Annotated in this window: 47 protein-coding genes and 2 pseudogenes (1 of these 49 running past the window's edge); 34 read left to right on the top strand and 15 right to left on the bottom strand. The window is 45.3% G+C overall.

The window, feature by feature from the left end; all coding sequences use genetic code 11:
- On the bottom strand, positions 1-699 hold the 5' portion of the coding sequence (locus tag AB6D58_RS15450; RefSeq protein WP_017060647.1) for a DUF3379 domain-containing protein. The gene continues 30 nt to the left of window position 1, outside the view; the window shows 699 of its 729 coding nt (coding positions 1-699); it begins with the start codon at positions 697-699; its stop codon lies off the left edge, out of view.
- Positions 692-1,240 carry a sigma-70 family RNA polymerase sigma factor gene (locus AB6D58_RS15445; RefSeq protein ID WP_017060646.1) on the bottom strand — a complete coding sequence of 183 codons (549 nt, stop codon included), beginning with the start codon at positions 1,238-1,240 and terminating at the stop codon, positions 692-694. The genes AB6D58_RS15450 and AB6D58_RS15445 overlap by 8 nt, the downstream gene beginning before the upstream one ends.
- 551 nt (positions 1,241-1,791) lie before the next feature.
- Between AB6D58_RS15445 and fadI the strand changes: the two genes are divergently transcribed.
- Both fadI and fadJ read left to right on the top strand, forming a co-directional pair.
- Positions 1,792-3,099, top strand: a complete 1,308-nt coding sequence (gene fadI, locus AB6D58_RS15440; RefSeq protein WP_372157715.1) for an acetyl-CoA C-acyltransferase FadI — start codon at positions 1,792-1,794, stop codon at positions 3,097-3,099.
- Positions 3,099-5,315: a fatty acid oxidation complex subunit alpha FadJ gene (gene fadJ, locus AB6D58_RS15435; protein ID WP_065583672.1), complete on the top strand. Its 2,217-nt coding sequence runs from the start codon at positions 3,099-3,101 to the stop codon at positions 5,313-5,315. The genes fadI and fadJ overlap by 1 nt, the downstream gene beginning before the upstream one ends.
- A 303-nt stretch (positions 5,316-5,618) precedes the next feature.
- Here fadJ and AB6D58_RS15430 read toward each other — a convergent pair whose 3' ends face one another.
- The gene (locus tag AB6D58_RS15430) at positions 5,619-8,396 is read right to left on the bottom strand and encodes an insulinase family protein (RefSeq protein ID WP_372157712.1); all 2,778 of its coding nucleotides are present in this window, start codon (positions 8,394-8,396) and stop codon (positions 5,619-5,621) included.
- 305 nt (positions 8,397-8,701) lie between these two features.
- Between AB6D58_RS15430 and sixA the strand changes: the two genes are divergently transcribed.
- A complete protein-coding gene (sixA, locus tag AB6D58_RS15425; protein ID WP_017064097.1) occupies positions 8,702-9,166 on the top strand; it encodes a phosphohistidine phosphatase SixA in 465 nt (154 codons plus the stop codon).
- A gap of 110 nt (positions 9,167-9,276) precedes the next feature.
- Here the strand turns inward: sixA and smrB are convergent, their stop codons facing one another.
- The gene (gene smrB, locus AB6D58_RS15420) at positions 9,277-9,807 is read right to left on the bottom strand and encodes an endonuclease SmrB (protein WP_048661493.1); all 531 of its coding nucleotides are present in this window, start codon (positions 9,805-9,807) and stop codon (positions 9,277-9,279) included.
- Between the two features lie 62 nt (positions 9,808-9,869).
- Here smrB and prmB point away from each other — a divergent pair, with 62 nt between their 5' ends.
- The 11 genes and pseudogenes from prmB to AB6D58_RS15365 all read left to right on the top strand — a co-directional run.
- Positions 9,870-10,802 (top strand): 50S ribosomal protein L3 N(5)-glutamine methyltransferase, encoded by a 933-nt coding sequence (prmB, locus tag AB6D58_RS15415; protein ID WP_372157709.1) that lies wholly within the window; start codon positions 9,870-9,872, stop codon positions 10,800-10,802.
- A 248-nt stretch (positions 10,803-11,050) separates the two neighbouring features.
- On the top strand, positions 11,051-11,692 hold the full coding sequence (locus AB6D58_RS15410; protein WP_372157706.1) for a LysE family translocator: 642 nt from the start codon (positions 11,051-11,053) through the stop codon (positions 11,690-11,692).
- 535 nt (positions 11,693-12,227) lie between these two features.
- Positions 12,228-13,685 carry a protein adenylyltransferase SelO gene (locus AB6D58_RS15405; RefSeq protein ID WP_065583674.1) on the top strand — a complete coding sequence of 486 codons (1,458 nt, stop codon included), beginning with the start codon at positions 12,228-12,230 and terminating at the stop codon, positions 13,683-13,685.
- A gap of 159 nt (positions 13,686-13,844) precedes the next feature.
- Positions 13,845-14,573: a response regulator gene (locus AB6D58_RS15400; protein ID WP_077680077.1), complete on the top strand. Its 729-nt coding sequence runs from the start codon at positions 13,845-13,847 to the stop codon at positions 14,571-14,573.
- A gap of 45 nt (positions 14,574-14,618) precedes the next feature.
- On the top strand, positions 14,619-16,064 hold the full coding sequence (locus tag AB6D58_RS15395; protein ID WP_372157703.1) for an ATP-binding protein: 1,446 nt from the start codon (positions 14,619-14,621) through the stop codon (positions 16,062-16,064).
- A 111-nt stretch (positions 16,065-16,175) separates the two neighbouring features.
- Positions 16,176-17,423 (top strand): ABC transporter substrate-binding protein, encoded by a 1,248-nt coding sequence (locus AB6D58_RS15390; RefSeq protein ID WP_048613126.1) that lies wholly within the window; start codon positions 16,176-16,178, stop codon positions 17,421-17,423.
- Positions 17,424-17,604: 181 nt separating this feature from the next.
- Positions 17,605-18,543 carry a carbohydrate ABC transporter permease gene (locus AB6D58_RS15385; protein ID WP_009848503.1) on the top strand — a complete coding sequence of 313 codons (939 nt, stop codon included), beginning with the start codon at positions 17,605-17,607 and terminating at the stop codon, positions 18,541-18,543.
- Complete coding sequence (locus AB6D58_RS15380) at positions 18,540-19,397, top strand: carbohydrate ABC transporter permease (protein ID WP_048613124.1); 858 nt, start codon at positions 18,540-18,542, stop codon at positions 19,395-19,397. Before AB6D58_RS15385 ends, AB6D58_RS15380 begins: the two co-directional genes overlap by 4 nt.
- 6 nt (positions 19,398-19,403) lie before the next feature.
- Positions 19,404-20,516, top strand: a complete 1,113-nt coding sequence (locus tag AB6D58_RS15375; protein ID WP_017068959.1) for an ABC transporter ATP-binding protein — start codon at positions 19,404-19,406, stop codon at positions 20,514-20,516.
- A gap of 269 nt (positions 20,517-20,785) precedes the next feature.
- A complete protein-coding gene (gene hflX, locus AB6D58_RS15370) occupies positions 20,786-22,153 on the top strand; it encodes a GTPase HflX (RefSeq protein ID WP_017071725.1) in 1,368 nt (455 codons plus the stop codon).
- Positions 22,154-22,198: 45 nt separating this feature from the next.
- A pseudogene (locus AB6D58_RS15365) lies at positions 22,199-22,585 on the top strand (4'-phosphopantetheinyl transferase superfamily protein); the annotation flags it as partial.
- A gap of 2 nt (positions 22,586-22,587) precedes the next feature.
- On the opposite strand, the gene AB6D58_RS15360 reads toward AB6D58_RS15365, so the two are convergent.
- The gene (locus AB6D58_RS15360) at positions 22,588-22,995 is read right to left on the bottom strand and encodes a thioesterase family protein (protein WP_048607892.1); all 408 of its coding nucleotides are present in this window, start codon (positions 22,993-22,995) and stop codon (positions 22,588-22,590) included.
- Positions 22,996-23,332: 337 nt separating this feature from the next.
- Between AB6D58_RS15360 and AB6D58_RS15355 the strand changes: the two genes are divergently transcribed.
- From AB6D58_RS15355 to AB6D58_RS15345, 3 genes are all read left to right on the top strand, one after another.
- Positions 23,333-24,328, top strand: coding sequence for a TRAP transporter substrate-binding protein (locus AB6D58_RS15355; protein ID WP_017071719.1), 996 nt, complete (start codon positions 23,333-23,335; stop codon positions 24,326-24,328).
- Positions 24,329-24,392: 64 nt separating this feature from the next.
- On the top strand, positions 24,393-25,148 hold the full coding sequence (locus tag AB6D58_RS15350) for a TRAP transporter small permease (RefSeq protein WP_048607896.1): 756 nt from the start codon (positions 24,393-24,395) through the stop codon (positions 25,146-25,148).
- 2 nt (positions 25,149-25,150) lie between these two features.
- Entirely contained in the window at positions 25,151-26,512 is a 1,362-nt protein-coding gene (locus tag AB6D58_RS15345) for a TRAP transporter large permease (RefSeq protein ID WP_017060625.1), read from the top strand.
- Between the two features lie 54 nt (positions 26,513-26,566).
- Here AB6D58_RS15345 and AB6D58_RS15340 read toward each other — a convergent pair whose 3' ends face one another.
- The 3 genes from AB6D58_RS15340 to AB6D58_RS15330 all read right to left on the bottom strand — a co-directional run bounded on the left by AB6D58_RS15340 (position 26,567) and on the right by AB6D58_RS15330 (position 30,018).
- Complete coding sequence (locus tag AB6D58_RS15340; protein WP_017060624.1) at positions 26,567-26,740, bottom strand: hypothetical protein; 174 nt, start codon at positions 26,738-26,740, stop codon at positions 26,567-26,569.
- 78 nt (positions 26,741-26,818) lie between these two features.
- Positions 26,819-28,168, bottom strand: a complete 1,350-nt coding sequence (locus AB6D58_RS15335; RefSeq protein ID WP_102393527.1) for a sigma-54 dependent transcriptional regulator — start codon at positions 28,166-28,168, stop codon at positions 26,819-26,821.
- Positions 28,169-28,197: 29 nt separating this feature from the next.
- The gene (locus AB6D58_RS15330) at positions 28,198-30,018 is read right to left on the bottom strand and encodes an ATP-binding protein (protein WP_372157700.1); all 1,821 of its coding nucleotides are present in this window, start codon (positions 30,016-30,018) and stop codon (positions 28,198-28,200) included.
- A 163-nt stretch (positions 30,019-30,181) separates the two neighbouring features.
- On the opposite strand from AB6D58_RS15330, the pseudogene AB6D58_RS15325 reads away from it, so the two are divergent.
- The 8 genes and pseudogenes from AB6D58_RS15325 to AB6D58_RS15290 all read left to right on the top strand — a co-directional run.
- A pseudogene (locus AB6D58_RS15325) lies at positions 30,182-30,364 on the top strand (hypothetical protein); the annotation flags it as partial.
- Positions 30,365-30,658: 294 nt separating this feature from the next.
- Positions 30,659-31,957 (top strand): trigger factor, encoded by a 1,299-nt coding sequence (gene tig / locus AB6D58_RS15320; RefSeq protein ID WP_017065881.1) that lies wholly within the window; start codon positions 30,659-30,661, stop codon positions 31,955-31,957.
- Between the two features lie 105 nt (positions 31,958-32,062).
- Positions 32,063-32,689: an ATP-dependent Clp endopeptidase proteolytic subunit ClpP gene (gene clpP / locus AB6D58_RS15315; protein WP_004736080.1), complete on the top strand. Its 627-nt coding sequence runs from the start codon at positions 32,063-32,065 to the stop codon at positions 32,687-32,689.
- Positions 32,690-32,770: 81 nt separating this feature from the next.
- Positions 32,771-34,051: an ATP-dependent protease ATP-binding subunit ClpX gene (gene clpX, locus AB6D58_RS15310; RefSeq protein WP_009847283.1), complete on the top strand. Its 1,281-nt coding sequence runs from the start codon at positions 32,771-32,773 to the stop codon at positions 34,049-34,051.
- A gap of 132 nt (positions 34,052-34,183) precedes the next feature.
- Positions 34,184-36,535 carry an endopeptidase La gene (lon, locus tag AB6D58_RS15305; RefSeq protein WP_017060619.1) on the top strand — a complete coding sequence of 784 codons (2,352 nt, stop codon included), beginning with the start codon at positions 34,184-34,186 and terminating at the stop codon, positions 36,533-36,535.
- A 168-nt stretch (positions 36,536-36,703) separates the two neighbouring features.
- On the top strand, positions 36,704-36,997 hold the full coding sequence (locus tag AB6D58_RS15300) for an HU family DNA-binding protein (RefSeq protein WP_012604504.1): 294 nt from the start codon (positions 36,704-36,706) through the stop codon (positions 36,995-36,997).
- A gap of 218 nt (positions 36,998-37,215) precedes the next feature.
- Positions 37,216-39,081: a peptidylprolyl isomerase gene (gene ppiD / locus AB6D58_RS15295; protein ID WP_017060618.1), complete on the top strand. Its 1,866-nt coding sequence runs from the start codon at positions 37,216-37,218 to the stop codon at positions 39,079-39,081.
- Between the two features lie 224 nt (positions 39,082-39,305).
- The gene (locus tag AB6D58_RS15290) at positions 39,306-39,605 is read left to right on the top strand and encodes a helix-hairpin-helix domain-containing protein (protein WP_017060617.1); all 300 of its coding nucleotides are present in this window, start codon (positions 39,306-39,308) and stop codon (positions 39,603-39,605) included.
- Here the strand turns inward: AB6D58_RS15290 and rrtA are convergent.
- A complete protein-coding gene (gene rrtA, locus AB6D58_RS15285; protein WP_017060616.1) occupies positions 39,596-40,144 on the bottom strand; it encodes a rhombosortase in 549 nt (182 codons plus the stop codon). The two genes, AB6D58_RS15290 and rrtA, sit on opposite strands and share 10 nt — an antisense overlap.
- A 9-nt stretch (positions 40,145-40,153) precedes the next feature.
- On the opposite strand from rrtA, the gene AB6D58_RS15280 reads away from it, so the two are divergent.
- Complete coding sequence (locus AB6D58_RS15280; protein ID WP_017060615.1) at positions 40,154-40,753, top strand: tRNA-uridine aminocarboxypropyltransferase; 600 nt, start codon at positions 40,154-40,156, stop codon at positions 40,751-40,753.
- 26 nt (positions 40,754-40,779) lie between these two features.
- On the opposite strand, the gene AB6D58_RS15275 is transcribed toward AB6D58_RS15280, so the two are convergent.
- From AB6D58_RS15275 to AB6D58_RS15265, 3 genes are all read right to left on the bottom strand, one after another.
- Entirely contained in the window at positions 40,780-42,123 is a 1,344-nt protein-coding gene (locus AB6D58_RS15275) for an anti-phage deoxyguanosine triphosphatase (protein WP_017060614.1), read from the bottom strand.
- 55 nt (positions 42,124-42,178) lie between these two features.
- Positions 42,179-42,763 (bottom strand): 5'-deoxynucleotidase, encoded by a 585-nt coding sequence (gene yfbR, locus AB6D58_RS15270; RefSeq protein WP_017060613.1) that lies wholly within the window; start codon positions 42,761-42,763, stop codon positions 42,179-42,181.
- Between the two features lie 344 nt (positions 42,764-43,107).
- Positions 43,108-44,340 (bottom strand): pyridoxal phosphate-dependent aminotransferase, encoded by a 1,233-nt coding sequence (locus AB6D58_RS15265; RefSeq protein ID WP_017060166.1) that lies wholly within the window; start codon positions 44,338-44,340, stop codon positions 43,108-43,110.
- A 296-nt stretch (positions 44,341-44,636) separates the two neighbouring features.
- On the opposite strand from AB6D58_RS15265, the gene AB6D58_RS15260 reads away from it, so the two are divergent.
- The 7 genes from AB6D58_RS15260 to AB6D58_RS15230 all read left to right on the top strand — a co-directional run bounded on the left by AB6D58_RS15260 (position 44,637) and on the right by AB6D58_RS15230 (position 52,358).
- A complete protein-coding gene (locus tag AB6D58_RS15260; RefSeq protein ID WP_065583685.1) occupies positions 44,637-45,944 on the top strand; it encodes an isochorismate synthase MenF in 1,308 nt (435 codons plus the stop codon).
- The gene (menD, locus tag AB6D58_RS15255; RefSeq protein WP_372157698.1) at positions 45,941-47,665 is read left to right on the top strand and encodes a 2-succinyl-5-enolpyruvyl-6-hydroxy-3-cyclohexene-1-carboxylic-acid synthase; all 1,725 of its coding nucleotides are present in this window, start codon (positions 45,941-45,943) and stop codon (positions 47,663-47,665) included. Before AB6D58_RS15260 ends, menD begins: the two co-directional genes overlap by 4 nt.
- Positions 47,666-47,674: 9 nt before the next feature.
- Entirely contained in the window at positions 47,675-48,475 is an 801-nt protein-coding gene (gene menH / locus AB6D58_RS15250) for a 2-succinyl-6-hydroxy-2,4-cyclohexadiene-1-carboxylate synthase (protein ID WP_132743519.1), read from the top strand.
- Between the two features lie 102 nt (positions 48,476-48,577).
- Positions 48,578-49,444: a 1,4-dihydroxy-2-naphthoyl-CoA synthase gene (gene menB / locus AB6D58_RS15245; RefSeq protein WP_123301837.1), complete on the top strand. Its 867-nt coding sequence runs from the start codon at positions 48,578-48,580 to the stop codon at positions 49,442-49,444.
- Between the two features lie 75 nt (positions 49,445-49,519).
- Positions 49,520-50,527, top strand: a complete 1,008-nt coding sequence (gene menC, locus AB6D58_RS15240; RefSeq protein WP_372157696.1) for an o-succinylbenzoate synthase — start codon at positions 49,520-49,522, stop codon at positions 50,525-50,527.
- Between the two features lie 64 nt (positions 50,528-50,591).
- Positions 50,592-52,025, top strand: a complete 1,434-nt coding sequence (menE, locus tag AB6D58_RS15235; protein ID WP_372157693.1) for an o-succinylbenzoate--CoA ligase — start codon at positions 50,592-50,594, stop codon at positions 52,023-52,025.
- 165 nt (positions 52,026-52,190) lie between these two features.
- Positions 52,191-52,358, top strand: coding sequence for a hypothetical protein (locus tag AB6D58_RS15230; RefSeq protein ID WP_017060175.1), 168 nt, complete (start codon positions 52,191-52,193; stop codon positions 52,356-52,358).
- Between the two features lie 133 nt (positions 52,359-52,491).
- Here AB6D58_RS15230 and AB6D58_RS15225 read toward each other — a convergent pair whose 3' ends face one another.
- The 3 genes from AB6D58_RS15225 to AB6D58_RS15215 all read right to left on the bottom strand — a co-directional run bounded on the left by AB6D58_RS15225 (position 52,492) and on the right by AB6D58_RS15215 (position 56,041).
- Positions 52,492-53,412 (bottom strand): YeiH family protein, encoded by a 921-nt coding sequence (locus tag AB6D58_RS15225; RefSeq protein ID WP_372157691.1) that lies wholly within the window; start codon positions 53,410-53,412, stop codon positions 52,492-52,494.
- A 146-nt stretch (positions 53,413-53,558) separates the two neighbouring features.
- Positions 53,559-55,433 (bottom strand): MFS transporter, encoded by a 1,875-nt coding sequence (locus AB6D58_RS15220; protein ID WP_372157688.1) that lies wholly within the window; start codon positions 55,431-55,433, stop codon positions 53,559-53,561.
- A 17-nt stretch (positions 55,434-55,450) separates the two neighbouring features.
- On the bottom strand, positions 55,451-56,041 hold the full coding sequence (locus tag AB6D58_RS15215) for a TetR/AcrR family transcriptional regulator (protein ID WP_048613073.1): 591 nt from the start codon (positions 56,039-56,041) through the stop codon (positions 55,451-55,453).
- 196 nt (positions 56,042-56,237) lie between these two features.
- On the opposite strand from AB6D58_RS15215, the gene AB6D58_RS15210 reads away from it, so the two are divergent.
- Positions 56,238-57,146, top strand: a complete 909-nt coding sequence (locus AB6D58_RS15210) for a Tim44 domain-containing protein (protein ID WP_017060179.1) — start codon at positions 56,238-56,240, stop codon at positions 57,144-57,146.
- Positions 57,147-57,671: the final 525 nt, after the last annotated feature.

The raw sequence follows: 57,671 nt of genomic DNA, 5'->3' as shown, positions 1-57,671 counted from the left end.
CTTTTCGGCGATTTTGGAAACATCCTCACCATTTTCACCCACAAGGATTAAGCTGCTGCCATCGACGGGGGTTACCGAGCCGGACATGCCTTTTTCATCAAAGTCGATAGGTTTGTCTGTCGGAATACCAGTTAAAAACAACGTTACTTTGCCTTTTGCGCCTTGGAAGACCATATGCACTGCGTTGGATTTACCAAAGCCACAGTGGTTTAGGTAATAGACGTGGTAAGGGAAAGCGTCATCAAACTGAAAAGCAAATGGGTTCATTTTTGCGTTGATCTGCTGCGATGTAACCTGTTCATCGATGCTACTAACAAAGCTCTTCTCATCAACAACATGCTTCATCGCTGTATCAACTAAACTAGCTTGCGCAGGTGAAACGAATGCATTTCCCCAATTCACTTGGCCAACTAATAAGCCTGCAACGAATGCTACCGAGGCAGCCATTGCCATTGCTCTTCTAGCAAATGTAGGCCTTACCACTTTGCTTTCTTCGCTTGAGGTCTGATTGAACAGAATGCGATCAGCAAGATCGTCTGGCACATCCACATTCATCGCAGAGTGGATCTGTTTATCAAGCGCTAGTACATCGTCTAAGAAGTTACTATTGGCTTCGCTATTCGCGGTCGCATCAACAATATCTTGTGTACGTTGTTTAGGTTCCGACAATACACGACGACGAAATTCCAAATCATCCATTATGTTGCCCCCTCTCTGCCTCTTCTGTATCCAACAGCTCTTTCAACTGATTTCGAGCTCTGAATAAACGTGTCATCACCGTGTTTTTGTTGAGATCGAGAATATCGGCAATCTCATCACCACTAAAACCACCAATCACTTGCAAGAAGAGAGGTTCACGGTAATCAATTTCAAGTTTCATGATCTGGGCTTGCAACCACTGATGCTGATGGTGCGGGTCATCACTGACACTAGCATCGTTACCGTGATCGTCGATATCAACCAGATCAAACTGTTTGCGTTCAAAACGTCGAGCGTTCTCGCGTCTCAAGATGGTAATCAGCCAAGATTTGGCGGCTTTTTCATCTTGAAGGCTATCGAGTGACTTCCATGCACGAAGGCAAGTTTCTTGAACTAAGTCTTCGGCAATGCTTTTGTCTTTGCATAACCAATAGGCGTAGCGAAAGAGGTCACGATGATAGGCGCGCACAAGTGCTTCGTATTTTCTTTGTTTGTCCATATCAGAGTTGACCGGACGCTTGGCTGTTTTCTTTCCAAACATTTTTATTATTGACACACGAGCCTCCATAATTGCTCTGCGTATAGCTGTCCTCTATACGTTGTGCTTCGTTTTTATATTTTTAGAGCTAACGATCGGCAGGAAATCGTAAAATCACATTAAAATTGATCTACTTCAAAATCTAAGGCCTCGAACCCGTTATAGTACACCTTGTCGTCTAGTTAGTCATTCGTGGCTAGCATGTTGAGCAAGACGACACTTCCTTTTGAAGGCTGACTTTACTTTCTCCTAATCAGGAAACTGATTATTTCAATTGGCGCTAAGTTAATTGCTTTATATACATTCCGACCACACAGCTTTGTGTGGTTTTTTTTGCCTCAAGAAAACCATTCCCTACACAGCGATAACAGTCTTTGCTTACAATAGTTTAGTCTCTTACGGCAACCTTTCCCCCAAAAAGGTTCGCCTGAATGCGCAGTTATATTTTCAAACAGTGAGATACTCGTATCACGTTTATTTAAACGCTCGTTTGATTTAATTAACAACTTCTTTACAATGCTTCAGGTCAGACCTCTTAACTTTAAGGAGAAACCATGGGCAAACAGGAAGTCAAAACGCGTTCTGGAGAACGTGTTGCCGTTGTCGCTGGATTACGAACCCCATTCGCTCGTCAGAGCACAGAATTTAGCCAAGTGCCTGCGGTCGACTTAGGCAAAATGGTTGTGAGTGAAATGCTTGCAAGAACGGATGTCGATCCTGCGCTTATCGAACAAGTTGTGTTCGGCCAAGTAGTGCAAATGCCAGAAGCGCCGAACATTGCGCGTGAAATCGTGTTGGGCACAGGCATGAACATCAATACCGATGCCTACAGTGTCACACGAGCATGTGCGACCAGCTTCCAAGCGGCAGTTAACGTGACCGAAAGCATTATGGCTGGCACGATTGATATCGGTATTGCGGGCGGTGCGGACTCTTCTTCTGTATTGCCTATCGGTGTTTCGAAAAAGTTAGCGGCAAATCTATTAGCGCTGAGTAAAACGAAAACTATGGGGCAAAAGCTGAAGATTCTTAAAACACTTTCCGTAAAAAATTTGATGCCAGTACCACCTGCAGTTGCTGAATACTCGACCGGTTTATCCATGGGACAAACGGCTGAGCAAATGGCTAAGACGCATGGTATTACTCGCGAAGCTCAAGATGCACTTGCTCACCGTTCTCACTCTTTGGCTTCTCAGGCATGGAAAGAAGGCAAGATTAAAGACGAAGTGATGACGGCATTCCCGGCACCTTACAAAAAGTATCTAGCGGAAGACAACAACATTCGCCACGACTCAACGGTTGAAGGATACGCCAAGCTACGTCCTGCTTTTGATAGAAAGTACGGCAGTGTAACGGCAGCCAATGCTACGCCACTGACTGATGGCGGTGCAGCAGTGATGTTGATGCGCGAAGGTAAAGCGAAAGAACTAGGCTTAGAAGTGCTTGGTTATATTCGTGGTTATGCGTTCTCAGCGATTGGTGTTGAAACAGATATGTTGATGGGCCCGACTTACGCGACCTCACAAGTATTAAAGAACACCGGTTTAGAGTTGTCAGACCTTACACTGATCGAGATGCATGAAGCATTCGCTGCCCAAGTTTTGGCTAACGTTAAAATGTTCGCGAGCGATGAGTTTGCACAGAAGAATCTTGGCCGCGATAAAGCGATCGGTGAGATTGATATGGAGAAGTTCAACGTGCTGGGTAGCTCGATTGCTTACGGACATCCGTTTGCAGCGACTGGCGCGCGCATGATGACTCAAACATTACGTGAACTGAAACGTCGCGGTGGCGGCTTGGCATTGAACACAGCTTGTGCGGCTGGTGGTTTAGGTGCAGCAATGATCTTGGAGGTAGAATAATGTCTACGACTCTTGATGCAACAACAGAAAAAGAAACAGTCGCTCAACCAGATTCAACCTCTGCGACTGAATCAACCAAAAAGAAAGCGACAGCATTTACTCTCAATATCGATGAGCAAGATATTGCTTGGTTAGCGATTGATGTACCAAACGAGAAAATGAACACGCTGCAAGCGGCTTTTGCTGAAGAAATGAAAGCCATCTTCGAGCAACTCAAAGAAAAGCAAAGCCGAGTTAAGGGCCTAATCGTTCATTCTCTTAAGCCAGATAACTTTATCGCTGGTGCTGATGTAAGAATGCTTGATGCGTGTAAAACGGCTGACGAAGCACAGTCTCTGGCTCGCCAAGGGCAGGAGATGTTCCAAACGCTTTCTGAACTACCGTACCCAGTAGTCGCAGCGATTCACGGCCCATGTTTAGGTGGTGGTTTAGAGCTTGCACTGGCGTGTGATTACCGTGTATGTACCGATTCAGATAAGACTCGCGTTGGTCTGCCAGAAGTACAGTTAGGTCTGTTACCAGGCTCTGGCGGTACACAGCGTCTACCTCGCCTTATTGGTTTGCTGCCATCTCTTGACCTAATCCTTACGGGTAAGCAACTGCGCGCTAAGAAAGCGAAATCGCTCGGTGTTGTCGATGCTTGTGTGCCTGAAACTATCCTGCTTGAAGTCGCTAAAAGCTTTGTTGAAAAGAATACGGGCAGTAAAAAAGGTAAGCGCCTTGCGTCGAAAAGCCAAGCGTCGACCAAAGAAAAGCTGATTTCACGTAACGGCCTTGGTCGTAAAGTGATTTTTGAACAAGCTTCTAAGAAGACCAATCAGAAAACACGCGGCAATTACCCAGCAGCGGATGCGATTTTAGACGTGATTCGTTATGGCCTTGAGAACGGCTTTGATAAAGGTCTTCAGTATGAAGCGAAGCGTTTCTCAGAACTGGTTATGACTTCAGAGTCTAAAGCCCTTCGTTCGATTTTCTTTGCAACCACGGAAATGAAAAAAGAACACGGCGCAGACGCAGAACCAAAAGCGGTTAAGCGTGTTGGTGTGCTAGGCGGCGGTCTTATGGGTGCAGGCATCAGCCATGTCAGCGTTGCTAAGGCGAAAGTGCCAGTTCGTATCAAAGACGTATCAAATGAAGGTGTGCTGAACGCGCTTAACTACAACTTCAAGTTGTTCGATAAGCAGCGTAAGCGTCGCATTCTGAACCGAGCGGGCCTTGAAAGTAAGATGCTTCAGCTTTCTGGTGGTATCGACTTTACGAGCTTTAATCACACCGATGTGGTGATTGAAGCGGTATTTGAAGACCTCGACCTTAAGCAGTCAATGGTTGCGGATATCGAAGCCAATGCCAAGCCTGAGACTATTTTCGCGACGAATACGTCTTCACTGCCGATCCATAAGATTGCAGAGAAGGCGCAGCGACCAGAAAATGTGGTCGGTCTTCACTACTTCAGCCCTGCAGAGAAAATGCCGCTAGTAGAAGTCATCCCACATGAAACAACCTCTGAAGAGACGATCTCGACGGTTGTTGCATTAGCGAAGAAGCAAGGTAAAACCCCGATTGTTGTCAAAGACACCGCTGGTTTTTATGTGAACCGTATTCTTGCTCCATACATGAATGAAGCAGCGCATTTACTGCTAGCGAACGAGCCGATTGAAAAGCTCGACAGTACGTTATTGGATTTCGGTTTCCCAGTTGGCCCTATCACCTTATTAGATGAGGTGGGTGTTGATATCGGAGCGAAGATCATTCCGATTTTAGTGAATGAGCTTGGCGATCGTTTCCAAGGTCCTGATGTGTTCGATATTCTTTTGAATGACAATCGTAAAGGCCGTAAGAGTGGTAAAGGTTTCTACACTTACAAAGGCAAGAAGAAGGAAGTGGATAAGTCAGTTTACAAGCTGCTTAAGCTGCAACCAGATCCTAAGTTGAGCGATAACGATATCGCGATGCGCTGTGTGTTACCTATGCTAAACGAAGCGGTTCGTTGTCTAGACGACGGCATTATCCGCAGCCCTCGTGATGGTGATATCGGTGCGATTTTCGGTATCGGTTTCCCGCCATTCCTAGGTGGTCCGTTCCGTTATATGGATCAAATCGGCATTAAGTCACTGGTTGAGATGATGAACGATTTCGCTAAGAAGTACGGTGATCGTTTCGCGCCATGTGATGGCCTACTGACACGTGCTGGATTGGGTGAGTCTTTCTACAAGTAACTCTCTAACTCATTGATTAATAAGCCCGTATCAAGCAATTGATGCGGGCTTTTCTGTTTTATGAACGAGTGTGAAAGGAATGAGATTCCCGACTCAGTCGTTCCTCCTTCTCGGGAATGATGATTGAGAGATAAAAAGTAAGTTATTGCGTTGATTAGAAAGGTGGTCAAACACACGTCAATCAAAACTACCGTCATCTCCTAAAGCGACGAAGGAGCGTAATAGGAGATCTGCTTTTGGGCTGCATCCAATAAAAAAGGTTGATGCTTTCACATCAACCTTATGATTTTCATTCCAGCTTTATCAGCCTAGCTCAGTATCTTTCGGGCGTAACTGAAACTCATCAATAGAGCCAATTTCAACACCTGCTGACAGCTTCTCTTCCTCATTATGAGCATTACCGTGAGCATGCATAATCAGGCGATTTGCCGTGCGTGGTTTTAGCTGGCTAACCACAAAACGCATCATGTCTGAGCGAGTTAACCCCTTAAGGTCTTCCAATACGCGCTCTCTCTGGTTGAACTCAACATCCTTATTGCCTATCGCAACCCATAAGCGCTGAGCTCGCCCTCGCAAAGTCGTATCTGGTGTCGAAATCTGATTCCAGAGACCGCGCTTACTGCTGTGCCATTGATAGTCGTTAAGCTCCAACAGCACCATGTAAAAGGCATTGAGGAACTCATCTATTGAAGCTAACAAGTCAGCAGGGGCGGCATTCGGTGATTGCACATACAACACAATACCAGGGTGTCGGTTGAGCGGCATATTGCCAGTACCGACCATGTAACCTAGCTGCTGCTTGGTTCGTATCTCATGGAAGAAAGTGGCCGACATCAAATGGTTTGCCAATGAATACAGCGCGATATTTTTAGGTGAAATATCAGGGCATTGGTAATAAACCACAATTGCTGAATCATCTTGGTTACACACCACTTCACGTTGGAAGCTGCCGTTTTCACCGAGCATGATGAGCGGACGCAGTGATTCTTCGTAAGCCTGATCTTGAACACGCAGTGCATCTTTTAGCGTTTCAGCCATCTTGTGTGCATCGGCTTTTTTCCAGTCGCCATACACAAACATCTCAACATGAAGTTCCGCCAAGATTGCTTGAACAAAAGAGGAGAGCTCATCGACCTCTATCGTTTCTAGGGCTTCAATTAACACGGAATAAGGCGGGTTATTTGGTTGAAGTATCCCAGTCATTGCATTAAACAACTGCGAAATAGGGCGATCTTGCGACGCGTTGTTCCAGTTTCTGAGCAATTGATGCTTGATGGTTTCGAAGCGTGTTGGACTAAAGTCGCGTGCTTGGAAACGTTCAAGAATCATATTGAGCAGTTGTGGCTGTTTCTCGCTAAACCCGGACAGAGTGAGCGTTACACCGCCCTGATGGGTGTACATGTTGTAGCCCATTCCGGCGATTTCAGCCTGATACGTATCTTTTTCGAGTGAGTCTAAGAACATCTCTACGCACAAGCGTGTTTTAACGATATTTCTTGGGCTAGCAACTGAGTGCGGGCTATCGATAGCAACATACACCACACCTTTTGGCACCCGGAATTGATGGTCTTGCAGATGCCATAGCTTAAAGCCATCGAGCTCTTCTAACAGTTGTGGGAACTTAGCGTCACCTTCGAGTTCAGTCGGGTCTAGATCGTAGCAAATAAACGGGTTTTTGCTTGGGAGTTCAAACTGCCAACCGGGGTTAATGCACGTAAAGCATTGAACTTGTTCAGCGCTAAAAGGTGTGACCGAGTAGGGCGTAAAGTACCACTTCGCTTCCCTGTCATACTCGAATCCCTGAGCAACAATGGTTGCCCGCATGTTGTCGACGGTTAAGTAAGGCAGCAAAGCACGCTGTAATTCGTCATCGAAATGCGACATTTTGTAATCGCCATACACCACATCTTGCTCTTGGTAGTGCTGCATGTTGATGACGAGGTGGCTGACGACATCAAGCGGTCTTGCTGGCTCTTGAAAGCGGAAAGCAGACTCTAAAACGGCGCGTTTTTCTAGGTAGCGCCACTCTTCTATGCCTTGTTGTTCGACTAACTTGATGTACTGAAATATCGCTTGGATGATGTTATCGGTTTTGGTTAAACCTTCTATGGTCAATGAGCAACTGACTGTGAAATCACGGTAGTTACTGCCACTCGCGCCACCACCTGCAGAGAGAGATGTTATCCAGCCTTTCTCTTTGAGTTGCATCATCAAACTGCCTTCACCTTCGTAACCTAAAAGGTGGGCAAAGAACGACAAAGGCTTAACACCGTAGTGTTCGTCCATGCTTGGCATCGGGAAGGTTAAGATCAGTTTGCGCACTTCTTTAATCGGCTCAACGCGGACTTGTACACCCGTACTTAACTCGCCGACAATCGGAACTTCAACCTTTTTGCCTTGTAGGTTGTGATTGGTGATTGAGCTAAAGCGATCCTCAATCCAGCTTTGCATCTCATCTAACGACTGATTGCCAGACAGTGTCAGTGTCATCAAGTCAGCAGAGTATTGTTGCTGGTGGAAAGCCAAGATCTCTTGTCGAATCGTCTCGCCGTTTCTGTCACCCAACGTATCGATATTACCGACAGAAAACTTCGAGAATGGGTGATTGTGATTCACCAGTTCTTTGGTAACTTGGTACAAGCGTCGTGAGTCGTCGTTGAGTTTCATCTTGTATTCGGAGTCAACGGCTTGGCGTTCTTTGTCTAACGCTTCTTCGTTGAAAAGGGGAGCGGTAAAAAATTGGCTGAAGCGATCGAGTGCGGTTTCAAAGGCATTCAATTCAACATCAAAAAAGAAGCAGGTGTGCTCTGTTCCTGTCCAAGCGTTGTTGCTACCGCCATGCTGGCTGATAAAACTTTGGAACTCTCCGACCTTTGGATACTTTTCAGTTCCCAAAAATAGCATATGCTCTAAGTAGTGAGCTAAACCCTCTCGGTCTGTAGGGTCATCAAAATGCCCCACATTGACGGCTAATGCGGCTGCTGCTTTTTGAGCATTTTGATCCTGAACTAACAGTACACGTAACCCGTTATTTAAGGTTATGTAGCGGTATTGATGTTCATCATTTGGGCTTAAGTGCACAGGAGCATCTCCAGAGAAGGTGGTTTTTAAATTATGTACCCGATGATTCGGCGTGCAAACCTTGTGATCATATTTTGGGATATGAAGTGCTTTTTGGCGATTTCTAAATCACTTTTATCGATTTTTATCAGTAATTTATTTTCTTTTAACAAGATTGTTAAGAAAGTCGAACTCTTTGGCAAGTGACTTGATATAATTATTTATATTGACTGCGGTTTCTCTGGATTGAGAGCCAAACCTAAGTAGCGTTTCGCTGATATATGGGATATATCGACTTTCGACATGTTACGAAGACAGGATTGAACATGAAAATATTCATTATGCGCCACGGTGAAGCAGAACATTTTGCCAACTCGGATGCAGAAAGAGCGTTGACCAAGCGCGGGAAAATGGCTTCTCTTGCCGTGGCACAAGCTGCAAATGAGCAGGGGATTAGTCAATTCGATAAAGTGCTGGTGAGCCCATATTTAAGGGCACAAGAAACGTGGTTAGAGATCTCTCAGGCGTTTTCTGGAAAGAAAGTAGAAACCTGTGATGATATTACGCCTTATGGAATGTCCGACGATGTGTTTGATTTGACCTTAGCAATGGCTGAAGTAGAAAAACTAGAGACCATTTTATTTGTTTCTCATTTACCTCTAGTTGGCTACCTAACTGCAGAGTTTGCAACAGGCATGGCGCCGCCTATGTTTCCCACTTCGGGCCTAGCGTGTATCGACTTCAACCTTGAGACACAAAAAGGTGAGTTGCTTTGGAACATCAATCCATAAGCTCGTGAGCTCTGTTTGATGACAAAGTTGCAGACAATTAGAAAGGGCATCTCAATATGATTGGGATGCCCTTTGTTGTTTTTTGGTGAGAGAGAGTTTGTTAACCAGAATTACTTCTCAGGAATCGAAAGCAGTACCAACAACGCACCGTTACCGCCAAATTCTAATGGCGCTTGGTGAAAAGCCATCACATCAGGGTGTTGTGCTAACCACAACGGCACTTTCTGTTTAAGGATGTGTTTACCGATACCGTGTTGAACACAGGCACACGCCACGCTCTCTTTCACGCAGTGCGCAATCATCGCGCCAAGCTCACGTTTGGCTTCTTGTTGAGTCATACCATGCATATCGAGATACACATCAGGAACGTAGACACCGCGACGTAGGCGCTTTACCTCATATTTCGAGACATCATCACGCGCATAGCGTGTCGGACCCTCTTCGCTAAGATGCGGAATGAACTCATCCGAGAAATAAAACTCGCTATCACTGGCTTGTCTTGCCGTTCGAGTAATTTCTTTTTGCTTGGCATTTCTTTTTGGCTGCTGGACTATGGTATCCTGTTGCAACTTTTTAACGCCCTTTACTGCATCGTTGAACAGGGCGAAATCGTCATCGAAGTCGGTGTCTTTTTTGCTCATCAGGTTATGAATTCTAATTAGAAACGTAATTAGCAGTATTGTAGCGCTTTTCGGAGACAATTTTGGATAAGATTTTTGTAGAAGAAGCGGTATCAGAACTACACACGCTTCAAGATGTGATTCGTTGGACTGTTAGCCGCTTTAACGCAGCGGGCCTATTTTATGGTCACGGCACTGATAACGCGTGGGATGAGGCAGTACAACTTATCTTACCTACTCTTTATCTGCCGATTGATGTTCCTTCGCATGTGATGAGCTCTCGTCTAACGAGCAGCGAACGTCTACGTATTGTTGAGCGCGTAATCAAGCGTATTAATGATCGTACACCAACGGCTTACCTAACCAACAAAGCTTGGTTCTGTGGTCTTGAGTTCTTCGTTGATGAGCGCGTTCTTGTGCCTCGTTCTCCAATTGGTGAGCTGATCGAAGCTCAATTCCAACCTTGGTTAACTGAAGAGCCAACTCGCATCATGGATATGTGTACGGGTAGTGGTTGTATCGCTATTGCTTGTGCTCACGCATTCCCAGACGCTGAAGTAGATGCGATTGATATCTCTACTGACGCATTGCAAGTTGCAGAGCAGAACGTTCAAGATCACGGCATGGAGCAGCAAGTGTTCCCAATCCGTTCAGATCTTTTCCGTGATTTGCCAAAAGAAAAATACAACCTGATCGTATCGAACCCACCTTACGTGGACGAAGAAGATATGAACAGCCTGCCAGATGAGTTCACACACGAACCAGAACTTGGCCTAGCTGCAGGTACAGACGGACTGAAACTGGTTCGCCGTATTTTGGCAAACGCACCAGACTACCTAACTGATGATGGTATTCTGATCTGTGAAGTGGGCAACTCAATGGTTCACATGATGGATCAGTACCCAGAGCTTCCATTCACTTGGATTGAATTCTCAAACGGTGGTCACGGTGTATTCATGATCACTCGCGAACAGTTAGTGGCTTGCGCAGACGAGTTCTCTATCTACAAAGACTAGGTTACTGTTAGTTGTTAGCTTAGGGATTAAGCTGGAAACTTAAGGTTAGAACCTTATAAGACGTTCTATTTGAAACGTTTGAATTTAAACGCCATGCAGCAATGTATGGCGTTTTTTATTGCTGGAATTTAAGGGATAAGTAATCAACACAGAGCGAACGTACTTAATATTTAGTTGCTTAATATGAATAGCTATTACATATTGGTGCCTAATATTTAGTCGTTTTAGTGAGTTAAGGAGAATTCGCGATGAGCTTTGATACATGGATTTATTATTTGTTGGCGGTGTTAATTTTAACAGCCTCGCCAGGGCCAAGCTCTTTGTTGTGCATGACTAAGGGTGTGCAATCAGGCTTTAAGTTATCGATATTTACCGCCTTGGGTAGCGTGACTGCCATTACCGGAATCTTAACGTTATCGTTTACCGGTTTAGGGGTGATTATTGCTTCATCAGAAGTGGTGTTTAATATCATTAAGTGGACGGGTGCAGCTTACCTTATTTATCTCGGTTGGAAGTCGCTACGGTCAAGTCAGCAAGATTATGACAAGCTATCGAATCAACAAGCAGGCTCTCAACATGTTAAAGAAAGCGCTGCGCAGCATTATGTGAGTGGCTTTATTGTTGGCGCGAGTAATCCAAAAGCTATCCTGTTTTTTACCGCACTTTTCCCTCAGTTTATTGACCCATCGATAGCGCTATTTCCTCAATTTGTGGTGTTCGCTTTGACCTTCGTTGTCATGGAATTGTCTTGGTTATTGGTGTATGCCTACTTGGGGGCGAAGTCGTCAAATTGGTTGTTTGCGAAAGGTCGAGCCAAGGTCTTTAATCGTGTCACTGGAGGTGTCTTTATTGGGGCTGGCGCACTGCTTTCGACGACCAGTCGAGCATAACTTTCTGTTTTATCAGAGAGGTGAATGGTTACAGAATATTCTTGATGCTGTCATAAAAGGTTAATATTAATGTGCTTGCTGCTTTTGGCGAAAAGCCGATATATTGTAGTTACACCATCACGTTCTCAAGGAGAGACATATGCAGCATCAAGAAATGATTCAACACAGTAACTTTGGCGTAATCAGTCGTACTTGGATTTTCTCTACCCTTTCTCTAGTGGGTATTCTTGCTCTAATGTAGTCAGCTTCATGGCTCTATAGTTTTAGTTTTTATTATGAAATCACTTGTTAAAAAGTCTTCAAAGTCAGAACTCTTTCTCTTATAAATGTGGCTTTTCTCATCAGGCTAGCCACTTAACTTTTTCTTAGTCATCTTCTTCTAGCAAGCATCCCCCAGTAATTTACTCCTAGTCACCACTTTCTTCTTGTGGAATGGTTTATCACCTTACCTCTATAAACAAGCGCCATCGCACTTCTGAAGTTGTTACGAAACTGTGATAATCTTAAGTTATCTTTTATCTACAGTGTATCTCTCATGTCTGTCTGGGATTCTATTTCATTTAACAATCGATTTACTGCATTACCTCGACTGTTCTATACCCCAATTCAACCTACACCGCTCAGCAATGTCCAATGGCTCGCATGGAATCATAAGCTTGCGGATGAACTCGGTTTTTTGTCATTTGATGATGCTTCCGAGGAATTGCTTGAAACGTTATCTGGCAATGTTGAACCTGAGCAGTTTTCGCCTGTAGCAATGAAATACGCAGGCCACCAGTTTGGTTCTTATAACCCGGATTTAGGTGATGGAAGAGGGCTGTTATTAGCTCAAATTGTCGCGAAAAGTGGCGAAACGTTCGATTTACACCTTAAAGGTGCCGGTAAAACGCCCTATTCACGTATGGGCGATGGACGCGCTGTTATTCGATCAACCGTTCGTGAGTACTTATGTAGCGAAGCGATGGCAGGGCTCAATATCCCAACCACTCGCGCGTTGGCTATGATGACCAGCGACACACCGGTATATCGAGAGAAGCAAGAGTGGGGCGCATTGTTGGTGCGTGCTGCCGAATCACACATCCGTTTCGGTCACTTTGAACATCTGTTTTATACCAATCAGTTGGCTGAGCATAAGTTGCTGGCCGATAAAGTCATTGAATGGCACTTCCCTGAGTGTCTCGATGAAGAGAAACCCTACGCTGCTATGTTTAATCAGATTGTTGACCGTACCGCGGAGATGATTGCGTTGTGGCAAGCGAATGGTTTTGCTCATGGCGTGATGAACACCGATAACATGTCGATCATCGGGCAAACTTTCGATTATGGTCCGTTCGCGTTTCTTGATGAATATGACCCAAGATTGATCTGTAATCACTCGGATTACCAAGGTCGTTATGCTTTTAACCAGCAGCCAAGAATAGGGCTTTGGAACCTGTCGGCACTGGCTCACTCACTTTCTCCGCTGGTGGATAAGGCCGACTTAGAGGCGGCTTTAGAGCAGTACGAACCGCAAATGAACGGTTACTTTAGTCAGATGATGCGTCGTAAGTTGGGGCTACTTTCGAAACAAGAAGGCGACAGTCGTTTGTTTGAATCTATGTTCGAGCTGATGTCGCAAAACAAAGTCGACTACCCAAGGTTCTTTAGAACGCTATCGAACCTAGACACCTTGTCGCCACAAGAAGTGATTGATCTGATAATTGATCGAGAGGCAGCAAAACTGTGGGTAGATAACTACTTACAACGCTGCGAATTGGAAGATAGCTCAGTGGTCGAGCGCTGCGAAAATATGAGACAGGTAAACCCGAAATACATCCTCAGAAACTACCTAGCTCAGCTAGCGATAGACAAAGCAGAGCGCGGTGATAGCAGCGATATTGACGCTTTGATGGTGGTACTGGCAGACCCTTATGCGGAACACCCGGATTATGAATACCTTGCGGCTCTACCTCCTGAGTGGGGTAAAGCCATGGAGATCAGCTGCTCTTCATAACCAACCAATAGCGGATTAAGCCCTAAAGATTCAGATAGAGGTCACTAAGTTGTGATCTTTATCTGTTTGTTCTTCTAACTTTACAAACATGTCAATAATCAAACAATCGGCCAGCCTATACACTATGTGAATAAGTTGTAAATTTAATAGGTTTGGGCGATGCCAACAAATACTCGAATTCTCGTGGTGGATGATGATCAAGAAATCCGCGAGCTGCTGGAAGAGTACCTCACAAAATCTGGTTTCGATGTTTCTTCTGTGGGAGATGGTGTTGAACTAGAAGCTCATCTGCAAAACCAAGGTTATCCAGATCTGATTCTGCTTGATGTGATGCTACCCGGTGACGATGGTTTTACCTTGTGTCAACGCGTCCGTAAGCAATCGAATGTGCCTATCATCATGCTGACTGCGGTATCGGATGAAACCGACCAGATTATCGGCTTAGAAATTGGTGCTGATGATTACATTGCCAAGCCGTTTAGCCCTCGTCAGTTAATGGCGCGTATCAAAGCGTTATTACGCCGCGTTCAAGTGGTGGATGACAAGCCAAGTGATGCACTGCCAAAACAGATTGTTTTTGGTGATTGGACGCTTGATACGTTAGCGCATCGAATTTCCCACAATGAAAACTCGGAAGAGATGGATTTGTCGGGCAGTGATTTTTCTCTGTTGATGTTGTTCTTAACTCGCCCTAACGAAGTTCTCGACCGTGACACTATCTCATTCGCGACCAGAGGCCGTGAAGCGTTGCCTTTTGAGCGAGGCATTGATGTGCAGCTTAGTCGTCTGAGAAGCCGATTGGGCGACAGTGGCAAGTATCCTCACTACATCAAAACCATGCGCGGTAATGGCTATATCCTCGCTGTGCCTGTTCAGTATGAACACTGATAATCAAGTGATGTTAATGAGCACCTCGGCAATGAAGTATTTCCTATGAACGGGTTGAGTCGGTTAAAGCCAAACTCTTTGGTTGCCAGAACATTGTTACTGACCTTGTTAGCTGTGGTGATAGCTCAAGGTATCGCAACGTCTATTTGGTATAGCGAATCCAAACACAAAGAACTGGAGGGGATTCGTTCTGCCTCTTCAAGCATGGCCAATATGTTTGCCTCGACGGTGACTTTCTTCCAGTCTCTGCCCGTTAAATATCGCCATATCGTGTTGGATCAAATCCGCAATATGGGCGGTACGCGCTTCTTCGTTTCTTTCAATAAAGAGGCGTTGATTGTCGAACCGATCCCTGATACCCGTTTAAAAACCGCCTCGATTGAAGCGATAGAAAGTGTTTTGAGTAGCAAGCTCAATAAAGTCGAATCAGTGCGGGTTGATTTCTCTCGCCCTGAACATCTTCGTTTGCTTAAAAATGACATCTACTTGAGCGATCTCCCACGATCGTGGGCACATCATACTTTAACCTTAGAACCTCTTAACCCTCCTATTCTGGTTGTTCAGATAGAATTAGCCAGTCATGAATGGGTGTATATCGCCGCGTTGTTGCCTGCGCCTTACGTCAAACTCGACGATACGATTCTCGGCAGAGAACAGGTGATCTTCTTAGTTTCCTCGACCCTCATTCTTTTGGTTTTGACTTACTTGATGATTCGTCGGCAAGTACGCCCTCTTAAAAAATTAGCAAGAGCGGCCAATGAGATGAGTATGGATATTCAGCAGCCGCCACTTAACGAAGAGGGGGCTACTGAGCTGGTGACGGCGACCCGAGCGTTTAATCGAATGCAGCAACGGATTCGTCGCTATGTTGCCGACCGTGAGCACCTTTTCTCTGCAATCTCACATGATTTAAAGACACCAATAACACGGCTTAGACTACGAGCCGAGCTATTGGAAAGCGAAGTAAAGAAAGACAAGTTCAATAAGGATTTGGATGAGCTTGAGATGATGGTTAAGGGCGCTTTACAAGCGGTAAGAGATACCGACCTTCACGAAAACAACGCCATTATCGACCTCAATGAGATGATGCTCTCCGTGGTTGAACTGCACAACCAACATCAAACCTTGGTTGAGTTTGAGCCCATTGTGGTTGACCCGTTAGTCGCCAAACCATTAGCCATTAAACGTGTGCTGACCAATCTTATCGACAACGCTGTGAAATATGGGACATCAGCTGAAGTCGATATTAACAGTGATTCGGTGTGGGTTATCGTGACTATTCAAGATCACGGAAAAGGTATTCCTGAAGACAAGCTAGAGTTGGTGTTTGAACCTTACTTCAGGCTCGCCACTGACGACCAAGGACACGGTTTAGGGCTTGGAATCTGTCGAAACATCCTACACGGACACGGCGGAGATCTCATTATTCGTAACTCCCCTCAAGGCGGCTTAGAAGCTAAAGTCTATATTCCACGCGGCCTAGAAGTTTAATGTAACAATTGTGTTACATTGAGCTTACCTTTTGTTTCAATCTTACAAATCAGAATAAGTAGACTCTGTATTGAACCGGACGTCGAGTCCGCTAAAACATGGAAGATAATAATGAAAATCAATAAAACCCTACTTACTCTATCTCTTCTTGCTGCCTCAACATTTTCTCAAGCTGGTGAAGTGGAAGTGCTTCACTGGTGGACTGCCGGTGGCGAAGCGAAATCCGCAGCTGTACTGAAAGAGATGATTGAAGAACAAGGCCATACTTGGAAAGATTTCGCTGTTGCTGGTGGCGGCGGTGAAAGTGCGATGACTGTTTTGAAAACTCGAGCAGTGTCGGGCAATCCTCCATCTGCGGCGCAGATTAAAGGTCATGATATTCAAGAGTGGGGTGGTTTAGGTTTTCTAACGTCTCTCGATGCAACTGCGAAACAAGAAAAATGGGATGAGCTACTGCCAGAAGTGGTCACTAAAGTGATGAAGTGGGATGGCGAATATGTCGCAGTTCCTGTCAACGTTCACCGTGTTAACTGGCTTTGGGCGAACCCTGTTGTTTTAGAAAAATCAGGCGTGACGGTTCCAACTACGTTAGATGAGTTCTTTGTTGCCGCAGACAAGATTAAAGCGGCTGGCTTCATTCCACTGGCTCACGGTGGTCAACCTTGGCAAGACGCGACGGTATTCGAAGCGGTGGCACTTGATGTGCTAGGCAGTGAAGACTACAACAAAGCGTTCGTTGACCTGGATATGGACGTGTTGTCTGGTGACAAAATGGTGGAAGTATTCACCAAGTTCAAAAAGATGCGTGATTACATCGACAGCAACTCTCCGGGTCGTGATTGGAACGTAGCAACTTCGATGGTTATCAATGGCGAAGCGGCAATGCAGATCATGGGTGACTGGGCGAAAGGTGAATTTACTGCGGCAGGCAAAGTACCGGGTAAAGATTACATCTGTGCACCAGCACCGGGCACTGATGGCCAATTCACTTTCAACATCGATAGCTTTGCGTTCTTTGAGCTGAGTGACAAAGAGAACCAAAAAGCGCAGCAAGACCTAGCGAAAACCATTCTTACCAAAGATTTCCAAGAAGTCTTCAACCTTAACAAGGGTTCTATCCCTGTACGTCTAGATATGGACATGTCTAAGTTCGACCAATGTGCGTTGGACTCTATGGCAACCTTCAAAGCGAGTGCGGAATCTGGCGACCTTGTTCCGAGTATGGCTCACGGCCTAGCGACGACAAGTTACGCGCAAGGCGCGATTTACGACGTGGTAACCAACTTCTTCAATGAGAAAGATGCCGATCCAAAAGAAGCGGCAGCTAAGTTAGCGAAAGCAGTGAAAGCGGCTATCTAATCTAACTTGATAAGCGACACACAACGCACGTGAGTGACGGGTTGTGTTGCTTTACCAAACCCCCAGGGTAGGTAGGCTCGTAGGGAGCCTATCTACTCTTCACTCCCAATTCTGATATGCGTGATGCTGATGTGGTGCCGAAAGGTAAGCCATTGGCTCGATTGTGCAACAAGGATAAGTTATGGAGCATGTTTTGACTGAGTCGACTCCAAAACCCACAAGGAGCCAGCCTGCACCGAAACCGAGTTTTGCTGACAGGTTGCAACATTGGCTACCTAAGATTGTGTTAGCGCCGACCGCGTTAGTGACCGTGGTGTGTATCTACGGCTACATTTTTTGGACGGCAGCGTTGTCGTTCACTAACTCTCGATTTCTACCGAGCTTCAACTTCGTTGGTTTAACCCAATATGAAAAGCTGATGGACAACGATCGTTGGATCACCTCAATCACCAACCTCGGTGTGTTTGGTTTTCTGTTCATGGCGATTGCTATCTTGTTGGGTGTGGGTTTGGCGGTATTGCTTGACCAGAACATCCGTCAAGAAGGCGCGATTCGTACCATTTATTTATACCCAATGGCCTTGTCATTCATCGTGACGGGTACCGCTTGGAAATGGATTCTCAATCCGGGTCTTGGCATTGAAAAACTGATGCAAGATTGGGGCTTTACCGACTTCAAATTCGATTGGTTAGTCGACTCTGAAATGTCGGTCTATACCTTGGTTATCGCAGCACTTTGGCAGTCGTCAGGTTTCGTGATGGCGATGTTCTTAGCCGGCCTTCGTGGCATTGATTCTTCAATCATCAAAGCCGCTCAAATTGATGGGGCAAGCTTACCCACTATTTATCTGAAAATCATTCTACCTTGCTTGCGCCCTGTGGTTTTCAGCGCGGTGATCATCACCTCACACATTGCGATTAAGAGTTTCGACCTTGTGACCGCGATGACAGCGGGTGGCCCAGGTTATTCATCGGATCTTCCTGCGCTATTCATGTACGCACACTCATTTACGCGTGGACAAATCGGCCTTGGTGCTGCCAGTGCCATGATGATGCTTGCTGGTATCTTAGCGATTCTCGTGCCTTATCTTTACTCTGAACTTAGGGAGAAAAAGTCATGATGAACAACATCAACTTTGCTCGAATATTTATCTATTCAGCACTGCTTTTCTTCTGCTTAGTTTATTTAATGCCACTGTTCGTAATGGTACTGACCTCATTCAAAACTTTGCCAGACATTAAGGCGGGTAACTTGATGAGTTTGCCGAAAGAGTGGGTGTTTGATGCTTGGTATAAAGCGTGGGATACCGCTTGTACGGGCGTAAAATGTGAAGGCATCAAAGGCTACTTCTGGAACTCATTCCAAATGGTGATTCCTGCGGTCGCAATCTCAACATTGCTCGGAGCATTCAACGGCTATGTGGTCACTAAGTGGCAGTTCCGAGGCTCAAACCTGTTCTTTAGTTTGTTGTTGTTTGGGTGCTTTATCCCATTCCAAGTGGTGCTACTACCAATGGCAACCATGCTCGGCAAGATGGGGCTAGCGAACACAACCATCGGCTTGGTGATTGTGCACGTTATCTACGGCATGGCGTTTACAACTCTGTTTTTCCGTAACTTCTACATCTCGATTCCGGATGAATTGATCAAAGCAGCAAAACTGGATGGTGCAGGCTTCTTTACCATTTTCTTCAAGATCTTATTACCGATCTCTACGCCTATCATCATGGTGACGGTGATCTGGCAGTTCACCGCAATCTGGAACGATTTCTTGTTCGGGGTGGTGTATTCCGGCTCAGAGACTCAGCCAATCACCGTAGCATTAAATAACTTAGTCAACACCAGCACGGGCGTTAAAGAATACAACGTTGATATGGCTGCCGCGATCATCGCCGCGCTGCCAACGCTGTTGGTGTATGTCTTCGCAGGAAAATATTTTGTTCGTGGCCTAACGGCAGGATCAGTAAAAGGATAATTACCCATGGCAACATTAGATTTAAAACAGATCCGTAAAACCTATCGCAACGCGGACAACGAAACGTTAAAGGGCATCGACATCAGTATCGATTCGGGGGAGTTCTTGATACTTGTCGGCCCTTCGGGGTGTGGAAAATCCACCCTAATGAACACCATTGCTGGGCTAGAAAATATTAGCTCGGGTGAAATCGTGATTGATGGTGTTGACGTGGCCCAGGTTGAACCTAAAGACCGCGACATCGCGATGGTATTCCAGTCGTACGCACTTTACCCAAACATGACGGTACGCGGCAATATCGCCTTCGGCTTGAAGATCCGCAAGATGCCACAAGACGAAATCGACGCAGAAGTGAATCGCGTCGCTGAAATGCTGCAAATTGAGCAACTGCTTGATCGTAAACCATCACAGCTATCTGGTGGTCAGCGCCAGCGTGTCGCGATGGGACGTGCACTAGCGCGTCGTCCTAAGTTGTACCTGTTCGATGAACCGCTTTCTAACTTGGATGCCAAGCTGCGTGTTGAAATGCGTCATCAGATTAAACGCCTTCACCAAAAGCTTAACACCACCATTGTTTACGTCACCCATGACCAAATAGAGGCGATGACCTTGGCGGATCGTATTGCGGTGATGAAAGATGGTGAACTGCAGCAACTCGGTACGCCGCAAGAGATCTACACCAAGCCAAACAATATGTTTGTCGCGGGCTTTATGGGTTCACCATCAATGAACTTCATTAAGACCATGGTGGATTTGGATGATGATCAGAATCCGATCATCAAAGTAACGGGTACGTCTGAGCAAGAGCACCACATTCGATTACCACAAAGCATGCGTGAACAAGATGGCAAAGAAGTGGTGATTGGCCTGCGCCCTGAACACATCACTGAGCAGGAAAGTGAAGATGTGTCGGCAACGACCAAGCTAGATTTACAGCTGGAAGTCTTGGAACCTACAGGGCCAGATACGATTGCGATGGTGAAAGTGAACGACCAAGAAGTAGCGTGTCGCTTGTCGCCAGAATTTGAAGTGTCAGTTGGGCAAATGGCGCCGCTGCATTTTGACTTATCAAAGGCGGTATTCTTTGATGCTCAGACTGAAGCGAGAATTGATTTTTAGTTTTTGAGACAGTAGCTCAATGAGAGTCTAAGCTTAAACAAAGGCAGTATCACTAACTTATAATAAGTAACGTGATGCTGTCTTTTTTGTGTTTTAGCCTGTTTTATTTCCTCACGAAAACAGAGGGATAAACGAGATAAATGGATTAACTGCAATAATATCGCTAATTAGCCTCCGTTAGCTCTATAAAGCTGACCGAGAACAGCGTAGGATCGCGCTACTTTAGACCAAATACTAGGTTGCACATTAGTGCATAAACAGAAGAATACATGAAACTAACAGCAAAACCCTCAGCTAGTAACGCTTTACTTATTTCTATTACGACACCGGACTTCAAAGGTGACGAAGCAAAAGAGTCTCTTGCCGAACTTGCTCGCTTAGTAACAACCCTAGGGTTTAAAGTGGTCGGTACACAATCACAGCACCACAGTTCAACACAACGACAAAACGTGTTGGGCGCAGGTAAGCTTGCAGAAATTGCACACCTCACCGGTTACCAAGGTTCGATTGAAGAAGCAGAAGATGAAGATTTTATCGATGAATCTTTTGATTTTCGCGCTGGTATCGATGAATTAGATTTTGATGATCTTCCATCTGAAGATGTGGAGTTTGGTACTGCTGACGTAGTGGTATTCGACTGTGATTTGAGCCCATCTCAACTGCGTAATGTAGAAGCTCACTTGGGTGTCGAGGTGTTTGACCGTACTGGTATCATCATTGAGATCTTCAGCCGTCATGCTCGTACTCGTACCGCACGTCTGCAAGTTGAAATCGCTCGACTAAACTACCTAGTGCCTCGACTGCGTGAGACGGCCGACGGTGATAAAGAGCGTCAAATGGGTCAGGGTGCAGGTGAAACTTCACTAGAGCTAGACCGCCGTAAAGTACGTGACCAAATTGCTGCACTTAAGCGTGAGCTGGTTAGCGTACAAGACGAAATGAAGAACCGACGCACTCAGCGTTCGGAGCTTTTCACTGTTGCTCTGGTTGGCTACACCAACGCGGGTAAATCTTCGATGATGCGCGCTATGACCGCAACCGAAGTGAGCGGTGAAGATAAGCTATTCGCGACCTTAGATACCACGGTTCGTGCACTTCAGCCGATCACTCAGCCGCGTATCTTAGTGTCAGATACGGTGGGTTTCATCAAGAAACTGCCACACGATCTGGTTGCTTCATTCCACTCAACACTAGCAGAAGCGCATGATGCTTCATTACTGCTTTATGTGGTTGATGCTTCTGATGTTTCATTCCGCGCACAGCTTGATGTGGTACACGAAGTATTAGCGCAAGTGGGCGTTGAAGGCAGCGAAAAACTATTGGTACTGAACAAGTGCGATAGATTGAGCGAAGAAGAACAGTTAGAGCTGATTGAAGAATTCCCAGATGCAATGCTGACCTCGACTCGTGACCCGCTCGATATCACCAAACTACACAAGTACATTGTGGGTGTGGCTGAACAAGGCATGATCGAAGAAGAGATCACGATTCCTTATTCTGGACAAGGCATTATCGGTGAGATTCGCTCAAACATGAGTGTGGTGAAGGAAGAATACGACTACGAATGCATCAAGCTTACTGTACGCTCAAGTGCAATTGATTTAGCGCGCTTGAAAAAGCGTATGCAGAAGTCTTAATTGTCTATCTAGTTGAGATAAGAACGTCCAAAGAAAAGTCGACTGCAGAGACAGCGTTTTTTCGATCTTTGGGCGCTGAAGGAGTCGTATATCAAAGCGACAGGCAAGGGGCTAGCCACATCGTTGCGAAGCTTCTCGTTCGATTTCTCTAATTTGACCAAGCGAACATTTTTGACCAAGCAAGTAGTGGAACTCAGTTCGTCAGGCTTTCAATCAGGCTTGTATCGCGAAATCAGGCTACATAGCGGGATTGGGTTGAATTTGGATTCTGCTCAACAAGACGATAGTTCTACAGATTGGCAGTGTTGCTTAGGGCGGCTGGATGAACAGTATCGCTTTGCGGTGACGCTTGGCGGGAATTTGCTCCCCATGCAGATAGAGATGAGAACCTTTTCGTCGTCTCATCTCTTTACGTCTATGTGGATAAAATAAAGTTAGCTCGACTCTCCAAGCATCGCTTTTAATACTTCTGCGGGTACAGGCTGAAGTTGTTTGTCTTTATCTAGGCAAACCATCTCGATATCACCAATCACGGCAGGTTTGGTTGCATCTTTACGCCATACCTCTTGTCGCCATAAGGTTTTGTATTTGCCATCGAGCTCAAAAGAGGTTCGGATATCGCAGATCTCTGCGAACTCAACGCCGTCTTGAAAGGTCATATTGGCTTTATACACCGCAAACCCCAGTCCATGTTCATTCCACAACTCCGCCAGCTTATCGCTACCCAAGACATGCTCGCGCGCGCGCTCGAAGTATTTAAGAAAGTTAGGGTGATAAACCACACCAGAGTGATCGGTATCTTCATAGTAAATTTGTACTGGGTGATGGTAGATCTGACTCATTGGTATCAACTCTTATTAAGTGTAAATCTGACTAAGTTGTGCAGCACTCTACAGGATAGGTAGAAATTACTTCAAGGCATCATCGTGAATGGGGCTTTTGGTCAGACCTCATTCATCACTAATACATTGGTCAGCTTCCACCCATTTACAAATATTCTATGTGTCATTTTCCACCCATTAATTTTTGCGGCGAGTTGGTGACTACTACAGGTAAATATCATGAAGCCTTATGGTTAAAGGGTTGTTGATGATTTGTGTCAATGTGGCGCGCTAATTGCCTTAGTGAAAGCACGCAGTTCCCATTGAAGGGCTGCTTTGTTTACTAAGGAGAATAATAATGTTTAAGCCTCTTACCCTGCTGTCTGTATCTGCTCTGGCGCTCACAAGTTTTAATGCTGCTGCAAACTGTGACCCAGGTGAAATCGTGATTAAATTCAGTCATGTAACCAATACCGATAAGCACCCGAAAGGCATCGCCGCTTCTTTACTGGAAGAGCGAGTAAACACAGAAATGAATGGAAAAGCTTGTATGCAAGTTTTCCCTAACTCAACACTTTACGATGATAATAAGGTACTGGAAGCCCTGTTAAATGGTGATGTTCAAATGGCGGCGCCATCGCTGTCAAAATTTGAGAAGTTCACTAAGAAATACCGCATTTTTGACCTTCCTTTCCTATTTGAAGACGTAGAAGCCGTTGACCGTTTCCAAAACTCAGAATCTGGTGAAAAGCTGAAGAACGCGATGAAGCGTCGTGGCCTGCAAGGTCTTGCGTTTTGGCACAATGGCATGAAACAGATGTCGGCGAACAAACCTCTTATCAGCCCTGAAGATGCAAAAGGTTTGAAATTCCGTGTTCAAGCATCGGATGTATTGGTGGCTCAGTTTGAACAACTAGGCGCTAACCCACAGAAGATGTCTTTCAAAGAAGTGTACGGTGGCTTGCAAACTAAAGTTATCGATGGTCAAGAGAACACATGGTCAAACATCTACGGTAAGAAGTTCTTTGAAGTACAAGACGGCGTGACCGAAACTAATCACGGTATCTTGGATTACCTAGTTGTAACGTCAAACGACTTCTGGAAAGACCTACCTGAAGATGTACGCACACAGCTTGGCACTATCGTTCAAGAAGTGTCTGAGACGCGTAACGCAGAATCTTCAAAAGTTAACCTAGCGAACAAAAACAACATCATCGAAGCGGGTGGTGAGGTTCGTACGCTTACGCCTGAACAGCGTGAAGCATGGGTAACTGCGCTTCAACCAGTATGGAAGAAGTTTGAAAAAGACATCGGTTCAGACCTTATCGATGCAGCGTTAGCTTCAAACCAATAACACCGCTAAGGGAGTGGCGAGTATTCGTCACTCCTTATTAAAACAATTATAAGCGGAGTCAATTATGGAAAAGCCTCAAATGGAACAACCAAATTCTAGCGAATCAGCACTGGAAACCTCTCTTTTTTCCAAAGTCGGAAGAGTTACGGATGTGATTGAAGAGTCATTAATCGCATTTTTCCTTGGCGCAATGACGCTACTTACTTTTGCCAATGTGGTATTTCGATACGCATTCAATGACAACATCTTATGGGCACTGGAACTGACGGTGTTCATGTTTGCTTGGATGGTGTTAGTGGGCGCATCTTATGGCGTTAAAAAACACTTCCACATTGGTGTTGATGTGATCATCAACCTTGCCCCAGAAAAGCTACGCAAAGTGTATGCGCTAATCGCCGTGACAAGCTGCCTAGCATTTTCAATCTTACTGCTTATCGGCTCTTGGAATTATTGGTACCCATTCGCGACCGATCGCGCATGGTACGAGACCGACGATATTCCAATGCCAGAGATGCTTCAGTTTCTTGCTGACTGGCTGAATGAAGGCGAGCGATACGAGAAACTACCACGTTTTATTCCTTATATGGCGCTGCCGATTGGCATGGCAATGCTGACGTTCCGTTTTGCTCAAGTTGCTTACCAAGTCGTAACAGGCAAGCTTGACCGCATGATTGCAGGACACGAAGCCGAAGAAGAGCTGGATGCGTTGAAAGCAGACGTGCTAGCGGGCTCTGACGAAGATGCGACAGCGGTATTGAATTCGACTCCGCAGAACAAAGCGAATGAGTCGAGTACAAAATCTAACGGTAAGGAAGACTAATCATGGCAATGTTATTTCTATTTTTAATGGTAATTGCTTTCATGTTGGTCGGTGTACCAATTGCAATTTCCCTCGGTTTATCGAGCGTAATATTCTTATTGATGCACTCAGATGCGTCATTAGCTTCAGTCGCACAAACGCTGTTTAATGCATTTGCAGGCCACTACACACTCTTAGCGATTCCTTTCTTTATTTTGGCCTCTAGCTTCATGTCTACTGGTGGCGTGGCGAAACGTATTATCCGTTTTGCTATCGCGATGGTAGGTTGGTTCCGCGGCGGCTTGGCGATGGCGTCGGTTGTGGCATGTATGATGTTCGCAGCCCTTTCTGGTTCATCTCCTGCAACGGTAGTGGCGATCGGTAGTATCGTTATCGCAGGTATGATCAAAAACGGTTACTCAAAAGAGTTCGCGGCAGGGGTTATCTGTAACGCGGGTACTTTGGGTATCTTGATTCCGCCGTCCATCGTGATGGTGGTTTACGCGGCTGCGACCGATGTATCGGTAGGTCGTATGTTCTTAGGTGGCGTTATTCCTGGTTTGCTGGCGGGTGTGATGTTGATGATTGCTATCTACATTGCAGCTCGTATTAAGAAGATTCCGGCACAGCCATTTGTGGGCTGGGGCGAGATGTTCGCAGCTGCGAAAGATGCGAGCTGGGGTTTGCTGCTGATTGTCATCATTTTAGGTGGTATCTACGGTGGCATCTTTACTCCGACAGAAGCGGCGGCAGTGGCTGCGGTGTATGCCTTCTTTATTGCCAACTTTATCTATAAAGATATGGGACCGTTTGCGGACAAGAACAACACCAAACCAGCGCTGGTCAAGGTGTTTCAAACGTTTTTCCATAAAGACACCAAAGACACGCTTTACGATGCAGGCAAGCTGACGATCATGCTGCTGTTTATCATTGCCAATGCTCTGATTCTTAAGCATGTACTGACCGAAGAGCGCATTCCTCAAATGATCACTGAGTCTATGCTATCTGCGGGCTTAGGGCCGATCACCTTCTTGATTGTAGTGAACGTTTTACTCTTGATTGGTGGGCAGTTCATGGAGCCATCAGGCTTGCTGATCATCGTTGCTCCTTTGGTATTCCCAATTGCAATTGCGCTCGGTATCGACCCAATTCACCTAGGTATCATGATGGTGGTGAACATGGAGATAGGGATGATAACGCCGCCTGTCGGGCTCAATTTGTTTGTGACCGCAGGTGTCGCGAAGATGTCGATGATGAACGTGGTAAAAGCCGCATTGCCGTGGGTTGGGGTGATGTTCTTATTCCTGATTATCGTCACTTACGTACCTTGGGTATCAACATGGTTACCAACCACCTTGATGGGACCAGAGATCATAACCAAGTAGCTATTTGAGTCATTCACTGACATGGAATTTAATCCATAAAAAATGAGGAGGTCGCTAGACCTCCTCATCTATATTTCTGCCACGATTTGAATGAGGCTTTATCTGCTCATACAAAGCGCGTTTTGCCTCTAATTCTGGCGTGTGTAGATCGACATGATTGTCAGCATAAAAAATACCATCTATCTCGAAAGTATCGGTAATCGATGGCACTTTTGTTTTCTCACCCATAACCACTTCCTTATTATATTTATTGCATAACATCCTGTTGTCGAAATAAGTATAGGTGATCTTGCTCCCAAATCTAATTTAGTTTGGTTCTACCTTATAAGATTCTTTCGTTAGCTGGTGCTTTTGCATCTTATCGTAGAGGGTTTTCCTCGGTAATTGCAGCCTCTCCATGGTCTCTTTTATACTGCCATTGCATTCAATAAGTGCCTGCTTCAACGTGTTTTTTTCAAAGTCAGATACCAATTCTGCCAAAGACAGTTCTTGAGTAGTTTCAGTGGCGCTGTCTGATAAGTGAGAAAGCTTACCTAAAAGTACAAAACGCTCTGCAGTATTACGTAATTCTCGAACATTTCCCGGCCAATCATGAGCCAAAAGTGCGTGCAGCTCCTTTTGTGGAAGGGCAGGGGCAGTCTTGCCATAACGCGCCGCAGCGACCAGTAAGAAGTGGTGGAAGAGTGCTGGGATATCTTCTTGTCGGCTTCTTAACGGCGGTAAATCTAAGGTCACAACATTGAGTCGATAATAGAGATCTTGGCGGAAAGAGCCTTCTTCAGCGGCTTTCTTTAGGTCGACTTTGGTTGCTGCTATCACTCGAATATCTAGTGGCACTAAACCGTTTGAACCAACTCGCTCAATAACGCGTTCTTGTAAGACGCGTAATAGGCGAATTTGTGCCTGCATCGGCATGGATTCAACTTCATCTAAGAATAGAGTTCCGCCTTGAGCAAACTCGAATTTACCCACTCGCTTGCTTTCTGCGCCCGTGAATGCCCCTTTTTCATGGCCATACAGTTCACTCTCAATCAGGTTTTCAGGAACAGCACCACAGTTGACCGCGACAAAGTTTTGCTCTCGACGGCTGCTTTGTTCATGCAGAGAACGTGCTACTAACTCTTTACCTGTACCTGTCTCGCCAAACAATAATATATCGGCATTGGTGTCGGCAATATGGGTGATGATGGAGCGCAGCTCAGTCATGGATTGCGTATCACCAATGATTCTAGGGCCGAGCGCTTGGCTGGCTTTGAGTGAACGTTTTAACTCAAGGTTCTCTAGTGTGAGCTGACGTTTTTCTATCGCTCGCTTAGTGGTTTCGATCAGGCGTTCATTAGCGAAAGGTTTTTCAATGAAGTCATAGGCGCCGTATTGGATGGCTTGAACGGCCATTGAAATATCGCCGTGACCAGTAATCATGATCACGGGGATCTCTTTGTCTTTGTGCATCACGGTGTTGAGCAGATCATGCCCGGATAGACCTGGTAGACAGATATCAGTGATGATCACGTGAGGTAAGCCGTTTTCTTGAATCGCGAGCAGAGCAGACTCCGCATCGGGAAAGAATTCGGCATCAATGTCGGCGAGCTCGAAGCTCTGTTCAATCGCCATTCTTAGATCGGATTCATCATCAATGAAATAGACGTGACACATAGTGATTCCTTTACTTCTTTGTATTCTGGTTATTGCTGAGTTTTTGTTTGCTGTTCATGTCCAACAAGGGGCAACTCTATGCTGATTCGAGCACCGCCTTGAGGGCTACTACCGGTAACGAGCTTGCCATTTATTCCGTTGATTATTTGTTGAGAAATCGATAGCCCAAGTCCAAGTCCGTTTTTCTTGGTGGTATGGAAGGGTTCAAAAAAGTTTCCGCTAGAAGGGGAGGTGAAGCCGGGGCCGTTATCATCGACATGAATTAGCAAGGTATTGGCTTGTTGATGGTCGGACTCTCTAATCTCTAACAGAATAGCTAATTGTTTGTCATCTTGTTGTTCCACCGCCTGAATCGCGTTGGTCAGCAGGTTAATGATCACCTGTTCCAGTTGAATGGCGTTGGCGAGCACGCAAGCATCAAAGGTCTCAGGGAGTTCGTTGACCTTAACTCGCTCGCTCTTGAGTTGTGGCTTCATCAGCTCTTTCGATGAATGTAAAACTGGGAGTATTTGTAAGGTGTGTAGCTCTTCCGAAGTAGATTTTTTGGCGAACGAGCGAAGCTGGTGGCTGATTTTCGCCATACGATCAGTGAGTGCCGAGATTCGCGATAGATTGTTATCGACACGATCGGTTTTTTCTTTGGCAAGAAACAATCGGCCGTTGTCGGCATAACTGCGAATCGCGGCAAGCGGGTTATTCAGTTCGTGACTGATGCTCGCTGACATCTGCCCTAGCACTGCCAGTTTGGCGGCTTGGATGAGCTCGTCTTGGGTTTGCCTCAGAACATGCTCGGTTTCGATACGGTGTTTGATCTCAACATGCAACTCCGATGTACGTTCAAGCACTTGAAATTCGAGTTTTTGCTTAGCTTCGGATTGCAGCCTGTCTATCTGAGCGCGCCTTTGTTGTCTATGGTGGTTGAGCTGCATTGTTAGATAAATAATCGCAAAGATAAGGCTCAGAACCACAAGGTAAGCAACCAAGTCCCACCAAACTAAGTGGGTTGGAGAAAATACTCGGATTGTGAGTTTTGGTTCGGCTAGGAAACGCGAAGAACTAAAGAACTGCTCTTGGACGAGTTTGTGTGGCGACTCAATACGACTGGTGGCACTGTCTAAATCGCCGGAGAAGTGCAGGCTTTCTATTTTTGTATCGAGATACTGCCTGCTTTCTTGAATTCGAGTGTGTTGTACTTCGCTTAGCGGCTGAAGGCTTTTGAACAGCCACTCAGGGTTACTCGACATAAATACAATTTGATCTTTATCGTCAGCAACAAAAAAACTCTGTTTGCCTTTCCAACTTGCTTCAATCAGCGATAAATCCATCTTTACGACAATGACGCCAATAATCTCGGCGGCATAGGAGACGGGGTAAGAATAATAATAGCCTCGCTTTCCTGAGGTTGAACCTAGCGCAAAATATTGATTTTCATTGCCAACAATCGCTTCTTGAAAGTAGGGGCGGAAAGCAAAGTTACGACGAATAAAAGAACGTGGTTGATTCCAGTTACTGGCTGCAATGGTGGTGCCGATGCTGTCTAGTAGGTAGGTGTCTGATGCCTGAATCACCGAGTTTACGTGCTCTAGATAGCGATTAGTGAGTTCGATTTGCGCAGAGTTACTTGGAGAGTGCAGGGCGTCGACCAGCTCTTTGTCTTTCGAAAGCAGCTCGGGAATGTGCGCGAACTTGTCTAATTGACTGGAAATGTGAACCGAAAAGCGGTCCAGCTTAGATTGATGATCATTTAACAAACTTTCATGGCTCGTGCTCCACACCCAATGACCGCCAAACACCATCAGTAAACTGTATGTGATCATTAACAGTATTGGGATTTTAAAAGCTTGAAACATGAAGGCTCTCCGCTGATTTCTTTGGTAAACAATCAAGCCTGTCTTCTCTCGTTTATGGTAGCAAATAGCGGTAGTTTTTGCTGAAAGCAGAGAGTGAACAGATGGATGTAGGTTAAGGGTTTGTAACGGGGATTGTTGAAAAAGTTATCGACTCTGAGGGGTAAAACAAGAGCAAGATCTCTTTTTAAGGTTTTTAGCAAAAAAAGCCCTCGATTCCCTTGAAAAAGTCGCTATTGTCCCCATTTCTGTTGTGCTAAGTGATGATTTGATCGTTTTTGTATCACTTAGTTGGACGAATTTAGAGCATTCATCATCATGCAGAGGTGAACGGCTCGACAGAGATTAAACAGATCGCTAGAATGTCGCGTCTAAAATTTCTGTCCTGAGGCTAATCGGAGATACCTTTCTTGTTTCTGAAAACAAGCTTTATTGCGTTTTAATCGACGTGTGAAGAACGAAGATATCGCTGATTAGTCTGGTGTTTGGTTGAATAATCAATTCAGACATCAATGCTCGATTTTAAATTAGGTGTTCGGATAGAGCACTACACAAGGATGCAGCCAACAACGTCTGCTTTTGAATTAAAGCTAAGTTACGGCTCATATGCTCAGATTACTGAGCCAGTTTTGAGGTTTATATAATGCAAGTTACTGTTGAAACGCTAGAAGGCCTAGAGCGCCGTCTTAATATTACTGTTCCTGCTGCTAACATCGAAGATGCAGTTACAGCTGAACTACGCAACATCGCGAAAAACCGTCGTTTCGATGGTTTCCGTAAAGGCAAAGTGCCAATGAAGATGGTTGCTAAAATGTACGGCAAAGCAGTACGTCAAGACGTGATGGGCGAAGTAATGCAACGTCACTTCATCGAAGCGATCGTTAAAGAGAAAATCAACCCAGCTGGCGCACCTACTTTCGCACCAGTTGAAAACAACGAAGGCGCTGACCTAGTATTCAACGCAACTTTTGAAGTTTACCCAGAAGTTGAGCTGAAAGGTCTAGAAAACATCACTGTTGAGAAACCAGCAGTAGAAGTTAAAGAAGCTGACGTTGAAGAGATGATCGAAACTCTACGTAAGCAACAAGCAACTTGGACTGAAGTTGAAGCTGCTGCTGACGCTGGTTCTCGTGCAACTATCGACTTCGTTGGTTCTATCGACGGTGAAGAGTTTGAAGGCGGCAAAGCTGAGAACTTCCCACTAGAGATGGGCGCTGGTCGCATGATCCCTGGCTTCGAAGACGGTATCGTTGGTAAAACAGCAGGTATGGAATTCGAAATCGACGTAAACTTCCCAGAAGATTACCACGCTGAAAACCTAAAAGGTAAAGCAGCTAAGTTCTCTATCAAGCTGAACAAAGTTGAAGCTCGTGAACTTCCAGAACTAAACGAAGAATTCGTTGCTAAGTTCGGCGCAACTGACGGCGTTGAAGGTCTTAAAGCTGAAGTTCGTAAGAACATGGAGCGTGAGCTTAAGCAAGCTGTTAAGAACCGCATCAAAGAGCAAGCTATCGACGGTCTAGTTAACGAAAACAACATCGACGTACCTTCTGCTCTAATCGATCAAGAGATCGGTGTTCTACGTCAACAAGCTGCTCAACGTTTCGGTGGCAACACTGAAGCTGCTGACCAACTTCCACGTGAGCTGTTCGAAGAGCAAGCTAAACGTCGCGTAGTTGTAGGTCTTCTTCTTGGTGAAGTAATCAAGACTGAAGAGCTAAAAGCTGACGACGAGAAAGTTAAAGCTATCATCGAAGAGATGGCTACAGCATACGAAGATCCAACAGAAGTTATTGCTTACTACGAGCAAAACGAGCAAATGATGAACAACATGCGCAATGTTGCTCTAGAAGAGCAAGCTATTGATGCAATCATCGCTAAAGCTCAAGTTTCTGATAAAGAAGTTAGCTTCAACGAGCTAATGAATCAGCAACCTGCTTAATATAGTAATATCTGACGTAGAAGGTTGACGTACGGTCAACAATTCTGCTAACAATGGTCCGTATGATTTAATCATTCGGGCCATTTATTTTAGGGACATAAGAATATGAGCTACCAAGAAAAAAATACAATGCCATCGATTATGGACGCACTAGTTCCTATGGTGGTTGAACAGACTTCCCGTGGTGAACGTTCTTACGATATTTATTCTCGTCTATTAAAAGAACGTATCATTTTCTTAACAGGTCAAGTGGAAGACCACATGGCAAATCTTGTCGTGGCTCAACTGCTTTTCTTGGAATCAGAAAACCCAGACAAAGATATCTATCTTTACATCAACTCACCTGGCGGTAGCGTAACAGCAGGCATGTCTATCTACGACACAATGCAGTTCATCAAGCCAAACGTGAGCACAGTATGTATGGGTCAAGCTTGCTCTATGGGTGCATTCTTACTAGCGGGTGGTACTCCTGGTAAGCGTCACGTGCTTCCAAACTCACGTGTAATGATTCACCAGCCACTTGGCGGCTTCCAAGGCCAAGCGTCTGATATTCAAATTCACGCGCAAGAGATCCTAACGATCAAACAAAAGCTAAACAAACTATTGGCAGAGCACACTGGTCAGCCTCTAGAAGTTGTTGAGCGCGATACAGATCGTGATAACTTCATGTCTGCTGATCAAGCAGTAGAATACGGCTTGGTGGATTCAGTTCTTAATCACCGCGGTCAATAATTGCAGGGCAATTGTTTAACGCAAAGTGATTCAAATTGATATACACTCAAGCATAGAGAGTTAAGGCTAAGAGGTTAGCGAATGACAGATAAAAGCAAAGAGGGTGGTAGCGGTAAACTGCTTTACTGCTCTTTCTGTGGCAAAAGCCAACACGAAGTTCGCAAGTTAATCGCAGGTCCTTCTGTTTACATTTGTGATGAATGTGTCGATCTTTGTAACGACATTATTCGTGAAGAAATTAAAGATGTTCTTCCTAAGAAAGAATCGGAATCGCTGCCAACGCCGCGTGAGATTCGTGAGCATCTTGACGACTATGTAATCGGTCAAGAATACGCGAAGAAAGTGCTAGCAGTTGCAGTTTATAACCACTACAAGCGTTTACGTAATGGTGATACGACAGCTGAAGGCGTAGAGCTAGGTAAGAGTAACATTCTTCTTATCGGTCCTACTGGTAGTGGTAAAACACTACTGGCTGAAACATTGGCTCGTTTCCTAGACGTTCCTTTCACAATGGCAGACGCAACAACACTAACCGAAGCGGGTTACGTGGGCGAAGATGTTGAAAACATCATCCAGAAGTTGCTTCAGAAATGTGATTACGACGTAGCGAAAGCGGAACGCGGCATTGTTTACATCGATGAAATCGACAAGATTTCTCGTAAAGCTGAAAACCCATCAATCACGCGTGACGTGTCTGGTGAAGGTGTACAGCAAGCTCTACTAAAACTTGTTGAAGGTACAGTAGCTTCAGTTCCACCTCAAGGTGGTCGTAAGCATCCACAGCAAGAGTTCTTGCAAGTGGACACGTCTAAGATCTTATTTATCTGTGGTGGTGCGTTTGCAGGCCTAGATAAAGTGATTGAACAGCGTGTAGAAACAGGTTCAGGTATCGGCTTTGGCGCAGAAGTGCGTTCAAAAGATGAAACCAAAACTATCGGTGAATTGTTCACTCAAGTAGAACCTGAAGATCTAGTGAAATATGGTCTGATTCCAGAATTCATTGGTCGTCTACCTGTGACAACAACACTGACAGAGCTTGATGAAGAAGCGCTAATCCAAATCCTATGTGAGCCAAAGAATGCACTTACAAAACAGTACGCAGCATTATTTGAGCTTGAGGATACAGAGTTAGAATTCCGTGAAGATGCTTTACGTGCCATTGCTAAGAAAGCAATGAACCGTAAAACAGGTGCTCGTGGTCTACGTTCTATCTTGGAGGGTGTTCTACTAGAAACTATGTACGAACTGCCATCTTCAACTGATGTAAGCAAGGTTGTGATTGATGAGTCGGTAATTAATGGTGAGTCAGAACCACTATTAATTTACAGCAACTCAGATAACCAAGCAGCTGTTGCAGAGTAGGTCTTTTTTAGACAAGTCACTCAAATTGAAAAAGGAGGTAAGCAATTACCTCCTTTTTTTTATTCTTCCATTGAATCCAGTCGTTTAAGCCCCATATACTGCTTTATAAGTTAAAGCGGAAGAGAGAAATATATGAACTTGGAACGTTCCGAGCGTATCGAAATCCCCGTGCTACCTCTACGTGATGTAGTGGTTTACCCACACATGGTTATTCCATTGTTTGTTGGTCGTGAAAAATCGATTACTTGCCTTGAATCGGCAATGGAAGCTAACAAACAAGTACTACTTGTAGCGCAGAAAGAAGCGGACACTGATGAGCCTTCAATTGACGACCTATTTAAAGTAGGTACTGTCGCTACCATTCTTCAGTTACTAAAGCTCCCTGATGGTACTGTTAAAGTGCTTGTCGAAGGTCAGCAGCGTGCAAAAATTCACCAATTCAAAGAAAGTGAGTTTTTCTTAGCGGACGCAGAATACGTTGTAACCTCAGAACTTGACGAAAAAGAACAAGAAGTGGTTGTTCGCAGCGCGATCAATCAATTCGAAGGCTTTATTAAGCTGAACAAAAAGATTCCACCAGAAGTTCTAACATCTCTGAACGGTATTGATGAGGCAGCTCGCCTTGCTGATACGATTGCTGCACACATGCCACTTAAACTGGTAGACAAGCAGCACGTTCTAGAAATCTTAGATGTGACTGAACGTCTGGAATTCTTGATGGGCCAAATGGAGTCAGAAATTGACATCTTGCAAGTTGAAAAACGCATTCGTGGCCGCGTTAAGAAGCAAATGGAAAAATCTCAGCGTGAGTACTACCTGAATGAGCAAATGAAAGCGATTCAGAAAGAACTTGGCGAGATGGACGACGCTCCTGATGAATTCGAGACTCTGAAGAAGAAGATCGAAGACTCTAAGATGCCTCAAGAAGCTCGTGAAAAAACCGAGCAAGAACTGCAAAAACTGAAAATGATGTCGCCAATGTCTGCTGAAGCAACAGTAGTACGTAGCTACATTGATTGGATGGTGGGCGTTCCTTGGGCTAAGCGTTCAAAAGTGAAAAAGAATCTAGCGAAAGCGGAAGAGATCTTAAACGAAGACCACTACGGCTTAGAGCGTGTTAAAGAACGTATTCTTGAATACTTGGCAGTACAAAACCGTATCAACAAGCTAAAAGGCCCAATCCTTTGTCTTGTTGGTCCTCCTGGTGTAGGTAAAACCTCGCTAGGTCGTTCGATTGCTGCGGCAACGGGTCGTAAGTACACGCGTATGGCACTTGGTGGCGTTCGTGATGAAGCTGAGATTCGTGGTCACCGTCGTACGTACATCGGTTCACTTCCGGGTAAACTGATCCAGAAGATGTCTAAAGTTGGTGTTAAGAACCCACTGTTCCTATTAGATGAGATCGATAAGATGTCTTCTGATATGCGTGGCGACCCATCTTCAGCACTTCTAGAAGTTCTAGATCCAGAACAAAACAACGCATTTAACGATCACTACCTAGAAGTAGATTACGATCTGTCAGATGTTATGTTCGTGGCAACATCGAACTCGATGGACATTCCTGGGCCTCTACTGGACCGTATGGAAGTGATTCGTCTATCTGGTTACACAGAAGATGAGAAGCTGAACATTGCTAAGAGCCATTTACTGGACAAGCAAGTTCAACGCAACGGTCTTAAGCCTCATGAAATTGAGATTGAAGACTCTGCAATCATCGGCATCATTCGTTACTACACGCGTGAAGCGGGTGTACGTAGCCTAGAGCGTGAAATCTCAAAAATCTGTCGTAAAGCAGTGAAGAACATCTTGCTAGACAGCGATCTTAAGTCTGTAACGGTTAACATTGATAATCTGAAAGAGTACTTAGGTGTTCAACGCCACGACTTCGGTAAAGCGGATGAAAGCAACCGTATCGGTCAAGTAACAGGCCTAGCGTGGACTCAAGTGGGTGGTGATCTACTGACTATCGAGACCGAAGCAATGCCGGGCAAAGGTAAGCTAACGCAAACTGGCTCACTTGGCGACGTGATGAAAGAGTCGATTCAAGCGGCAATGACAGTGGTTCGTTCTCGTGCTGAAAAACTGGGTATCAACTCAGATTTCTACGAAAAACGTGACATTCACGTTCACGTACCAGAAGGTGCTACACCGAAAGATGGCCCGAGTGCGGGTATCGCAATGTGTACTGCACTTGTCTCTAGCTTGACGGGTAACCCGGTTAAAGCAGAGGTCGGTATGACAGGTGAAATTACCCTTCGTGGTGAAGTTTTACCTATCGGTGGCTTGAAAGAAAAACTGCTTGCTGCACACCGTGGCGGCATCAAAACTGTACTGATCCCTAAAGACAATGAGCGTGATTTGGAAGAGATTCCAGACAACGTAATCGCTGACTTGAAGGTGATCCCGGTTCAGTGGATTGATGAAGTACTCAAAGTCGCGCTAGAACGAGATCCGTCAGGGGTCGAGTTTGACGTGAAAAAATAGTGATGCATAGCAAAAATAAGTAAAGAATTACGCTGATAGGCCCGAAAAGGCTTGTCAGCGTTTTTTTTGGACGCTAAGTTATTGATCAAAGCGGCAGCCCTTTTGCAATAAGGCTTGCGGCTAAATTAAAACCAAAATGGAACGTACAGTCATCAGAAGTAGTCACAGATGACACATAGGGGAAAAACAGTGAATAAAACACAACTAGTAGAATCAATCGCAGAAAACGCAGACATCTCTAAAGCTTCAGCTGGCCGCGCTCTAGACGCATTCATCGAAGCAGTTGGCACAACGCTACAATCTGGTGACCAAGTTGCACTTGTTGGCTTTGGTACTTTCAGTGTTCGTACTCGTGCTGCTCGTACAGGTCGTAACCCAAAAACTGGTGAAGAGATCCAAATCGCAGAAGCTAAAGTACCTGGCTTCAAAGCGGGTAAAGCACTTAAAGACGCATGTAACTAATTTTCACTGCTGAAACCTCCATTTAAGAGGGGAAGGCAGTAAAATGCGTTTACTGTTTGAAAAATGATGTTTCATTCTTAAACAGTATGTGTACAAAGCACATTGAACTTATTTAAATTATGCGCATCCTACTGATGCGCATTTCTTTTTCTGATAATATCGCGTGAATAGATTTTTATTTTGAAGCCAATGCTTCATATCCGGAGAGCACTTAAATTATGATGGATCGATTACGCGAAGGCGTGAATAGCATCGCGGTAAAAATTATCCTTGGGTTGATTATCCTGTCATTCGTATTCGCAGGTGTAGGCAGCTACATCACCGGTGGCGGTAACAACGCAGCAGCTAAAGTTGGCAACACAGAAATTGCTCGTGGTGAGTTCGAACAGGCTTACCAAAACGAACGTAATCGTATGCAGTCTCAACTTGGCGATTACTTCGCGCAAATGCTTGCAGACCCTGCTTACGTAGAGTCTTTCCGTAAATCAGTACTTGATCGCATGATCAATGACGTACTGCTTGAGCAGCAAGCTGAGTCTCTAGGCCTACGAATCAGTGATTCTCAAATCCGCACCATGATTCTAGAAATGCCTCAGTTCCAAACGGCGGGTCAATTCGACCAAGAAGTTTACCAATCGGCACTACGTCGTGCAGGTTTCAGCGCAGAGAGCTTCGCTGAATACATGCGTCGTGACCTTATGCGCAACCAGCTTGTGACTGCACTTCAAGGCAGTGAATTCGTTCTTCAGGGCGAAATCGATACTCAGAGCAAGCTTATCGCACAAACTCGTGACATTCGCACAGTGACACTGTCTGTTGCTGACCTTGCAAAAGACATCGAGTTAACTGACGAGCAAATCGAACAGTACTACCAAGAGAACCCAGCAGCTTACACTCGTCCAGAACAAGCTAAGGTATCTTACATTGAGCTTTCTGCTGAAGCGCTTAAGTCTCAGCTTGAAGTAAGCGATGAAGAAGCACAGAAATACTACCAAGAGCACCTAGACAAGTACTCAACGGAAGAGCAACGTAAAGTTAGCCACATCCTAGTTCAAGGCGATGACGAAGCGAAAGCTCAGGCAATCCTAGACGAGCTAAATGCAGGCGCTGATTTTGCTACGCTAGCGGAAGAGAAATCTGACGACTTCGGTAGTGCAGACGTTGGCGGTGACCTAGGTTGGATTGAGCGCGATGTTATGGACCCTGCATTCGAAGACGCGGCTTTCGCTCTTGAGAATATTGGCGATACTACTGGCCTAGTTAAATCTGATTTCGGCTACCACATCATCAAGCTAGACGAACTAAAAGCGTCTCAAGCTCAGCCTTACACTGAAGTAGCGGCAGAGATTAAGACAGAGCTTCTAGACCAACACGCAGTTGATCAGTTCTACGAGCAACAAACTGAGCTAGAAAAAGTAGCGTTTGAATTCCCAGATTCTCTAGATGATTCTGCAGAAGCTATCAACGCGAAGATCACAACGACAGATTTCATCTCTCAAGTTGACGCTCCAGAAGTTCTGATGACGCCTGCAGTTATGCAAGCTATCTTGAGCCCTGAAGTGAAAGAAGACGGTCTAAACTCGGAAGTTATCGAAGTTGCACCTGAGCACGTAATTGTTGTTCGTGTAGAAGAGACTCGTGATGAGACAGTTCTTCCTCTAGCTGAAGTGAAAGATCAAGTTGTCGCTGCACTGTCTGCTGTACAAGCAGAGCAGCAAGCGGTTGAGCTAGGTGTTTCTCTAGTGAACGAACTTGAGCAAGGCAATGAAGCAGTACTAGCGGACAACAACCTTGAGTTCACTGAACTTGAAACGATTGACCGTAACTCGCCATTAGCGGCATCTGTATTCGCTCTAGCGAAACCAGAAGCAGGTCAAGCTGTGTTCGGTCAATCTAAAGACCAAGACGGTAATATCGTTGTTGTTGAGCTTTCTAAAGTAACGGCTGAGATCAACCCAGCCTACAGCACTCAAATTGGTGCACAGTTGGAGCGAGTTGGTAACCAGCAAGACCTGACTAACGTATTAAACGTACTTCGTAAAAACGCAGACGTTGAATACTACGTAGTGGGTCAAGGTCAGTAAGCGTTTGATTACCTCAGTAGCAAGCTCAAGTTAGAGCTTACTACTGAAATCAACACGTGATTGTTAGGCTTTAATTCAGATTTGTGAGCCAACAAACAAGCTGATGAAAATAAGATGTATAACGAAGCGGGTCACTTAGGTGATCCGCTTTATTTTTATCTGGTGATTGTGTTATCTAGCGCGGCAAATGCATAAGTTACGTTTTTTGAACAAAGGAACTATTTATGCGCACGATATATTCAACACTAATTCTTTCATTTCTGATGCTCTTAAGCCCTGCCGTGTTTGCAGACAGCCCAACCAAGGCTGAGCTTTACGAAGGCATTGAGATTACGGTCAACATCAATACCGCGACGGCAGAAGAACTTTCAGCACTATTGGTTGGCGTGGGTGACAAGAAAGCCAAAGAAATCGTCGATTACAGAGATCAGAACGGGGCATTTACTACTGCTGATGATTTGGTGAGTGTCAAAGGGATAGGTGAAGCGACGGTTGAAAAGAACCGCGAAAGAATTCAACTTTGACCCGTTTTTCTACTTGTTAGAAATGAAGCGATAGATATGAAGCCTCCGGCCAATGCACCTGCTAGGTGGGCTTCAATCGCGATACGAGCATTAATCAGTTCACCAGTCGTGCTAGAAGGGCCAATAAGCTGCTCCCAAGCGATTTTAGCGACTAATCCGAATACTAACAGCCAACTAGACTTCCTGCCGTTTAAAGCCTCTCTGAGCGCGAATAAGCCAAACAACCCATGCAAAGTGCCCGATAGGCCAACGTAGATCTGAATACTTGAAAACAACAGAGCGACGCCAGTCACTAAACTGATCACAAGCAAAGCAACAACAAGCTGTTTTTTACTCGGTTGAAACAGGTAGCTGATGATCCACAAGCCTGCTAGATTCATCAGAAGATGCGAGTAGTTGGTATGTGAAAAGTTTCCTGTTAGGATTCGCCACCATTGCCCATCGGCAATCGCATTGCTATCCCAAACGACCCAAGCTTGTATTGGCTCAAATTGGAATAAGACGCATAAAAGTGAAATGAAAATTAAAACAGGGTACACATTAAATCCATGTCTCGTTATTGCCCCCAATGCAGCAAGGCTTTGAAAGCTTGTATTTGTCAGTGGGTTACACCACTCGAATCGAATGTTGAGCTTATCATTCTTCAGCACCCATCAGAAGAGCATCGTCCGATGGGAACAGCGCGTATTCTCTCGTTATCTCTTAATAACAGCGTGACGTTTGTTGGCGAAGACTTTTCAGACAACGAACAACTCAACGCATTGTTGTGCGATGAACAGTATCAACATGTGATTTTATACCCAAGCGAAAACTCTGTTTCAGTTGAGTCGGCGACATCTCCCAATAAGAAGCTGCGTGTGATTTTATTGGATGGCACGTGGAAGAAAGCATTCAAGATGTGGCAAGTATCGAGTAACCTGCATGCGTTGAACACGGTTCATTTACCGAAAGATCTCAAGGGTAATTACCGAATTCGCAAAGCACCCAGTGAAAATAGCCTTTCAACCGTTGAAGCTGGCTATCATTTACTTAGCTTGTTAGAGCGTGATGGCGACTTTAGCCCTTTGCTAACGGCATTTGACCAAATGATTCAGTTTCAAATCAATCAAATGCCGCCGGGCGTGTTTGAGAAAAACTACTTAGATTAAGCCGTTTTAGTAAAGTGAGTCAGGAATTAAAACTCGGTATGAGCTGAGAACAGTTGCTGATGCATTTTCTGCGCAAGATCATCAGTCATCGATGAAATGTAATCGGCTATCACGCGCATTTTTCGAGACTCATCTTGATGTTGTAGCCATTGCTTCTTGATGGGCAGTGGCAGCAAGCGTTCAGGATCTGCGCTGAATGCTTCAAACATATCCATGATGATCTGTTGACCTTTGTATTCGATGACCTGAACCTGTGGCACTTGAATAACGAACTCGCTGACAAAGTGTTTCAGCTTATCGAGTGTGCCGTCCATGCTCGGCTCGAGCACCGCATTGTAAGCCAACAGTACATTCTCAAAGTTAGCCTCCACTCGCTTAATCGAGATACTGGTCAACAGTGCGTTGACTATCCCACCAATCGCATCCTTTCGACGATACTGTTCACCAGAGAAAAGCATCTCTGTAATTGAATCTAGGTGTTCACAAATCCATGGGTCGGCCATCTCTTTCAGTTGAGGGTAAGCCGATTCGACCCACTGAGCTTTGGTCACAGAGCCAAGCACAATCGCATCTTCTAAATCGTGCACGCCATACGCGATGTCGTCAGCAAGTTCCATGATCGAACAATCCAGTGACTTATATTTGGTCTTGTTGTGCTCAAGTGGCTCGGTATGCGTTTTTCTTTTCTGTTTTAGGAGCTGTTGGTCGCTGCTTGAAAGCGGTTCAAGCACCCAGTTAAACAACTCTTCATCATGATCGTAGATGCCTTTTGCTGGCATCCAATCTTTAGCTCGGAGTTGTCGTTGATGCTTAACGGGTTCAGACTGCAATTTAGCTTGAACCTCACTCAGCAGAGAAGGGTACTTAATTAGACCTAACAAAGTGCGTCGAGATAGGTTCATCCCGTGATGTTCAGTGTAAGGTTCTAACTGTGTGACTATGCGAAACGTTTGAGCGTTGCCCTCAAAGCCGCCGTGGTCGCGCATCATGTAGTTGAGTGCGACTTCGCCGCCATGTCCATAGGGTGGATGACCGATGTCGTGAGCCAAACACAGTGAATCAATCAAACTGTCTGAGGGTAATAGGTCTCGAAATTCGGGCTGCTTTTTCTTCAGTTGAGCGACGATACCGGTGCCAAGCTGAGCGGCCTCAAGAGAGTGGGTAAGGCGCGTTCGGTGAAAGTCGTTGACCGTGGTGCCATGGATCTGGGTTTTCGCTTGTAAGCGACGGAAAGCAGCAGAGTGAAGCACGCGCGCACGGTCACGCTGATACGGGCTGCGGTGGTCATCCCGTCTTATTTTATGTTCATCGTCATTTCGATGCTGCCATTCTTGTTCGAGTACAAAGGGTGGTTCGAGTTGAGAATTCAAAATAGCACCTATCAAATTGATTTTATTTAGCTAATTAAAAACAACTTATACCCAGCTAGCTTATCTCGTCTAGTGATAATTCAAAGCTCGGTGCGAATGTGGTGAGAAAGTAGTCCATTTCTGGGCTTTTGCGTTGTTCGAGTGTCTCTTCCAATCGGCGCTTGGCTTGCTCGTATTCATGATTGCCCGCACTGAGCTCTTCCAAGCATTTCAGGTACGCACAGATAGTATCTGCCTGCTTGACGATGCTTTGCTCTTCTTTACTCGCAGTACCAGATATTAAGAAGGGGGCGAAGTCGTCTCTGAACTCTTCTGGCAACATCGAAAGCAGTCTTTGTTCTGCCGCGGCTTCTATCTTCTTATACTCTTGTGCAATATCCGGGTTGTAGTATTTAACTGGCGTTGGCAAATCACCCGTCAGTACCTCACTGGTGTCGTGGTACATGCCAAGCAGAGCAATGTGCTCGGGGTTAAGCTGACCATCAAACTTCTTGTTTTTGATCAGTGCCAAGGCGTGTGCCACGAAAGCAACCTGTAGGCTATGTTCTGAAATGTTCTCGCTTGATACCGAACGCATCAGGGGCCAGCGTTGAATTAGCTTCATGCGTGCGAGATGGGCAAAGAAATGGCTCTGTTTCATAAATGTCCTTATAGTACCAATCGTAGTAAATAACTGGTCATCCTAGCTTGTTAAAAAACTCGATAACTATGTTAGAATTTTTGATTGTAGAATAACTACTTATCGAAGCTGCTTGTCGAAAATAGCTGCCTTGTTCTCAAGCTTTTTCCCTACGCTATTTCTGAACACTTACTTACTGTGATTGGTATAAACAATACTCCACTCGTATCTTGTGTTTGCACAGGGATACGAGACAGCGGATACAAAAAAGGCTCCTAAACAGGAGCCTTTTAAGCATAGAAGTGAATGAATACAAGTTAAAGTCTTTTAAAACAGCAAATTGTAGCCATCTTTCTTTGTGCTCATTAACCTTCGATGAGGTCGTCTTGGCTGTAAGTCTGTAAGAAGCGCTCTAAACGACCAATTGCGATTTCTAGATCTTCGATGTGCGGCAGAGTCACGATACGGAAGTGATCCGGTTTCGGCCAATTGAAGCCCGTACCTTGAACCAATAGCACCTTCTCTTGCTTAAGGAAGTCGAGTACAAACTTCTGATCGTCTTTGATGTTGTACATGTTGGTGTCGATTTTAGGGAACAGGTACATTGCACCTTTCGGTTTCACACAAGAAACGCCAGGGATCTTGTTGATCAGTTCCCATGCACGGTCACGCTGTTCAAGCAGTCGACCGCCTGGAAGAATCAGCTCATTGATACTCTGATAGCCACCGAGTGCGGTTTGGATAGCGTGTTGCATCGGAACGTTGGCACACAAACGCATTGAGGCCAGCATTTCTAGCCCTTCTACATAGCCTTTCGCTAGGTGTTTAGGGCCTGTTAAGAACATCCAACCACCACGGAAACCACATACACGGTAAGCTTTAGATAGGCCGTTGAACGTGACCATTAATACGTCTTCAGCAAGCGTTGCCACTGAAGTGTGTACCGCACCGTCGTAAAGTACTTTGTCGTAGATTTCATCGGCGAAGATGATCAAACCGTGCTCACGAGCAATCTCAACCACTTGTAATAGGAAATCACGGCTGTATACCGCGCCTGTTGGGTTGTTCGGGTTGATAAGAACGATGCCGCGCGTCTTTGGTGAGATCTTCGCGCGCATGTCGTCTAAATCTGGATACCAATCAGCATCTTCATCACACATGTAGTGAACCGGTGTACCACCAGAAAGCGCAACAGACGCTGTCCATAGTGGGTAATCCGGAGCGGGAACTAAGATTTCATCACCATTATCCAGTAGCGCTTGCATAGACATAACGATAAGCTCTGATGCGCCGTTACCAATGTAAACGTCTTCTACATCAAGGTTACGTAGGCCTTTTTTCTGGTAGTGCTGAACAACCGCTTTGCGGGCTGAATAGATGCCTTTTGAGTCGCAGTAACCTTGAGATGTCGGTAGGTTACGGATTACGTCAACAAGGATTTCATCAGGGGCGTCAAAACCAAATGGGGCGGGGTTACCAATATTAAGCTTCAGTATTTTATGCCCTTCTTCTTCCATGCGCTTAGCATGTTTGAGTACAGGCCCCCTGATTTCGTAGCATACGCTGTTGAGTTTTGACGACATCCCGATATTTTGCATTGCCGATTTCCTGAAATTAATTTAAATACTTTATTAAAGTACCGCAAAATGGCGTTTGATAGAATAAAAATCTGATGAATGTCGCATTTCAGTGTCACGTTTAGCCTTTTTGTTGTCACTCTTTTCTAAATTTTAATTAATCGCTTTCTTGGTTATTGGCTAAGATGAATAAAGGGGCGGGATCGCTTAAAATCACAGGAATGTTGAAAAGATATAGTACATTCTTGATCTAAGTGGGTACTGCCCATAAAGTATCAAACTAATATAATAATAATTTAGATGTGAACGAGGTCGATTTGTCACATTTCCAGCAAACTATCTCCGCTTTGATTGAGCGAGTACAAAATGCCCAAGCAAGCGAAGTTCGTTGTGTTGAAGTTCTAACGCAAAAACCATCGTTTGCATTTATAGAATGGCTTCATGCTCAACCGCTCTTTCCTAAGTTCTACTGGCAGTCACGCGACACTCGTGAAGAGGTTGTTGCGCTCGGACAGTTACATACGTTTTCAGATCCTGCACCCGCGTACGCTATTCTTGGTGAAGACCAACGAATCTGGGGTGGACGCTCGTTTGATGGGCACACCGCAAAGAACCGTCGCTGCATGGAGTCGTTTTTCTTCCTTCCTCAGGTTGAATTGATCCGCTTTGACAATACTTGGTCGCTGGCGGTTAATTTGTCCCCTGATCGCGTTTCTTCTATTAATGCTTTGAATAAGCTTTCTGTAGAAGCCGCGATATTGGCGCCTTTGTCTGCCCATATTGAACAGATCAATCACGTTCCAGAAAGAGAGCAGTGGGGCAACCTTGTCGATAAAGTGCTGCAAGGCATTAGCGATGAAGAGTACAAAAAAGTCGTTTTAGCACGTAAAACCACACTGCAACTCGATGCGCCTATCTGCGCAGCTCAATTACTTAAAGCCAGCTATCTGCAAAATCACCACAGTTTCCACTTTATGTTGGTGCTGGATTCTAAACACAGTTTCATTGGCTCGACACCAGAGCGCTTATATAGCCGACATGGTACGGAGCTTGATACCGAGGCGCTTGCTGGAACCATTGGTCGCGGAGAGAACGCTACTGAGGATATGGAACTGGCCAACTGGCTTTCTCAAGACAGCAAAAACCTCAATGAGAACCAGTATGTGGTCGACGACATCATTGAGCGTCTCACTCCTCATTCTCAAACGGTCCATGTTGAAAAGGATGCGCGTCTAGTGCGCTTGCGTAAGGTGCAGCATTTGAAGCGCAATATCCATGCTCAGCTCAACAATGGCGTTAATGGTGTGCAGTTGCTTGCTGCCTTACAGCCAACTGCTGCGGTGGCGGGTTTACCTCGTAAAGAGGCGATGGATTTCATTCTTGAACACGAACCGTTTGCACGAGGTTGGTATGCAGGCTCTGTAGGCTATATCAGTCATCAGCGAGCGGAATTCTGCGTGGCGATTCGAAGCGCCTTGATTGTAAACGATCAAGTACAACTGTTTGCTGGCGCGGGGATCGTGCCGGGATCGGTTGCCGAACATGAATGGCAAGAGCTGAACAAGAAGATGTCTACTCTGCTTAGCTTAATTTCAGATCACCCTCCATTGGGTGTCGCGTCATGAATCACGACCAAGCCGTATTAAATAGAGTTTGGTGTCACACGTTACTTGAAGAGCTTGCACGTAATGGCGTTGAACATGTTTGTGTTGCTCCGGGCTCTCGCTCAACGCCGCTAACTCTCGAAGCTGAAGCCAACTCCAAGTTAACCTTACACACGCACTTTGATGAGCGTGGTCTTGGGTTTTTAGCTTTAGGCTTAGCAAAGGCTAGCAACAAACCGGTTGCGGTGATTGTGACATCAGGAACCGCTGTGGCGAATTTGCTTCCTGCGACGGCTGAATCTGGGCTGACCCGAGAGAAGCTGATCTTGCTAACCTCTGATAGGCCCATCGACTTGGTCGACTGTGGTGCCAATCAAGCGATTCAGCAGCATGGTATCTTTTCGTCTCACGTTGAAACGGCACTAAACCTTCCAAGTCCAACGACACAAGTTTCTTTGAATTGGCTTTTGACGTCGGTTGATAACGCACTGGCGAAACAGCGCAGCGTCGGTGGGGCTATTCATATCAACTGTCCGTTCCCAGAACCGCTTTATTCCGCTAATAGCGCCGAGATGTATGCGGATTATACAAAGAGCGTGGCAGCTTGGAGAGCTTCAACCTGCCTTTACTCGAACACTTATTTGCCCAGTCATTTAATCGCTCAGCCTGTCTCAGCAAGTGATTATGTCGCTCGTAAAGGCGCAGTGATTATTGGTTCTATCGAGAATGAAGCCGCAATTAAAGCCAAGCAGTTTGCGACAGCTTTGGGCTGGCCAGTATTCTGTGACCCTCAATCGGGTGTCAGTAGTGACTGGAAACACTATGATTTATGGATGCAAAGTGACGCAGCCAAAGCACAGCTTAGTCAGTGTGATTTTATTATCCAGTTTGGTGAGCGCATCGTATCTAAACGACTAAACCAATGGATTAAGTCACAAGCGGCTTCGTTCGATTCCACGCAATATGTAGTGGTTTCACCTGATGCGCACCGTATAAATCAAGATCATCTACCTCAAACTCATATTGTTGCCAATATTGAGTCATGGATAACCGATCAACATCTGCCAACATTGTTAGGCAAACACTCTGGTTGGGCGACGCCTTTAATCGAGGTCGCAAATACCGTTCAGCAACTCGCACTCGCACAAATATCCAATAATGACCAACTGACAGAGTTGAGTGTTGCGGTTGACTTGTCGTCTAGACTTAAAGACAGAGAGTTGTTTGTGGGAAACAGCTTGATGGTAAGGCTGGTGGATATGTTGTCGTCAATATCTGCGAATCGAGTTTACAGCAATCGTGGTGCATCGGGCATTGATGGCTTGGTGGCGACGGCTGCGGGCGTGGTGAAAGCTAACCAGAATCCTTTATTGATGTTGATTGGCGATACTTCTTTGCTTTACGATATCAACTCACTGGCTCTGCTGACTCATAATTTAACGCCGATGGTTATTGTTGTGACCAACAATGATGGTGGTGCGATCTTTGATTTATTGCCGGTGCCAGAGCAGCAGAAACAGTCACTTTATCAAATGCCTCATGGTTTCAGTTTTGAACACGCTGCTGCGCAATTCCAGTTGGGATACGCTGCGCCAGAAACCTTGAATTGCTATCAAACCATTATCGAACAACATTTCGAACAGGGTCAGGGTACCTTGCTCGTGGAAGTTAAGACGCCTCCCGAACAAGCGTCTACTTTGCTGAAACAATTCAGTTCAATGCTCACCGAGGCATTAGCCTAAGGACTTTACATGCTTTACTCCGATTATTACCCAGCTGTACAAGATTCTTCTGACAAACCTTTGCTTGTTTTCTTACATGGTTTACTCGGGAGCGGGGATGATTGGAGTGCATGTCATCCATTCCTAGAGGGTTTTCCTCTCCTTTGCATAGATTTACCCGGACACGGACAAAGTCGCTTTATCGATCCGGTAGGGTTTGATCATTGCTGCAAGAAAATTGTCCAGTGCATCACATCTCAACTGGCGCTCAACGATCTTCCTGCTGATTACCCTATCGTGGTGATCGGATATTCTATGGGCGGCAGACTCGCTATGTATGGGGTGACAAGCCCTTGCTTCGAGACGCTTAACCTAGAGAAAGTCATCATTGAAGGTGGCAACTTTGGTTTGGAATGTGATGAAGAAAGAGCACAAAGGTTAGTACATGATACGCAGTGGGCTGTTCGCTTTGCACAGCAGTCGATTGAAGATGTTTTAGACGATTGGTATCAACAAAGCGTCTTTTCTTCACTAAATCATGAGCAAAGACAAACTTTGGTCATAAAGCGTAGTGGTAACCTTGGAGTATCCGTAGCAAATATGTTGTTATCTACTTCGTTAGCTAAGCAACCGGATTTACGTGCCACATTGAAATCTCATGAGCACTTATTGCATTATGTGTGTGGAGAAAAAGACCGTAAATTCATGGAGCTAGCTGAGAATAGTGGCTTTGAATATAGTCAGGTGGATTACGCTGGTCATAATGTTCATTTTGAGCAACCAGAACTGTTTTCCAACCTGATAATCCAATGTATCGCGAGTCGTCGTTAATCTGACTGAGCGATTCTCTCGTATTAAGCACTATCAAAAGCAGAGCAACACCGTCACGACTACTCGTTAGTCGTGGTCTCTAATAGAACAATGGGAATCACCATGGCTAAAACAGTAGGCATCACAGAAGAAGAACTTTACGCGGCAGTTAACTGGAACGATGAAAGCAGTCAATACGAAGATATTCAGTACCACAAGTCTGACGACGGTATTGCAAAAATCACGATTGCGCGTCCTCAAGTCCACAATGCGTTCCGTCCACAAACCGTAAAAGAGATGATCAATGCATTGGCTGACGCTCGTTACGACGAGAAAGTAGGTGTGATCATTTTGACGGGTCTTGGTGAGAAGGCGTTCTGTTCTGGTGGTGACCAAAGTATTCGCGGTGACTACGGCGGCTACCAAGACGATTCAGGTACACATCACCTGAACGTACTGGATTTCCAGCGTCAAATTCGTACTTGTCCAAAACCAGTTATCGCAGCGGTATCGGGTTGGGCAGTCGGTGGCGGTCATGTACTTCACATGATGGCAGACCTTACTATTGCAGCTGAAAACGCGCAGTTCGGTCAGACGGGTCCTAAAGTGGGTTCTTTCGATGGCGGTTGGGGTGCTTCTTACATGGCTCGTATCGTTGGTCAAAAGAAAGCACGTGAAATCTGGTTCTTGTGCCGCTTCTACGATGCACAAGAAGCACTGGACATGGGCCTTGTAAACACCGTTGTTCCTGTTGCTGACCTAGAAAAAGAGACAGTTCGTTGGTGTCGTGAAGTGCTTCAACACAGCCCAATGGCACTGCGTTGCTTGAAAGCGGCACTGAACGCTGACTGTGATGGTCAAGCAGGCTTACAAGAGTTGGCTGGTAACGCAACCATGATGTTCTACATGACAGAGGAAGGCCAAGAAGGCCGCAACGCATTCAACGAGAAACGTCGACCGGACTTCGACAAGTTCCCGCGTAATCCATAGTCTTTCTCCTCTTCAAAATGAGTCGCTAATAGCGGCTCGTTTTGTTTTGATGTTCCCCGTTTTTTAGGAAACTTTATGAACTCAGTGAATTCTCAGCGTCACGCTAAACTTTACCGTTATCAATTACCTATGGATAGTGGTGTGGTTCTTCGTGACAATAAGTTGAACGAACGTGTTGGCTATATCATCCAACTTGAGTGTGATGGTAAAACTGGTTTTGGCGAAGTTGCGCCTTTGCCCGGTTTTAGCCAAGAAGATGCCGAACAAGCTGGCATTCAGCTTCAACACGAATTAGAGCTTTGGAGCCACAATAAGCCTCAAACGCCTTTCGACGAGCTGTATCCTTCTGTCGCGTTTGGCTTTTCAATGGCGATGATGGAATTGCGAGGCGATCTTAACGCTCAAGGTAACTACCAAGCGGCGCCTTTGTGTACAGGCGATCCAGATGAACTGATTCCTGTATTGAATGAGATGGTAGGCGAGAAGGTCGCGAAAGTGAAAGTCGGCCTCTACGAAGCGATTCGCGATGGCATGTTGGTTAGCTTATTCCTTGAGTCGATCCCTGATTTGACTCTAAGACTTGATGCCAACCGTGCGTGGAAGCCAGAGAAAGCGAAGCAATTCATTAAATACATTTCGCCGTCAATGCGACAGCGTATAAGCTTTATCGAAGAGCCTTGCCAAAAGCCAGAAGACAGTTTGGCCTTTGCCATTGACCATGGTGTGGCGATTGCGTGGGACGAGACACTGCAAGAAGCGGTGCGCAGCCCGGAATTTGATCTTAGCGACCTTACTGGTGTTAAAGCAGTCGTGATCAAGCCAACTCTTATTGGTTCTGTCGAGCGTTGCGTGGCAATCATTGAGCGAGCACAGAAGCTTGGAATGAAACCTGTATTGAGCTCAAGCATTGAGTCGAGCCTAGGTCTGACTCAGATTGCTCGTCTGGCGCAGCAATATTTGCCAATTGAAGTGCCGGGGTTGGATACGATTGGCTTGTTCAAGCAGCAGCTAGAGGTTTCTTGGCCGGGCTGTCAGTTGCCTGTCTCTACGCTTGAAAAGCAACAATTGATTTGGTCTTCTTAGACCGAGCTATTTGAATGGCTATTTAGTTAGCTTAACAAGTTCTTAATCTATTTTTGGTTATCATATGATGCGCCCACAATCTAATCATCCCCCGCTCTGGGTAAAGTGGGCGCAGCAAAACCCACTTCAACCAGCGTTAGCGACCACTCACCGCACTTATACTTGGCAGCAAGTGTTTGTGTTGGTTAGTGAGTACCAACAACAGCTATCTCATCAAGGCCTATCTGAAGGTGATGTACTGACGATTGTTGGTAAGAATCAAGCTGAAGTGATCCCTGTTTATCTTGCCGCACTCAATTTGGGTGTGGTTTGTGCGTTTACGATGCCTCAGCCTAGTTTACGCCTGAAGCAAAAGCTCGATTCCTTATATCAAGCAGATCAACAGAGCTACCTTTGGCTCTTGGGCAATAGCGGAATAGAGCAATCAGAGACTGCCGATTTGAATACTCAGTTGGTGACCTTGCCTTGCCTAAGTGAACTGAAGTTTGATGGTGATGATGAGCAGATAACGACACCTCAAGAATCCAATTTCAATCCGCAAAATCTAGCGAGCATCGTATTCACTTCAGGTTCTACCGGAAACCCAAAAGCGGTCGCTCATACACTTGAGCAGCACCTATGCTCTGCGTCAGGGCTGCTTGAGGTGTTTCGTTATCAACAAGGTGACACGTGGTTACTGAGTTTACCTATGTACCATGTGTCGGGGCTGGCGATAGTTCATCGTTGGTTGGCGGCTGGTGGTTGCATCAAAATAGGCACAGGTCAGCTTGAAACCGATATAGAAGAATGCAGTCATGCTTCATTGGTCGCTACTCAACTACATCGATTGTTAAAGAGTAAGCAAGCACTTACTTTAACGCATGTACTTTTGGGTGGTAGTCATATACCAGAAGCACTTGGGCTCGAAGCTCAACAAATGGGCATCGAAACATGGCTTGGATACGGCATGACTGAAGCGGCTTCAACCGTGACCGCGAAGCCCGTTGATGCCGGCAGCACCGCCGGTTTTGTCCTTAACCATCGCCAGCTGAAAATTGAAGAACAACGTATCTTTATTGGCGGCGATACGCTTGCTTCTGGTTATTACTATCAGGGCGAGTTAACGCCATTAGTTGATGAGAATGGTTGGTTCGACAGTAAAGATCTTGGTGAGTGGGTTGGTGAACAAGTGTCGATTATTGGTCGCGCCGACAATCAGTTTATTTCTGGTGGTGAGAACATTCATTGCGAAGAGATTGAGCGAGCACTCAATCAGTTGTCTGAGGTTAATCAGGCGTTTATTGTTCCTATTGAAGACGATGAGTTCGGGTTTCGGCCTGTCGCTATTGTGGATTGTGCTGATTTGCCAACCAAAGAGTGGTTTGCTGAGCAATTGAATGGACGTCTTGAGCGGTTCAAATTTCCTGTTGAGTATTATCGAATGCCTGAGCAAGAACAGCAGGGTATTAAGGTCTCACGCGCTGGATTGGCCTCTTGGTTGTCTCAGCATAGGAGTTAAAGGTAAGCGCTTACCTCGACGTTATTTGCGAAGTTGTTAGGTGACTAAGTTGTCAGGCGGTTAGTTAATTTAGCAATTAGATAGTTCAAAACAGAATTTATTATCTTTATAACCATCCATCATAATAAGCCATATAAATAACGGATTATAGAATAAGGTCTTATTATGAAAATTGCCCTCACCATTGCGGTTTTACTGCAGATAGGCCAAGCAATCATCTCGTCAGGGTTGACTCGTTCGTTGGCTGAGCTCACCGCATTTGTGTTGGTTGTGGTACTTGTTTTAATGAAAAGAGAGAGCAAGAAGAGTGATAAGCCCCTGTTTGATTCGTGATTGTTACAACAAAGAATACCCTTACCACAAACGATAAAGGCAAAGCCCATTGGAGCTTTGCCTTTTTGTTTTGTTGCTCGCTAACTTGAGTGTCTAGTTCACCGAACAAACATCTAAAGCGTTTCTATGCGGGCTAAGCGAGAGTTAACCACGCCAATGAACCCGTTGAGATCATGACCCACATTGTAATACCAAACATCAGTGGTTTCGGCCCTGCCGCTTTTAACTTCTCAACTGAAATACCACAGCCAATTAAGAACAAACACACGACCAGTGCTCGCTTAGACACATCAAAGATTCCTTGATAGACCATCTCAAATTGTGGCAGTAAGTCACTCACCGCGATAGCGGCGCAATAGAAGAAAATGAAGTAGGGAACCGTAATCTTCTTTTGATCGTTCTTGAAGATCATCGCACTAATTAAAGCGATTGGGATGATCCAAAGTGCGCGAGCGAGCTTCAATGTTGTCGCTGTCGTCAGTGCTTCTTCGCCATACGCTGAAGCTGCACCTACTACAGAAGACGTATCGTGAATCGCTATCGCTGCCCAAGTACCAAATGTTTGTTGGCTGAGCTCAAGCGCGTGACCAATCATCGGGAATAAGAATAGAGCAACCGAGTTCAACACGAATACGGTGGCTAATGCCAAGCCAATCTGTTCATCGTCTGCTTTGATCGCGGGTGCCACTGCTGCTATCGCGCTACCACCACAAATCGCGGTACCAGAAGATATAAGATAGCCCGTAGTGCGGTCTAGCCCCATTTGTTTCGCCAAGAACCAACCAATGACTAATGTACCGATAATCGTCGTTACAATGAGCCCAATACCATCGCCTGTTACTGCTAATGCTTTTTCAAACTGAATACCAAAACCCAAGCCAACAATAGAGTAGGCCAGTAGCTTTTTGTTAAGTTTGCCGACTTCCAAGTGTTCAGGGACTAATCCTAAACTAGCAAGCAGGAAACCGATAACCAGGGCTGTCGGTGAGCTAACCCAAGGCGTTAAGCAAAACAGTGCAGCAAGATAAAATGGAACGGACTTTTTTAGGTTCATTGTATTTAGAGTCTTGTTTTGTTGTGGCGTTATTGTGATGAGACCACTATACGTTCAATAAAATGATAAGTAAGTCTAAATGAATTGAACAAACGTTAAGGAAAACTTAACGCTTGTTCAACTGATATGAATAAAGGGCTGGTTAACTAGCGTAATGATCCGCGAAGGTCAGAGACTGACTGTCGAAGCGTTTCACAAGAGGCTTGTTTAGGTGAAATCGGCTCGCCAGCTTCTATCTCTAGCTTAGTCCAGAAGCGAGTGGGTAACCCTTTGCAGGCACGGCCTTTGTAACGACTAAAGTAGCTACCCCATAATCCTTTAAGAGCCATAGGAATCACTGGGACAGGGGAACGTTTGATGATCAGCTCCATACCACGCATGAACTCAGCCATTTCGCCATCAGAGGTGAGCTTTCCTTCTGGGAAAATACACACGATGTGACCTTCATGCAGGGCACGCTCTACTTCTTTGAAAGCGTTTCGAATCGAGTTGCGGTTGGTCGCGGAGATTGGAATCACCCCAGCTCTTTTCAAGAAGCGTCGAATTGGCGGCAACTTGGTGTAATCCTCTTCCATCACAAAACGGATCAAGCGAGGGCAAACCGCACTCAGCAGCAGTGCATCCATATAACTCACATGGTTGCAGACAATCAACGCACCGCCCTTTTCTGGCAGGTGATGTAAGTTCTTATGTTTAACTCTGTACATGGTGTGAGTGACCACCCACGTAAAGAAGCGGAAAGCGTAGATAGGCACCTGATAAAACAGGTACAGCATCACCAAAGTGTTGCCCACTGCGAGCAAGATAAACAGCTGCGGAATTGAAAGATCTAGAACACTAAGGCAAACAATACCTAATACCGCACTTCCCACCATGAACAGTGAGTTGTAGATATTGAGCCCGGCAATCACTTGGGCACGCTCGTCGGGCTTGGCACGTAACTGCATCAGTGAATACAGAGGAACAATAAAGACACCGCCAGAGATACCCAGAAGCAGAAGGTAAGCAAACAGTGGCCACAGCTCTGAGTAGGTTACGAATTGATGGAAAGAACTAAAGTCAGGCAAAGACTCCGGGATGGATATCGCCATCAGAAGACCGAAGATCGAGATACCTAAGCTGCCCATTGGCACGATGCCAATCTCAATGAGGTGATTAGATAACTTATCGCAAGCCAAAGAGCCGATCGCGATGCCTACTGAGAACAGTGCCAGTAAAAAGGCGACTGAGCTTTCAGTGCCGTTTAGGTGCAGTTTAGTGAAGTTGGGGAACTGAGTTAGGTAAGCCGCACCAAGGAACCAGAACCAGCTGATAGACATCAGAGCTTGAAAGGTCGGGCGATCTTTTTTGGCAATCGCAAGTGTCGCGCAGGTCAGTTTTACAGGTTGCCACTTTACTTTAAGATCTGGTGCATTACTTGGCGCATGTGGGATAAAGCAGCTTGATGCATAGCCAAGCACGGCGAACGAAACAATACACACCGCAGCAATGAGCTTCGCGCCTTCTTCAGATGCAATGATGCCTGCGCCTAGAGTACCAATCAGGATCGCTAAGAATGTACCTGTCTCGACGAGAGCGTTACCAGATACCAGTTCTTTTGTTTCTAACTGCTGTGGAAGCAGGGCGTATTTCACCGGACCAAAGAAAGCACTCTGCGTTCCCATAAGGAACAGGAGCAGAAGTAATATTCCGTAGCTTTCGTAGATGAATCCGATCGCACCCAGTGACATGATCACTACTTCGAGGAGCTTAACTTTACGGATAAACCACGATTTTTCGTATTTGTCGGCCAGTACACCAGCCAAAGCTGAAAATAGGAAGAAGGGCAGAATAAAAAGGCCAGCGGCCAAATTAATGAATAGATTGCTGGAAATAGGCAGCGTGTCTACGCTTGCGAAAGCAACAAACAGTAACAGGACATTTTTGAATATGTTGTCGTTAAAGGCTCCTAGAAATTGGGTAATAAAGTAGGGTAGGAACCTTTTTTGCGTTAACAGCGAAGATTGGCTGCTGTTGTTCATTGTCTTTCCTTGGATGATTACCAGTTGGTTAAGTAGTTTGAGACTAGGTTATTGATCAGCTCTTTACCATCAATAGGCTCAGAGGCGAAAAATTTATCATCAACGCTAAGTAGAGTAATTCCGTGTACTCCAGACCATAATACACGGCTGGCTTTAACGACTTCGCTTTTCGTATGTTCAGGAGCAATCGCTACTAGCAACTGTTCTAGCATGCCTGTCATTCTATCGATGCGGTTCGATTGCCATTCAGGAAGGTTTTCACCGTTCATGTTGTGCTCAAAGATAAGCTGCCAACGGTGAGGGTGTCTCTGTGCAAAATCGTGGTAGCAGTAGGCAAGGTTGAATAGAGCTTGTTGAGGGTTGCTCGATTGTTCAACAGTTGCAGCGGATTCTGACGCCAGTTCATCTAATGTTTGAGCGACCACATGCAAAAGCAGTAGGTTGTAATTACCAAATACATTTACTAAGGTACTTGGAACGTAACCAATCATATTGGCGATTTTACGTAGACTTAGCTCGTGATAAGAGTGCTCTTCTAAGAAGTCGGTTACCGTTTTTAAGGTTAATTGCACTAATTGTTCGCGAGTATGATCGTTTCGTCTTGCCATGGGTACTTTCTATTAAATGAACATCGTTCAATATTTTAATGCTGCCCCTGAGTGCCGTCAATCCCTTCGCTAGTTTAGTAATCAATTAATAGCCGCAATATTATGATACATGTGTAAACACGGTGAATATTTCATTGTTCTTTGTTAACGAGTATGATTAAGGTGTCGAAAGATAAAAAACCTATAAAGGATAATAATGAAACGATTTTTCTCACTAGTCGCGATCCTGTTGGTAACAGTCGCGGTGACGCCAATCGCAGAAGCGAAAAAGTTTGGTGGTGGTAAGTCATTTGGCAAAAGCTTTAAAACGGCTCCAGCACCAAAACAACAAAACACGAATTCGATCCGTCAAGATCAAACAGGTAAGAACACAGCAGCTAACTCTAGCAAGAAAGGCCTTATGGGCGGTCTGCTAGGTGGTTTACTTGCTGGTGGTCTTTTAGCTGCATTCTTTGGTGGCGCATTTGAAGGTATCCAGTTCATGGATATTCTGATCATGGGTCTGATTGCTTTCCTAGCGTTTAAATTCCTACGTGGAATGTTGGGCGCGAAGCAGGGCTCAATGAATCAGCAGAATGCACGTGGCCAACAGCCAGCATTCGGCGGCATGGGTCAGAACAAGTTTGAACAACCTAAGCAACAACCAAATGTTCATAACTTCGAGCAAGCACAACCTCAATCACAAGGCACTGCTGGTGGTTTCGGTTTTGGTGCACAAAGCGATGTTCCACATAACTACCCACCGGGCTTTGATCAAGCGGCATTCATCAACGGTTCTCGTGAGCACTACCGTACACTGCAAGGTGCATGGAACCACAATGAGCTAAACACGATTGAAGAATACGTATCTCCAAGCCTATTTGAAGACCTAAAAGCTGAGCGTAATAAGCTAGACGGTGATCAGCACACAGACGTAATGTACGTTGATGCTGAAATCGTTCGCGCAGACCACGATGGTAGCAAAGCACAGCTAAGCCTTCAGTTTAGCGGTCGTTACCGTGACACAGCGGATGGCGTTGAAGAAGATATCACTGATATCTGGCACCTAGAGCGTGACCTAACAACTAACAATGCACCTTGGTTAATTGTTGGTATTCAAGGTTAATTCCAGGATTTAACTCAACATCAATAGGATGTAGTTATTCGGAATGACACCAAATAATAGAAAGCCCCTGCTGAGAAATCAGCAGGGGCTTTTTTGCGTCTAATGATATGTATCTTAGTTAAAGATTGGATTAACCTGAGACTAACTAACTGATTTTATTTGGATGTAATGAGTAATGACAAAGTTCTTTGAACCCGTATTGGAGCCTGAGGTTACTTTGCAGCAGAAACAGATAATTGCGAACGAATGCGAAGAACATATATCGACCCATTGTTTAGGCTGCGCTGCTTATCTGGTTTGTGAGCGTCATGCTGAAGTATGGGATCACTGATGTTTGAATGATTTAGCTCGATTAGTTATTTGTAGTAGCGGGTTAGTGTTTAGGAAGTTGAGGGTTGTTTTAGAAGACACGTTTAGTAAGAGATAAAGCTCAGAAACGAAAAAAGCCAACTCAATGAGTTGGCTTTTCGATTTGTGCGCCGAGCATGGCGTTGATCTAGGAGGTGAAAGTCCTCTACGGGCTCA

Origin of the sequence: Vibrio sp. 10N.239.312.D08, assembly GCF_041466145.1 — a bacterium.
GTDB lineage: Bacteria > Pseudomonadota > Gammaproteobacteria > Enterobacterales > Vibrionaceae > Vibrio > Vibrio crassostreae_C.
The sequence above is the reverse complement of the archived record's forward strand: the minus strand, read 5'-3'. Positions and strand labels throughout refer to the sequence as shown.

Excerpts from the sequence above, each read along its gene's own strand:
- AB6D58_RS15445 (WP_017060646.1), bottom strand. The coding sequence starts at position 1,240 with ATGTTTGGAAAGAAAACAGCCAAGCGTCCGGTCAACTCTGATATGGAC.
- fadI (WP_372157715.1), top strand. The coding sequence starts at position 1,792 with ATGGGCAAACAGGAAGTCAAAACGCGTTCTGGAGAACGTGTTGCCGTT.
- fadJ (WP_065583672.1), top strand. The coding sequence starts at position 3,099 with ATGTCTACGACTCTTGATGCAACAACAGAAAAAGAAACAGTCGCTCAA.
- sixA (WP_017064097.1), top strand. The coding sequence starts at position 8,702 with ATGAAAATATTCATTATGCGCCACGGTGAAGCAGAACATTTTGCCAAC.
- smrB (WP_048661493.1), bottom strand. The coding sequence starts at position 9,807 with ATGAGCAAAAAAGACACCGACTTCGATGACGATTTCGCCCTGTTCAAC.
- AB6D58_RS15410 (WP_372157706.1), top strand. The coding sequence starts at position 11,051 with ATGAGCTTTGATACATGGATTTATTATTTGTTGGCGGTGTTAATTTTA.
- AB6D58_RS15405 (WP_065583674.1), top strand. The coding sequence starts at position 12,228 with ATGTCTGTCTGGGATTCTATTTCATTTAACAATCGATTTACTGCATTA.
- AB6D58_RS15400 (WP_077680077.1), top strand. The coding sequence starts at position 13,845 with ATGCCAACAAATACTCGAATTCTCGTGGTGGATGATGATCAAGAAATC.
- AB6D58_RS15395 (WP_372157703.1), top strand. The coding sequence starts at position 14,619 with ATGAACGGGTTGAGTCGGTTAAAGCCAAACTCTTTGGTTGCCAGAACA.
- AB6D58_RS15390 (WP_048613126.1), top strand. The coding sequence starts at position 16,176 with ATGAAAATCAATAAAACCCTACTTACTCTATCTCTTCTTGCTGCCTCA.
- AB6D58_RS15385 (WP_009848503.1), top strand. The coding sequence starts at position 17,605 with ATGGAGCATGTTTTGACTGAGTCGACTCCAAAACCCACAAGGAGCCAG.
- AB6D58_RS15380 (WP_048613124.1), top strand. The coding sequence starts at position 18,540 with ATGATGAACAACATCAACTTTGCTCGAATATTTATCTATTCAGCACTG.
- AB6D58_RS15375 (WP_017068959.1), top strand. The coding sequence starts at position 19,404 with ATGGCAACATTAGATTTAAAACAGATCCGTAAAACCTATCGCAACGCG.
- hflX (WP_017071725.1), top strand. The coding sequence starts at position 20,786 with ATGAAACTAACAGCAAAACCCTCAGCTAGTAACGCTTTACTTATTTCT.
- AB6D58_RS15360 (WP_048607892.1), bottom strand. The coding sequence starts at position 22,995 with ATGAGTCAGATCTACCATCACCCAGTACAAATTTACTATGAAGATACC.
- AB6D58_RS15355 (WP_017071719.1), top strand. The coding sequence starts at position 23,333 with ATGTTTAAGCCTCTTACCCTGCTGTCTGTATCTGCTCTGGCGCTCACA.
- AB6D58_RS15350 (WP_048607896.1), top strand. The coding sequence starts at position 24,393 with ATGGAAAAGCCTCAAATGGAACAACCAAATTCTAGCGAATCAGCACTG.
- AB6D58_RS15345 (WP_017060625.1), top strand. The coding sequence starts at position 25,151 with ATGGCAATGTTATTTCTATTTTTAATGGTAATTGCTTTCATGTTGGTC.
- AB6D58_RS15340 (WP_017060624.1), bottom strand. The coding sequence starts at position 26,740 with ATGGGTGAGAAAACAAAAGTGCCATCGATTACCGATACTTTCGAGATA.
- AB6D58_RS15335 (WP_102393527.1), bottom strand. The coding sequence starts at position 28,168 with ATGTGTCACGTCTATTTCATTGATGATGAATCCGATCTAAGAATGGCG.
- AB6D58_RS15330 (WP_372157700.1), bottom strand. The coding sequence starts at position 30,018 with ATGTTTCAAGCTTTTAAAATCCCAATACTGTTAATGATCACATACAGT.
- tig (WP_017065881.1), top strand. The coding sequence starts at position 30,659 with ATGCAAGTTACTGTTGAAACGCTAGAAGGCCTAGAGCGCCGTCTTAAT.
- clpP (WP_004736080.1), top strand. The coding sequence starts at position 32,063 with ATGAGCTACCAAGAAAAAAATACAATGCCATCGATTATGGACGCACTA.
- clpX (WP_009847283.1), top strand. The coding sequence starts at position 32,771 with ATGACAGATAAAAGCAAAGAGGGTGGTAGCGGTAAACTGCTTTACTGC.
- lon (WP_017060619.1), top strand. The coding sequence starts at position 34,184 with ATGAACTTGGAACGTTCCGAGCGTATCGAAATCCCCGTGCTACCTCTA.
- AB6D58_RS15300 (WP_012604504.1), top strand. The coding sequence starts at position 36,704 with ATGACACATAGGGGAAAAACAGTGAATAAAACACAACTAGTAGAATCA.
- ppiD (WP_017060618.1), top strand. The coding sequence starts at position 37,216 with ATGATGGATCGATTACGCGAAGGCGTGAATAGCATCGCGGTAAAAATT.
- AB6D58_RS15290 (WP_017060617.1), top strand. The coding sequence starts at position 39,306 with ATGCGCACGATATATTCAACACTAATTCTTTCATTTCTGATGCTCTTA.
- AB6D58_RS15280 (WP_017060615.1), top strand. The coding sequence starts at position 40,154 with ATGTCTCGTTATTGCCCCCAATGCAGCAAGGCTTTGAAAGCTTGTATT.
- yfbR (WP_017060613.1), bottom strand. The coding sequence starts at position 42,763 with ATGAAACAGAGCCATTTCTTTGCCCATCTCGCACGCATGAAGCTAATT.
- AB6D58_RS15265 (WP_017060166.1), bottom strand. The coding sequence starts at position 44,340 with ATGCAAAATATCGGGATGTCGTCAAAACTCAACAGCGTATGCTACGAA.
- menD (WP_372157698.1), top strand. The coding sequence starts at position 45,941 with ATGAATCACGACCAAGCCGTATTAAATAGAGTTTGGTGTCACACGTTA.
- menH (WP_132743519.1), top strand. The coding sequence starts at position 47,675 with ATGCTTTACTCCGATTATTACCCAGCTGTACAAGATTCTTCTGACAAA.
- menB (WP_123301837.1), top strand. The coding sequence starts at position 48,578 with ATGGCTAAAACAGTAGGCATCACAGAAGAAGAACTTTACGCGGCAGTT.
- menC (WP_372157696.1), top strand. The coding sequence starts at position 49,520 with ATGAACTCAGTGAATTCTCAGCGTCACGCTAAACTTTACCGTTATCAA.
- menE (WP_372157693.1), top strand. The coding sequence starts at position 50,592 with ATGATGCGCCCACAATCTAATCATCCCCCGCTCTGGGTAAAGTGGGCG.
- AB6D58_RS15230 (WP_017060175.1), top strand. The coding sequence starts at position 52,191 with ATGAAAATTGCCCTCACCATTGCGGTTTTACTGCAGATAGGCCAAGCA.
- AB6D58_RS15225 (WP_372157691.1), bottom strand. The coding sequence starts at position 53,412 with ATGAACCTAAAAAAGTCCGTTCCATTTTATCTTGCTGCACTGTTTTGC.
- AB6D58_RS15220 (WP_372157688.1), bottom strand. The coding sequence starts at position 55,433 with ATGAACAACAGCAGCCAATCTTCGCTGTTAACGCAAAAAAGGTTCCTA.
- AB6D58_RS15215 (WP_048613073.1), bottom strand. The coding sequence starts at position 56,041 with ATGGCAAGACGAAACGATCATACTCGCGAACAATTAGTGCAATTAACC.
- AB6D58_RS15210 (WP_017060179.1), top strand. The coding sequence starts at position 56,238 with ATGAAACGATTTTTCTCACTAGTCGCGATCCTGTTGGTAACAGTCGCG.